Genomic DNA, 55027 nt, shown 5'->3' with positions numbered 1-55027 from the left:
GGACGGGTCGGAGACCTTGAGCCCACTGCCGTTGTCGGTGCCGCTGACCGGTCCCTGGCGCTGCTGGATGACATGGGTGAGCTCATGGGCGAGGGTGTGCGCGTCGCCGCCGCCCTCGCCGATGACGATGTGGCTGCCCGAGGTGTAGGCACGGGCCCCGACCTCGGCGGCGGAGGCCTTCGCCGCGCCGTCGGTGTGGATGCGTACGTCGGAGAAGTCGGCGCCGAGCCGGGACTCCATGTCCGTACGGGTGGTGTCGTCCAGCGGCCGGCCGGGCTTGCGCAGGACGTCGTGCACGGCGGAACGCTGGACCGCGTGGGCGGCGAGGGCGGCCGAGCGCTGCACGGCGGCGACCGGGGGCGCGTCGTGGCCGCAGCCGTCGCCGTGCCGGTGCTCGGCCTGATCCATGCCGTGGCCCGCCCGGCGGAGCATCTGGACCACCGCCGCGTTGCCCACGGCGCCCTGCAGCGCGAGGAGTTCGGACCGTGGCTGCCCGGTCTCGGCGGGAGCGTTCCTCGCGCCCCGGCCGTCCTTGGCGCCGGTGGCCTCCTCGTTCTCGCGCTCGCGCATCGGGCTCCGCCCCTCCTGGGATTCGTCGGCAACCTCCCACTCAACCCGACGGCCACGGCGCGGCGGAAGGTACTTCAGGGCAGAGGTCGAGGGGCCCGGCGACGGTCTCCCGCAGCACTTCCGTGCAGAGCGCACGCAGCAGCAGGGTGTGGACGAACCGCCCCGGCTCCGACGGCGGACACCACCACGACAGCGGCCAGGTCCGCCCGTCCAGGGCCGGCACGGGTACGTAAGCGACCTGCCCGGGCCCTGAGTTGAAGCGGGTCGCGCCCCGCGGCCAGGCCCGATGGGCCGTCGTCCCCGGGGGCACCAGGAAGTAGACCCCGCGCCTGCCGTTCGCCTCGACGACGACCGGCCCCGGATCCCCACCGGTGAGCCGTTCGAGCCGGCCCGCGAGACGGCGTCCGTCGTCGCCGTCCACGCGCACCGCGTCGAATTGCACGCCCGCCTTGCGCAACTGGAATCCGGAAAGAGGAATCCAGCCCATGTTCACCGCACGATTCTCTGAATTCACGAGGACAGTTTCGCGCGTCACCGCTAGCGTTTCCACGACTGAGAGGACGCGTCGGCAACCCCTCGACCTGCGCCAACGCCACTCGTAGTCAGTCGAATTGGGCGGGGAGCATTTGAGACCGGTTGAGACCGGTTGAGTTCGATTGGGGAGCGCAATGACGCGTTCGGAGAACAGGGAACCAGTGGGCACGGCCGCACGCATGGTGGCGGTCATGGCAAAGAAATTGAGGGTACGGAAAGGGCTGACACAGGAGCAGCTCGGCTCCCGCATGGGTTATTCGGGCGCCGCGATCAGCGCGATGGAGCGGATGCTCCATCCGATCAGTGACGAGATGCTCGAAAACGTGGAGGAGGCACTCGGAGACGGCAGCGGCTTCTTCGAGGGCATGCGGGAACTGGTACGGATGGAGAAACTCCCCGAGCAGTTCCGCGACTACGCGCCCATCGAACAGACCGCCGTCTCGCTGTGGCTGTACGCCAACCACGTGGTGCACGGGCTGTTCCAGACGGAGGCGTACATGCGCGCCCTGATCGGGGGCGGTTACCCCGAGCCGAGCGCGGAGCGGATCGAGGAGCTCGTCGCGGGCCGGATGGCGCGCAAGGCGCTGTTCGACCGGAAGCCGACGTGCGAGATCGAGCTCGTCCTCGACGAGTCGGTGCTGCTGCGGCCGTTCGGGAGCCAGGAGGTCATGCGGGCGCAGTTGCTGTACCTGGCGGAGTGCGCGAGGAGGAAGAACGTGAACCTTCAGGTGCTGCCGCTGGATGCGGGGTTGAGGGGGGAGTACGCGGCCGACCGGGGCAACCTCACGGTGGTCGAAACCCCCCAACACGACCGTGTCACCTTCCTGGAGATCCAGGGCGAAAGCCTGCTGATCACCGACCGGACGAAGGTCAGCACCCACATGCAGCGGTATGCGAAGATCCGGGCACAGGCCCTGGACCCGCGCGAGTCACTGGGCCTCATCGAACGGTTGGCGGGAGCGACGAGATGAGCGACACCCTGCACTGGTTCAAGTCCAGCTACAGCGACGACGGTGGCGGCAGCTGCGTCGAGGTCGCCTTCGAATGGCGCAAGTCCTCGTACAGCGACAGCGGCGGCGGCGAGTGCGTCGAAGTAGCCACCTGCCCCCACTCCGTCCACGTCCGTGACTCGAAGGTCCAGGACGGCCCGGCCTTCGCCGTCGCGCCGGCCTCCTGGAGCGCGTTCCTCGGCTGGCAGGGCTGACCTGGAGGACCTCCGTCCGGGACACGTCCCGGACGCGTCCCGGACGGGGGCGGGCCTTTCGCCCGGTCCCGTCCGGCGACAAAAGTGGCGCTCCGTCAGGCCCCTTACCCCGGGGCCCAAGCGACGGAGGAATGTCCATGCGTATGCGTGTACTCGCCGCGGCGGGCGTCCTGGCCGGCACCGTGTTGACCAGCACGATGGTGGCTCCCGCTCAGGCGACCGGCACCGGTACGACCGGCACTGCGGGCGCGAGCGCCGGGTGGGTGATGTCGATCGGCGGTCCCATCAGGACCTGTGACGCGGCGCGGTGTGACGTCGTCTACCAGACCTCGTACGGCGAGGACGTCTACTGGACCACCAGCAGGGTCAACTCGGCGGGCAACCGCTGGTACAAGGTGACGTCCCCCGCGTCCGGCTGGATCTACTGCATGAACATCAGCGCACCCTGCTGACATGACAACGATTCCCGGGGCCCTCCGCCGAGGGTCCCGGGAATCGTCACGCACGCTCTACAGGGGTGTCAGCAGGACAGGTTCGATCCGGTCGGCACGCCCAGGATCTGGGCGAACTGCTGGTACTTGGTGACGCGGCTCTGGACCTGCGCCGGGTTCTTGCCGTCGCACTCCAGGGCTCCGTTGATGGAGCGGATCGTCTGGCCGAAGCCGGCGCCGTTGACCATGGCGTTGTGGGCGGTCATCGTGCCGGGCCCGTTCTGGGTGTTCCAGTACCAGAGGCCGGTCTTCCAGGCGACGGCCGCTTCGCGCTCGACGCGGTACGGGTCGCCCAGGAGGTTGATGCCGAGGGCGTCGCCCGCGGCCTTGTAGTTGAAGTTCCAGGAGAGCTGGATCGGGCCGCGGCCGTAGTACGCGGCCTGGCCCGCGGGGCAGCCGTAGGGCTGGCTGCTGTCGCAGTAGTGCGGGTAGTTGGCGGTGTTCTGCTCCACGATGTGGACCAGGCCGCCGGTCTCGTGGTGGACGTTGGCGAGGAAGGCGGCGGCCTCCTGCCTCTTCACCGTCTCGCCGCCGGTGGTGGCGAACGCGGGGTAGGCGCTGAGGGCGGCGGTCAGGCCGCTGTACGTGTAGAAGGAGTTCCGGCTCGGGAACATCTGGTTGAACTGGGCCTCGCTGACGACGAATCCGGACGTCGGCGGCGGGGTGGTGGGCGGAGTGGTCGGCCCACCATCGCACGCACCCTGGTCGGCCCAGACGCCCCACTCGCCGGTCGTGCCGGGAGTCTCGTTCTGGGTCCACCACTTGGCCTGCCAGTTGCGGCCGTTGTGCGAGGCGGTCATGCCGCCCGTGTAGACGCTGGACGAGTTCCACGCGGCCGCACAGGCGGCGGCCGCGCCCGCCGTGGAGACGGGGAGGAAGACGGCCAGACCCAGGGCCGTACAGAATGCGGACAGGAGTATGAGCAGACGACGCGTCATGTCGCTGGTCCTTCCGTGGGGGAAGGCCCAGCGAAGCGCCTTTGGTCTGGACCTGTCAAGGTCTAGACCAACACTCATGACGGTGACAGTCGGGAGTGACAGTTCGGCGCGTCAGTTCCCGGGCACGTCCCGGGCCTCGGCACGGCGAAGGCGCCGAGCACCTTCCGGTGCCCGGCGCCTCACACGTACCGAGGTGGCTGGATCACGAGCTAGATCATGAGGATGATCCTGCCCGGCCGGTGACCCGCCTCCGCCCTGCGGTGCGCCTCCGCGACCTCCTCCAGGGGCATCACGTCCGCCACCCGGGTGATGATCTCCCTGGCCGCCACCTTCTCCAGGGTCTCCTTCAGCCGTGGCGCGTCCGGCCTGCCGAGGACGGTCTCCACCCGGATGTCGCGTTCGGCGGCGGGCGTGCGGTCGGGGACGAGGGCGACGAAGGCGCCGCCGCCCTTCACGCACTCGAGCAGCGGGGCGCCGAGGAAGGCGCCGTCGAAGACCCCGTCCACCCGTTCGGGGACCGCGGCGAGGACCCGCTCGACGATCTCGTCCGGGGTGCCGCGCTCCACGGGGTGCTCGGCGCCGAGGACCTTCAGTTCGTGCTGGTCGCCCTCGTGCGCGATGGCGACCACGCGCAGCCCGGCGGCCGCCGCGTACTGGACCGCGAGCCTGCCCACCACTCCGCTCGCCCCTGAGACGAGCAGCGTGGCGCCCTGCGGGAGGTCGAGCACGTCCAGGCCGCGCTGGGCGGTGGCCGCGGCGAGCGGGACGGAGGCGGCCACGGTGTAGTCCACGTCGTCCGGGATCGGGGCCACCCAGTCCGGTTCGGCCCAGATGACCTCGGCGTACGTGCCCTCGCCGGTCAGCGCCTCGAACCAGGGGACGAACCCGGCCACGCGGGTGCCCGCCGGCATGTCGGGCAAGGGGTCGATCAGCCTGCCCGCGAAGTCCGTCCCCAGGACGAACGGGGGCCGCAGCTCCCCGACGACGTCGGCGTACCGGCCGGCGCGGATCCGCAGGTCGGCCTGGTTGACCCCGGCCGCCTTCAGCCGCACCCGGACCATTCCGGGCCGCTCACCGGCCTCGGGCTCCGGGCGGCGGGCCATTCTCAGGACCTCAGGGCCGCCGTAGGCGGTCACTTCGACGACACGCATGGGGTTCCTCTCCGCCAGGCCCCCTCGTGGCCATTACACCCACGGTCACCACCCCCGGCAACCGTTGTTCGGCCAACCCGTGCCCGGCGGATGCGGTGGCCGGACGCGGTGGGCGGACGCCGTGGCCGAAAGAACTGAACGAACGGAGAACTCCTGGTGGCGGAAAGCGACCTCCCCCACGGATCCGCACACGCGTCCGTACCGTCACGTCCGTGGACTGGGTTACCGCCGAGAACGTCATCGCCGTGGTCACCGCGCTCCTCGGTGTCCTCGTCTCCGCCGGTGTGGTCGCGTACGAGCGCTTCCAGCAGCGGGGCAAGCGGCTCGGGTACCGCGTACAGCTCAACACGCCCCTGCGCGAGGGAGCCGAGACGGCCGGCACCCTGACCCTGCGCGTCGGCGACATCGCGGAGAACGGCTCCCACCTGGTCCTGCTCCGGATCGAGAACGACGGCCAGCGGGACATCGACCACGGGGACTACGTGCGGTCGGCCTCCGCCACCGAGACCGAGGGGCTGAAGATCACCTTCAGCGACAAGGACGTCAAGGCGGTGGTCGCCACCATCCCGCAGGAGTACGAGTCGGTACGGGACGAGGTGCGGGCCGGGCCGGGGCTGCGCAAGGAGGGCACGTCCGTCCTGCTGCCCAAGGTGTCGCTGGAGCGCAAGCAGTACTTCAAGCTGCTCGTGATGCTCTCCGGCAGCGTGACCGAGCGCGCGATCCAGATCACCGGCATCCGGGACGCCGTGGACGTGCACCGCAACGAGTCCCGGAGCGTCGACGACAAGACGCCGACCTTCAGCCCGGCCGCCCGCAACATCACGCTCGTCCTCGCCGCCTGCGTGGTGACCCTGGCAGGCCTCATCGTGGCCCGCGACGCCCCGCCGCCCATCGGCTGCGCCAAGGGCACCCTCAAGGTCACCGGCTCGACCGCGTTCGCCCCGGCGGTGCGGGAGCTGGCGGGCAGGTACCAGAAGGACTGCGAGGGCTCCACGATCACCGTGGACGCGCACGGCTCGACCGCGGGGATACGGGAGCTGGCGACGGCCGGCGAGGCGAGCGGCGGCAAGGGCGCCCCCGCGGTCGTGGCGCTCTCCGACGGCCGCAAGCCCGGCGGCTTCCCGCAGCTGCGCGAGAACATGGTCGCCGTCTCCCTCTTCACCCTCGTCCTCAACGACAAGATCCCGGTCGAGAACCTCACGGTCGCCCAGATCCAGGCCATCTACCGGGGCGAGATCGACAACTGGAAGCAGATCCCCGGCGGCCCCGACCGCCGCATCCTCCTGGTCAGCCGGGACGCCAACTCCGGCACCCGCGAGGTCTTCCAGCGCCGGGTCCTCGGCCGCAACGAGCCCGCGAACTCCTCCCGGGACTGCGAGAACCGGGACGACCACGAGGCTCCCGCGACCCGCTGCGAACTGGACAGCACCGCCCAGGTCCTGTCCACGGTCGCCAAGCTGCCGGGGGCCATCGGCTACACCGAACTGCGCGCGGTGAGCGGGCAGAAGGGGCTGCACAAGGTGGCCATCGACGGGCGCGTCCCGAACGTGGACGAGATCGGCGCGTCGACGTACCCGTACCGGGAGATCGAGTACGCCTACACCTGGGGCGAGCCGCCGGCCGACTCGCTGACCTCCAGTTTCCTCACCTATCTGCGGCAGGGGCGCGGCCAGGACGTCATCCGCACCCACGGCCACCTGCCGTGCGCGACGCCCAAGGGTCTGCGGATCTGCGGCGAAGGATGAGATCCTCTTCCGTCGTGGAGCCTTTGAACGCGGAAGACCCGGTCAGCATCGGTCCGTTCCGTCTGCTCGGACGCCTGGGCGCCGGCGGGATGGGCCGGGTGTTCCTGGCGCGCTCGTCGGGCGGCCGGACGGTCGCGGTGAAGGTGGTGCACGCGGAACTGGCGGCCCAGGACGAGTTCCGGCGCCGGTTCGCCCGCGAGGTCGCGGCCCTGGAGCGGGTCGGCGGCACGGGCACCACCCCGGTCCTCGGCTCGGACACGACGGCCCAGGCACCCTGGGTGGCCGTCGGCTACGTCCCCGGGCCCTCGCTGCGGACCGTGGTGGGCGAGGAGTTCGGGCCGCTGCCGCCCGCGACGGTGCGCACGCTGGCCGCCGGGGTCGCCCGCGCGCTCACCCATGTGCACTCCGCCGGTCTGGTCCACCGCGACCTCAAGCCGGGGAACGTGCTGCTGACCGTCGACGGGCCGCGCCTCATCGACTTCGGCATCGCGCGCGCCGTGGAGACCGTCACCGACGGCGGGCTGACCAGCACCGGCGCGCTCGTCGGCTCGCCCGGTTTCATGTCGCCCGAGCAGGTGCGCGGCGAGAAGCTCACCCCCGCCTCCGACATCTTCTGCCTGGGCTCGCTCCTCGTGTACGCGGCGACCGGCCGCTCCCCGTTCGGTACGGCGGACAGCGGCGTCCACGCCACGATGTTCCGCATCGCCCACGACGAGCCGGACCTGACCGACCTCCCGGCCGAGCTGACCGGCCTGGTCCGGGCCTGCCTCGCCAAGGACCCGGCGCGCCGCCCGTCGGCCGAGGAGCTCGTCGAGACGATCGCGGTCGCCGACCCCTGGCTGCCGGCGGACGTGCTGGCCCGGCTCGGCCGGCACGCGGCCCGGATCCTGGAGGCGGAGACCACGCCGACGGCGACCGCGGCGGCTCCGGGCGACGACACTCCCGTACCGGCACCGTCGTCACCGAAGACGTCACGGCGCCGTACCGCCCTGCTCGCGGCCACCACCGCCCTCGTCGTGGCGGCCGCGGCCGGCCTCACGTACGCCTTCTGGCCCGACGGGGGCCCCGGGGCGGACGGAGGGAAGAACGGGGCCGGGGGCGAGACCGTGAGCGTGACCCCGAGCCCGGCCGGGATCGTGCCGGCCGCGTTCCTGGGCGCCTGGGAGGGCGTGCTGCGCGGCTCGGCGGACAGCCCGAGGGACGCGGCGCGGATCGAGATCAGCCAGGGCGCGGCGGGCGCGAAGGCCGCCGTGTACACGCGGGCTTCGGAGGAGCAGATGTGCATGGGCCGCTCGCGGCTCGTCTCCGCCGACGAGGACAAGGTGGTCCTCGGCGAGTCCGACGTCACCACCAGCGTCCCCTCCCAGCGGTGCACCCCGCTCGCCCACCAGACCCTGACGCTGCGCTCCCCCGACGTCCTGGAGTGGTCGTCGGGCGCGGCGAAGGCCACCTTCCGCAAGGCGCGCACCGGCACGGCGATGGTCCCGGCGGCCTTCGTCGGCTCCTGGAAGATGGAGAACGACCCGCTGATCTACGGCGAGAACGCCGACCGCTACAGCGACGAGGTCACCATCACCCAGGGCCCGATCGGCGCGCCCGTGCTGCGCACCCAGCGCAGCTTCCCCCGCCTCGACGACCAGGGCGCGCCGATGTCGGACAGCGTCACCTGCACCTTCACGTCCCTGCTCGCGTCCGCGGGCCCACCGCTCGTCATCTCCCCGGGCACGGCCGACCTGGACGCCTCGGACCGCGACTGCGAACGCGTGGGCACGGGCGGCTATGTGACGGTCGACCGGTTCAAGGGGCGGGAGCGACTGCTGGTGTACCCGATGCTGGACGGGGAGCCGGGCGAGTACTACCGGCGCTGACAGGCGCGCTGACCAGCAGGCCGGCCGGCGCGCTGACCGCCAGGCCGGCCGCCCTCAGACGCCGAGGAGCTGGAGGGCGGCCCGGGTGGCGTCGAGCAGGGGCTGCCCGATGCTGCCGGCCGCCTCCGCCACGGACCGGATCGCCCGCAGGGCGCTGCGCCGCGCTCCGTCCGGCACGCCGTCCCCGGCCTCAAGGGCCGGGCGGGCGTCGTCGAGGGCCTGCCACTCCTCGGGGCCCAGGTCGCCCCGCAGCGCGTCCACCCGCGCCAGGACGGCCAGGAGCGCCTGTTCCACGGCGGGCGAGGCGTGGTGGTGGACGATGCCCTGGTTGCCGGTGCCGCCGTTCATGTGCACGACGTCGCCGTAGAAGTTGTTGCTGTCCCCGGCCGTCACTTCGAGACCCCCGTGTTCTTCGTTCCGCCGTTCATGTTGACCGTGTCTCCGAAGTTGTAGTTCTTCGGGTTGATCGCCAGGTGCTGCACCCGCATCCGGAACTCTGCGCCGGGGTTCTCGATCGCGTGGCTGATCTGGTGGCGCACCTCGCGGAGCACCCCCGACTCCCTGGCGGTGAGCAGGGCGTACGCCGTTCCTGCGGTCGATATGGTCAGCACGTGGTAGGTCCGTGAGAAGAGGACCGTGCAGAGCCTCACCAGCGCGTACGTCAGGAAACCGGCGGCGACGTAGAGCACGACCCGCATGAACTCGTCGTCGGAGGACGAGTCGTCGGCCGCCGAGCCGAGCAGGCCCACCGCGAGCACGGTGAGCACCAGCTGCAGCAGGAACTTGTTGAACGCCTCGTTCCGCCTGGGCCGGACCGTGTGGCCGTGGAGGCGGGTGATGTTGGCCAGCGGGTAGCAGGCCTCGCCCACCCACAGCAGCCGCTTGGTGACGCGGACGTCGACGACGCTCACGTCGTCGGACTGGCCGGGCGGAGTGCTGGACCGCCACGGGCCGGCCGGTGGTCCCGACGCCGGAGGCTCGGACGGTGGTGTCGGTGGGACGTGCGGGCCGGTCGTTTCCATGCTTCCCCCTGAGATGGAACGGCGCCTGAGTGGAAGCCCATTAAGGGGGTGGTAGGTCCTCTCCACAAGACCGATTCCGGCCTTGCCGCGCACACGGCCGAGGGGCACACGGCCGAGGGGCACACGGCCGAGGGCCCGCGCACCGGGTGACGGTGTGCGGGCCCTCGGGCGGGTCTTCCTAGAGGAAGGAGTTGATCTCGATCGTCTCGGTCCGGCCAGGGCCGACGCCGATCGCGGAGATCGGGGCACCCGACATCTCCTCCAGGGCCTTCACGTACGCCTGCGCGTTCTTCGGCAGGTCGGCGAAGGTCTTGGCCTTGGTGATGTCCTCGGACCAGCCCGGCAGCATCTCGTAGATCGGCTTCGCGTGGTGGAAGTCCGTCTGCGAGTAGGGCAGCTCCTCGACGCGCTTGCCGTCGATCTCGTACGCGACACAGACCGGGATCTGCTCCCAGCCCGTCAGCACGTCGAGCTTGGTGAGGAAGAAGTCGGTCAGGCCGTTGACCCGGGTCGCGTAGCGCGCGATGACCGCGTCGAACCAGCCGCAGCGACGGTCACGGCCGGTGGTGACACCGCGCTCGCCACCGATGCGGCGCAGCGCCTCGCCGTCCGCGTCGAACAGCTCCGTCGGGAACGGTCCGGCGCCGACGCGGGTCGTGTACGCCTTGAGGATGCCGATGACGCGGCTGATCTTCGTCGGGCCCACGCCGGCACCGGTGCAGGCGCCGCCCGCGGTCGGGTTCGAGGAGGTGACGAAGGGGTACGTGCCGTGGTCGACGTCGAGCAGGGTGCCCTGGCCGCCCTCGAAGAGGACGACCTTGTCCTCGTCCAGCGCGTTGTTGAGGATGAGCGTGGTGTCCGCGACGTACGGCTTGATCTGCTCCGCGTACTGGAGCATCTCCTCGACGATCTGGGCGGCGTCGATCGCGCGGCGGTTGTAGAGCTTGGCGAGGAGCTGGTTCTTGCCCTCGAGCGCCGCCTCCACCTTCTGGGTGAGGATCGACTCGTCGTACAGGTCCTGGACCCGGATGCCGACGCGGTTGATCTTGTCGGCGTAGGTCGGGCCGATACCGCGTCCCGTCGTGCCGATCTTGCGCTTGCCGAGGAACCGTTCCGTCACCTTGTCGAGGGTGACGTTGTACGGGGTGATCAGGTGCGCGTTGCCGCTGATCAGGAGCTTCGACGTGTCGACGCCTCGCTCGTTCAGTCCGCTCAGCTCGGAGAGCAGGACAGCCGGGTCGACGACGACACCGTTCCCGATCACCGGGGTGCACCCCGGGGAGAGGATTCCGGAAGGGAGAAGATGCAGCGCGTACTTCTGGTCACCGACGACGACGGTGTGGCCGGCGTTGTTGCCGCCCTGGTAGCGCACTACATAGTCAACGGATCCACCGAGGAGATCGGTGGCCTTTCCCTTGCCCTCGTCACCCCACTGAGCACCGAGCAGCACAAGTGCGGGCACAGGCGTACACCCCTTCCGGGTGGGGCATGTCCAAGGTCAGGGGCCGAGGCCGCCTCACCGGTGTGCCCCGGAATAGACGAAGCCCCTGGCGCAATAGCGCAAGGGGCTCTTGCACAAAGATGCTACCCGAGGAAGGACCGAGGTGTCGGCTCACGACCAGCTGCTGGTGGTCATCGACCCGGTCGCCCGCCGAAGTGACGGCGAGTCCGTACGGATCGCGAAAGATGTGTTGTGTGCGGGGGCAGAGGCGAAAATCTGCCTGCCGGACAGCCCGGAGGAATTCTCCCGGGCCCTTGCCCGGCGCGGCTCCCGGCGCCCGGTGGTGCTCGGCGACGACCACGCGCTGCTACGCACCGTGACGTTCCTGCACCGCGAGCGTGAGCTCGCGGACGCGGCCCTGTCGCTGGTGCCGATCGGGGCGCCGGGCTCGCTGGAAGTGGCGTACGCCCTCGGCGTGCCGCGCGGCACGGTCGCGGCGGCGCGGGCGGTGCTCGACGGGGTGCCGCGCCGGCTCGACCTGCTCGTCGACGACAGCGACGGCGTCGTGCTCGGCGACCTGAGCATCCCGGCCGGCCGCCCACCGACGCGGGCCGTCCCCAGCCCCGCCCCGCCGACCGTCTGGAACACCTGCCGCTCCCTGGTCCGCACCTTGGTCCGCCCGGCCCCGGCGACCCTCACGGTCCGCACCCACCGACTGCGGGTGGAGGCGGACGGGGTGCTGCTCGCAGACGTCGACACCCCGCTGGAGAGTCTGACGGTCCGCTCGGTGCGCGGCACGACGGACGGCTCGGGGCACGGCGCGATGCACGGCGCGGCCGAGGTGACCGTCCATCCCACGACCGCCCCGCCCGTCCGCACGACCGCCCACACCCTCACGGTCTCGGGCCCGGACTTCCGCTACAGCGCCGACGGCCGCTTCCTCGGCCCGGTCCGCCGCCGCACCTGGACGGCCCGGGCCGAAGGCTGGGGCCTGACCCTGCCCAAGGAAGCCCTGCCACCTCCGGGGCCTTAAGCTCGCGGCGGAAACGAGCTGGGGGGCATATGCGCGCGCGGGATCGGGCGGAGACGGCCGAGGCACTGGAGCGGTACCGCAGGACGGCGGTCTGGTGGGTGCGCGTCGGGGCCGTGGGCCTCGCCGTGGCCGTGGCGCTGGGTGTTGTCTCCGCGGGCGAGCCCGACATCCACTGGGCCTCCGTGTCCGTGCCGTACCCGCTCGGCGGCGGACTCTTCGTGCTCGCGCTCGGCCTGGGCTCCCTGCGCCTCGCCCGCAGGATGCGGCGGGTCCTGGACGCCGGGGACTGGTCGGCGCACGCCGCCGTCGCGCTGCCCAGGGGGGTACTCGTCCTGGCGGGTCCTGAGCCCGGCGCCCTGCTGCCCCGCCGGGTCGTCGCGGTCAAGGAGCGGTACAGGCACGTGGAGCCGGGCCCCGACGGGGTCCTGTGGTGGTGCGGCGACCCGCTCGGCGACGGGGTGATCGCGCCGCCGGGCGGCGGCGAGCTGGTCTGGACCCGGCCCCTGCGGGGCGCGTGGGCGCGCCGCCGGGCGATCGGGCGGGCCGAGCTGCGGGGGCTGGTGGACCGGCCCCCGCCGGAGGGGCCGAAGGCGGCCGCCGCCCGTTCCCTCCGCTACGCACCGCTCGCCGAGGCGGCCCGGCGCCGGGCACTCACGGGCAGGAGGACCTACCCGTGGCAGCACCGCCGTCCCGAGCCCGACGCCCGGGCCGTGCCCTGGTGGCGTGTGCGGGGCCTGCGCGAGATCTCCGGCCTCTCCTGGACGGCCGGGTGCCTCCTTCTCTCGGTCGCGCTGCTTGGTGTCGCGCAGTTCGAGCCCGAGGACGCCCCGATGCTCCGCGTCGCGGGCCTGTTCGTGGCGACGGGCAGTCTCGTCAACGTGGCCCGGCTGCTCTTCTCCGGCCGGCACGCCGCCCGCGCCCTCGCCCGTGCGGCCACCGCCCCCGTGGGCGTACCGAAGCGGTACACCGCTCTGGCCGACCCGTACGGCGGAGGCCCGGTCCTCGTCGTCTTCCCGCCGCACGCCGGTCCGGCCGACGCCGCGGAGGGCATGCTGTCGCTGCTGCGGTCCTGCGCGCCGCAGGTGCCCGTCGGGGACGCGGAGCTGCACGGCTGGCAGGAGTTCACCGACGGCGGGCAGCCGGTCGTGGTGGCCCGGGTCGGCGGCCGGATGCTGTGGCCGGCCGGGCCCTATGTGGAGGCGGGGACGGCGGAGTTCGCCGTCCTGGCCGAGCGCCTCGGCGCGGCGGTCCCTCAGGACCCGGCGCCGGCGTCCTTGTAGGCCCGCCAGCGGTCCAGCATGCTCAGCATCTCCTTCTGGAGGAACTCGAAGAACTCCGCCGTCTCCGCCGTCCTGCGGCCTGCCGCCGTGTCCGGGCCGAGGATCTCCGAGCCGTCGCGGAGCACCTTCTCCCAGCGGGTCAGGATCGCGTCGCGGCGGGTGAGCGACTCGTACCAGACCTCGTTGTGCAGGACGTAGCGGTCGCGGCGCGAGCCGGGCTCGCGTTCGCGGCTGACCATGCCGACCTGGCTGAGGTAGCGGATCGCGCCGGAGACGGCCGCGGGGCTGATCTGCAGCTGGTCGGCGAGTTCGGCCGAGGTCATGGAGGCGCTCTCGGACGCCAGCAGGGCCGCGAAGACCCGGGACGCCATGCGCTGCATGCCCGCCTCGGTGAGTTCGGCGGCGAAGCGCTCCACGAATCGGGACACGGCCGCGTCGTCGTCCGCGCCGGTGGTGGTCATCTCGCTCATCCCCCAACTTTATACGGTTCCTTAACTTCACAAATTTGTGAAACTAGCGTACGTTCTAAAGCATGACGAAGGCAATCACGGTGGCCGGACTGCACAAGTCGTTCGGCCGTACCCACGCGCTGGACGGCCTCGACCTCACCGTCGAGACCGGTGAGGTCCACGGCTTCCTCGGCCCGAACGGCGCCGGCAAGTCGACGACCATCCGCGTCCTGCTCGGGCTGCTGCGCGCCGACTCCGGCGCCGCCCAGCTCCTCGGCAAGGACCCGTGGCGCGACGCCGTCGAGCTGCACCGCAGGATCGCCTACGTGCCCGGTGACGTGACGCTCTGGCGCAACCTCTCCGGCGGCGAGGTCATCGACCTCTACGGACGGCTGCGCGGAGGCCTCGACAAGGCCCGGCGGGCCGAGCTGATCGAACGGTTCGAGCTCGACCCGACGAAGAAGGGCCGGACCTACTCCAAGGGCAACCGGCAGAAGGTCGCCCTCGTCGCCGCCTTCGCCTCCGACGTCGACCTGCTCATCCTCGACGAACCCACCAGCGGCCTCGACCCCCTGATGGAGGAGGTCTTCCAGCGCTGCGTCGCCGAGGAGCGCGAGCGCGGACGCACGATCCTGCTCTCCTCGCACATCCTCAGCGAGGTCGAGACCCTCTGCGACCGGGTCAGCATCATCCGCAAGGGGCAGACGGTGGAGAGCGGTTCGCTGGCCGAGCTGCGCCACCTCACCCGGACGAGCGTCTCCGCCGAACTCGCCGGCGCGCCCAACGGGCTCGCCCGCCTCCCCGGCGTCCACGACCTGGACGTCCAGGGGCTGAAGGTGCGGCTCCAGGTCGACACCGACAAGCTCGACGCGGTGCTGCGCTCGCTCACCGAGTCCGGCGTGCGCTCGCTGACGAGCACCCCGCCCACCCTGGAGGAGCTCTTCCTCCGCCACTACGCCACCGATGAGGCGAACGCGCGATGAGCACCCTGAGTCTCGCGGGCACCCGCCCGCTCACCCGGCTCGCGCTCCGCCGCGACCGGCTGATGCTGCCGATCTGGGTCCTCGTGACCGGCGGCATGGTCGCCAGCGGCGTCGGGTCCCTGGAGGGGCTGTACGGAACGCAGGCGCAGCGCACCGAGCTGGCCGCGTCGATGACCGCCAACAGCTCGATGCGCTCGCTCTACGGGCCGGTCTTCGACGACTCCCTCGGCGGGCTCGTGGCCTGGCGCTTCGGTACCTTCGCCGCCGTCCTCGCCGCTGTCATGAGCCTGATCATCGTGATCCGGCACACCAGGGAAGAGGAGGAGACGGGGCGTCAGGAGATGCTCTCCTCCGCCGTGGTGGGCCGCCGCGCCCCGCTGACCGCCGCGCTGCTCGCGGCGCTCGTCGCCAACGCGGGCGTCGCGCTCGTGATCACGGCGGGGCTCGCGGGCCAGGGCGCGGGCGGAGCTCTCGCGCTCGGTCTCGCGGTGGGCGGCACGGGCATGCTCTTCGCCACGATGGCGGCGATCGTCGCCCAGCTGACGGAGAGCGCGCGGCTCGCGAAGGGCCTGACCTCGGCCGTCCTCGGTCTCGCCTTCGTGCTGCGGGCGGCCGGTGACGCAGGCGACGCCTCCGGCGGCTCCGCGCCGACCTGGCTCTCCCCGATCGGCTGGGCGGAGAACGTGCGCGCCTTCGCCGGCGAACGCTGGTGGGTGCTGCTGCTGATCGCCGCGGCCGTGCTCGTCCAGACGGCGGTGGCGTACGGCCTCGCCGAACGGCGCGACGTGGGCATGAGCTTCCTGCCGACCCGCCCGGGACCGGCGGAGGGCCGGCTCGCCACGGCCGGGGCGCTGGCCTGGCGGCTGCAGCGCGGGACCGTGCTCGGCTGGTCGCTCGGCTTCCTGCTCGGCGGCCTGGTCTTCGGCGGGATGGTCGAGGGGGCGGCCGACATCGTCGGCGACAACGAGCAGGCGCGCGAGATCTTCGAGCGGATGGGCGGTCAGAGCGGTCTGACCAACGCGTTCCTCGCCACGATGATCGGCATGTTCGGGATGATCGCCGCGCTGTACGCGGTCGGTTCGGTGCTGCGGCCGCACGGCGAGGAGACCTCGGGCCGGGCGGAGCCGATCCTGGCGAACGCGGTCGGACGGGTCGCCTGGGCGGCCGGTCACCTGGTGATCGCCTTCGCGGGCGCGGCCCTGATCATGCTTCTGAGCGGCCTCGGCCTGTACCTCTCGTACGGCAGGGACCTCGGCCCGATCCTGGGCGCCTCACTGGCCCAGCTCCCCGCGATCTGGACCCTGGCGGGACTCGCGGTCCTGCTGTGGGGCGCGTTCCCGAAGGCGGCCGTGGCGGGGTGGGGCGTGGCGGGCCTGTGCCTGGCGCTCGGCTGGATCGGCCCGGCGCTCGACCTGCCCCAGTCGGTGCTGAACCTCTCGCCCTTCGGGCACCTGGCGAAGCTGCCGGGCCAGGAGATGGCGTGGGGGCCCGTCCTGACCCTGACGGTCGTGGCGGGCGCCCTGACGGCGGCGGGGCTGTGGCGGCTGCGGCAGCGGGACCTGCTGACCGCCTGACGGTACGACACCGCTGAAGAGAGGGCCCCGGAGACGGGGCCCTCTTCGCTTCCGGCCCCCTACAGCTCCACCAGCAACTCCGGTACGCCCCTGATGACGTACCCCGGGTTCCACCGGGGTTCCGCCGCCAGGCGGAGCGTCGGGGCCTGCCGGAGGACCTCCGCGAAGAGGGTCGTCAGCTCCAGGCGGGCCAGCGGGGCGCCCAGGCAGTAGTGGATGCCCGCGCCGAAGGTGATGTGCGGGTTGTCCTTACGGGACAGGTCCAGGACGTCCGGGTCGGCGAAGCGGGCCGGGTCGCGGTTGGCGGAGCCGAAGAGGAGCGCGACCTCAGAGCCGCGCGGGATCGTGACGTCACCGACCTCGATGTCGTCGAGGACCCAGCGCTCGAACATCTGCAGGGGGGTGTCGTAGCGGAGGATCTCCTCCACAGCTGTGGACAACAGTCCGGCCGGGTCCGCGCGGAGCGCCGCCAGCTGCTCCGGATGGCGCAGCAGCGTCCACCAGCCGTTCACGGTCGTGTTCACGGTCGCCTCGTGGCCCGCGTTCAGGAGCAGCACGCAGGTGGAGACCATCTCCTGCTCGGTGAGCTCCTCCACCCCCACCAGGGCCGAGATCAGGTCCTCCCCCGGCGCCTTCCGGCGGCGCGCGATCAGCTCCCGCAGGTACGCCGAGAAGTCCAGCGAGGCCCGGACCGCCCGGCGCGCCGTCTCCTCCGAGGGGTTCAGCTCGAACATCCCGCAGATGTCGGCCGACCACGGCCGGAGCATCCGCCGCTCCTCGTCCTCCTCCGGGACCCCCAGCATCTCGGCGATCACGGCGACGGGGAGGGGTTCGGCGACGTCCGCGAGCAGGTCGCCGCCGCCCCGCGCCACCAGGCCGCCGACCAGCTCCGCCGCCAGCCTCCGTACCGTCGGCGCGAGGTTCTCCACCGTGCGCGGGGTGAACGCCTTCGACACCAGGCGCCGGATGCGCGTGTGGTCGGCCGCCTCCAGGTCGAGCAGCCCGTGGTCGTTGAGCGTGTGGAACGGCTCGTGCGCGGCGGGCGGGGCCGTTCGCCCGAACTCCTCGTGCGAGAAGCGGTGGGTGTACGTGCGGCCCAGGCGCCGGTCGCGCAGCAGCGCCGACACGTCCTCGTAGTGCGGGATCAGCCACTGCCGGGTCGGCCCGTACCAGTGCGCCCGGCCGGTCGCACGCAGCTCGGCGTAGGCGGGGTACGGGTCCGCGATGAAGTCCGGCGACCAGGGGTCGAAGGAAGCGTCCATGCACGGAACCTACCCGTCGCACCCCGGCGCCGGACCCCCGCGCCCCCGCCGGACCACGCCGCCTGGCCCCCTTGCCCCCGCGCCCCGCGCCCCCGCCGGACTCTCGCGGGCGCTACCCGCCCACCTGCACGAGCCTCGCCTCGTACGCGAAGACCGCCGCCTGTGTCCGGTCGCGCAGTCCCAGCTTCACCAGGATCCGGCTCACATGGGTCTTGATCGTCGACTCGGCTACGACGAGATGGTCGGCGATCTCCGCGTTCGACAGACCCTGCGCGATCAGCACCAGGACCTCCGTCTCCCGCTCGGTCAACTCCCCGACCTGCGAGAGCGCCGCCACCTTCGGCGTCTCGGCCGCCTTCGCGAACTCGGTGATGAGCCGCTTGGTCACGGTCGGCGCGAGCAGCGCCTCGCCGGCCGCCACCACCCGTACCCCGTCGGCGAGCTGCCGGGCGGAGGCGTCCTTGAGGAGGAAGCCGGAGGCGCCGGCGCGCAGCGCCTGGTACACGTACTCGTCGAGGTCGAAGGTGGTCAGGACCAGCACCTTCGCGTCGGCGTCGGCCGCGACGATCTCGCGGGTCGCCTCGATGCCGTTCAGCTCCGGCATACGGATGTCCATCAGGACGACGTCCGGGCGCAGCGCCGCGACCTGGGCGATCGCCTCGCGTCCGTTGACGGCCTCGCCGACCACCTCGATGTCCGGCATCGCGCCGAGCAGCACCGAGAAGCCCTCGCGGACCATCATCTGGTCGTCGACGATCAGTACCCGGATCACTGGTCCGACTCCTCACGGCTCACGGGGATGAACACGGCGACCTCGAAGCCGCCGTCCTCGGCCGGTTCGGCCGTCATCTCACCGTTCAGCATCGTCACCCGCTCGCGCATCCCGGTGAGCCCGTGACCGGCCCCGGGGGAAGGCTTCACGAGTCCCCTCGCCGGCCCGTTGGCGATCCGCAGACCGAGGCCGCCGAGGACGTAACTCACCTCGACCTTGGCCGCCGCGCCCGGCGCGTGGCGCAGCACGTTGGACAGCGCCTCCTGGATGATCCGGTACGCCGACAGCTCGACGCCCTGCGGCAGCTCGCGGACCGAGCCGGTCACCGTCTTCTCGACGTCGAGCCCGGCCTCGCGGACGTTGCCGACGAGCCCGTCGAGGTCGGCGAGGGTGGGCTGCGGGGCGTCGGGGGCCTCGTAGTCCTCCGCCCGTACGACCCCGAGGACGCGGCGCAGCTCGGTCAGGGCGGCCACCGCGTTCTCGCGGATGGTGACGAAGGCCTGCTCCAGCTCCGGCGGCGGGTTCTCGACCCGGTACGGCGCGGCCTCGGCCTGGATGGCGACCACCGACATGTGGTGGGCGACCACGTCGTGGAGCTCGCGGGCGATGGTGGTGCGCTCTTCGAGGAGGGTCCGCCTGGAGCGCTCCACGGCCGTCACGGTCTGCTGGGCGGTGACGGTCTTCTCGGCCTCGCGGCGCACCTGGAGGACGGTCACGAGGAGCAGCGCGAGCGCGGAGGGGAACAGGACCGACAGGGCGTTGTCGCTGCCGCCCCTGAGCGTGGTGGCGAAGAAGGCGTACGCGAGGGTCACCACCCACATCCAGGCGCCGGTACGGGGCCGGGTGCGGGCGGCCGCCACCGTCATCACCACGACCTGGGCGATGCCCGAGGTCGGGCCCCACGGCCAGCCGTAGCCGTACTCGGCGAGGAAGGAGACGAAGGGGGTGAAGGCCAGCGCCGCCCAGAACGCGAGCACCGGACGCACCAGCGTCAGCAGCACGGCCGCGGCCGGCATCCCGGCGAACACGAGGGCGAACACGCCGCTGCCGGGTCCGAGGTCCATCCCCATCGCGAAGACGAAGAGCGCGCACGCCCCGACGATCGCGTGCGGGGTCCAGCGGACCTTGCTGCGTATCCGCTCGGGCAGACGCCGGGTCAGCGGCCCGTCGACCGCCATCGGGGGCAGCGGCCGGTAGTCGAAGGCGTTGTGGAAGAGGTCCTCGCGCAGCCCGCCGAGCGCGCCCTGGGCCAGGCGGAACTCGGGGCTGCGGCTCGTTTCACGGGTGTCTGTCACGCCCTTCACGGTACGGGGGGCCACGGACGCGGTCGTCACCATGACGGCGGATCCTCCCGCGTCCGTCCCAAGTACTACGCGTGCGTGCTCCCTGCCCCGCCTGCTCAGAACGCCAGCTGGGCGATCTCCTCCGCCACGATCGCGCAGGCGTCGGCGGCCGGGTCGATCAGGGGGAAGTGGCCGACGTCCGGGAGGAGGGTCAGGCCGACGGTCTCGCCCGCCTTCGCGGCCGCCTCGACGTAGGCGTCGGCGACGGCCTGGGGGACGACGATGTCGTCGCGGCCCTGGACGACCGCCGTCGCGATCCCGGTCGGCAGCAGCAGAGCCGGGTCCGTGTGCCGGGCGCGTACGTCGAACTCGCCGTCGCCGCCCAGGAGTTCGGTCACCGCCCCGCCGCAGACGCCGAGTTCCACGGCCCGGTCGAAGTGGGCGATGGGGGCGAGGGCGACCACACCGCGCAGCGCGGGCGGCGCGGGCAGCCGCCACGGGGCGTCGGGGGCGAGGACGTGACGGGCGGCCGCCCAGAGGGCGAGGTGGCCGCCTGCGGAGTGGCCGGTGAGCACGATCCGGCGCGGGTCGGCCTGCGGCAGGTGCTCGGCCGCCAGCCTCGGTACGGCGTCCAGGGCGGCGGCCACGTCGTCGAAGGTCTCCGGCCAGCGTCCCGCAACCGGTCCCGTACCGCCCTGCCGGGGGATGGTGCCGCCGCGCCGGTACTCGACGTTGGCGACGGCGAAGCCCCGCCGGGCCAGGAAGTCCACGAACGGGGTGAGGTGCTGCCGGTCGTACGGCGCCCGCCAGGCACCGCCGTGCAGCGCGACGACGAGCGGCGCCCGCTGCCGGCCGTCACGCGGCGCGTAGAAGTCGACGACCTGGTCGGGGTGATCGCCGTACGCTGCGGACGCGTCCGGGGCGACGGCCGGGTGCGAGAACGCCGACGCTTCTTCGGCGGCGTCGCGCGCGGCGGGGTCCGGCATGCTGTTCCAACCTCTCGGGGACGGGGCCGAATTGGCCTGACCTGCGGGGACCGTATCAGGACTGACGCCCCCACAGATCAAGCGATCATCGGACCGTCCGACCTCAGACGGCGGGCACCTCCGCCGGCGATTCCGCCGGTACGTCCACCAGGACCTCCGCCAGGATCCGCGCCGCCCGCTCCGCGTCCGCGAAGCCGACGTACAGCGGCGTGAAGCCGAACCGGAGCACGTCCGGGCGACGCAGATCGCCCACCACCCCGCGCCTGATCAGCTCCGCCATGACGGCCGGCGCCTCGGCGCACCGCAGCGCGACCTGGCTGCCGCGCTCGGCGTGCGCGCCGGGCGTGAGGGACGTGACGCGACCGGCCGGGACGTACGCCGCCACGCACTCCTCGAAGAAGTCCGTCAGGGCGAGGGACTTGGCCCGAACGTCCTCGACGGCGACCCCGTCCCAGACGTCGAGCGCCGACTCCAGGGCCAGCATCGACAGGATGTCGGGCGTCCCGACCCGGCCGCGCACCGCACCCTCGGCCGCCGCGTAGCCCGGGGTCATCCCGAACGGGTCGGCGTGCGAGTTCCAGCCGGGCAGCGGGGAGTCGAAGGCCGCCTGGTGCCGCTCGGCGACGTACAGGTACGCGGGCGAACCGGGGCCGCCGTTGAGGTACTTGTACGTGCAGCCGACCGCCAGGTCGACCCCGTGCTCCTCCAGGCCGACGGGCAGCGCGCCCGCGCTGTGGCACAGGTCCCAGACGGCGAGGGCGCCCGCCGCGTGCAGCGCGGCCGTGATCCCGGGCAGGTCGTGGAGGCGACCCGTCCGGTAGTCGACGTGGTTGACGAGCGCGGCGGCCGTGCGCGGACCCGCCGCGGCCGCGATCTCCTCGGGGGCGACCGGCACGATCCGGCGGCCGGTCATCCGGGCCGCGGACTGCGCGATGTACCCGTCCGTGGGAAACGTCGTCGCGTCGACCAGGATCTCGTCCCGGTCGTCGGTGCTCAGCCGGGTGGCCGCGACGACCGCCTTGAAGACGTTCACGCTGGTCGAGTCGCCGACCACGATCCGGCCGGGGGAGGCGCCGACGAGCGGGGCGATGCGGTCGCCGATCCGCTCGGGCGCGGTCCACCAGCCGCTCTCGTCCCAGGAGCGGATGCGCATACGGCCCCACTCGCGGGTGATGACGTCGGCCATCCGGTCGGGCACGTGCGCGGGCAGGGCGCCCAGCGAGTTGCCGTCGAGGTAGACGGTCTCCTCGTCCAGGACGAACTTCTCGCGGAGCTTGGCCAGCGGGTCGTGGGCGTCCCGGAGCAGCGCGTTCTCGCGCAAGGTCTCAGACATGGCTGCGCGCCGTCCACAGCTCGGGGAAGACGTTCTTCTGCGCCCGCTTCTCCAGCCAGGCCACGCCCGCGGAGCCGCCGGTGCCGGTCTTGGAGCCCATGGCCCGGCGGGTGGCGACGAGGTGGTCGTTGCGCCAGCGCCAGACCAGTTCGGCGACGTCGCTGAGTGCCTCGCCCAGCCGGACGAGTTCGGTGTTCTGGTCGGTGTCGGCGTATATGCCGGCCCAGATCTCCTCGATCTGCGGGGACGGCTCGTACTTCTTCGCCAGGTCGCGGTCGAGCACGTCCTGCGGCACGGGCAGCCCGCGCCGGGCGAGCAGCCTGAGGACCTCGTCGTACAGGCTGGGCTCCTGGAGCGCCTTCTCCAGCTCGGCGTGGACCCGGGGCGCACCGCGGTGCGGCACCAGCATCGACGCGGACTTCTCGCCGAGCAGGAACTCCATGCGCCGGTACATCGCCGACTGGAACCCGGAGCCCTCGCCGAGGGCCGCGCGGTAGGAGTTGAACTGGGCGGGGGTGAGCTGGGCCAGCGGCCGCCAGGAGTGGTTCAGGGCCTCCAGCTCGCGCACGGAGCGCTTGAGCGCGTCCATCGCGACGGGGATCCGGTCCTCGCGCAGCGCGCGGCTCGCGGTCTCCCACTCGTGCACGATGACGGTGAACCACAGCTCCATGACCTGGGTGGTGACCAGGAAGACCATCTCGCCCGGGTCGTCGGAGCGGAGGTGCTGGAGGTGGGTGAGTACGTCCGCCTGTACGTAGTCCTCGTACGGCGTCGTGCCCGCGAAGTCGAGGTTCGGCGCGTCGACCGATCCGGCTCCGGAGGCATCGGGGAAGGTGGACATTTCTGTCTCCTCGATACGCAACTACCGGGTAGCGGTCCGCTCCTTCCGTGAGAGAAAGTGGAGCCCCGGTCCCCTCGGGCCCGCCCGCCTCGTCGCGCGCGGTCCCATGCGCATCATGGCACGATCGGGCCCTCTATGTAGCTCCCGTCTTCGTCATACGGATGCGCGTTCGAACGGCAGCCCTTGAGCCCCTTGATCTGCTGCATCATCACCGGCGCGAGCTTCCCCGGGCCCGGGCAGGTCATGTGCGTCCGGATGCCTATCTCGTGCCCGACCTCGTGGTTGATGATCAGATGCCGGTACTCGGCGGGGGTGCCGGTGAACGTCGGCGAGCCCAGTACCCAGCGCTTCAGGTTCACCACGACGCCCTGGGTCGTCTCGCAGTTCAGCTCCCCGTGGGTGTTGAGGCCCACGGCGAGACAGAGCCGGTCGGCGGTGGTCGGGGTGGCGATCCGGATGACGAAGTCGGCGTCCTCGGTGACCAGCTGGAACCTGCCCCGGCCGTGCGCGGCCCAGCCGCGCGGGTGGGCCAGGATCCGCTCGATCTCGGCGGCCGCCTCGGCGGCGGAGATGTCCAGGCCTTCCTCGACCTGCACGCGGTAGCGGCGCAGGGTGCCGCCCGTGCCGACGGCCTTGCCGGACGTCCCGGCGCTGGCGAAGGTACCGGGGCCGCTCGCGGGCACCGTCGTCTTCTTGGGCTTGGGTTTCGGCGTCGGCTTGGCCGTGGTCCGCGCCGGCGTCGGGGTGGTGGCCTTGGGGGTGGTGGGGGCCGCCGTGGTCGGCTCACGCGTCGGCGGGGCGGCGGCCCTGGGCGCGTCCGGGCCCGGGTCCCCGGTGCTGTTGTAGTGCGCGAGGGCGGCGCCCCCGCCGAGCGCGAGCGTGACGAGCGCGAGGGTCGGCAGGACGAGGCGGCCCAGGGGGCTGCGGCGTCGTCGGCGACTCTGGCGTCGTCCCCGGCTCGCGGGTGCGGCGGCGCGCTTGCCCAAGACAGACTTCTCCCCTGCGTCGGCCGGTTGGGGGGAAGAGGGTGGGGCCTCTGTGCCGGCTGCTCTCGGTACAACGGTCCGAAGGATCGTACCGGCCCCTTCGAACAGCCTCGAACGCACCGCGCCGCGCGACCCGGGGGCCGCGCGGCGCGTCGTGCGTACGGAACGGGTCAGCCGAGGGTCTCGGCCGCCGTCTCCGAGGAGTCCCGCAGGAACGTCGAGCAGCGCTCGTACTCGTCCTTCTCGCCGATCTCCCCGGCCGCCCGCGCCAGCCGCGGTTCGGCTCGTGCTCCCAGGAGAATGGTGGAAGATGTACCCGGAAGGGAGAGGGGATCACGACATGACCGAGCAGGAGTGGCTGGACGACCTCGCGGCCCAGCTGCCGGAGCGGAGCCTGGAATGGGTGTCGGAGCTTGCCAGTATCTGCTCCACGGAGTGGACGGGCGACAAGCCACCGACGGGGGAGAACTGCCCGCCCTGCGCGGCGACTGTCCCCCTTCATGACGGCGACGCTTCGACGGCGACCGGCGAGCCGACGGGGTTCCAGGCCCCCTCGCAAACCGACGGGAGCTGACTCGATGACCCCTTCGCCCGAGGTTCGCTCAAGATCACACCCACCTGCCTGATGTTCGTACAGGCCGTAGACCGCCCTTACTGACACGTAGTGGCACACGTTGTTCAGCGCGCTGTGTCTGGGACAGCGCCCGCCTCACAGAGGGAAGCCGCGGTGTTTCGTCGCCGACAGCTTCAGTGCGAGGGCGAAGAGGGCCGCTGCCACTAGCCATGCACCCATGCTTCGGGCCGGGTAAAGAGCGAGGGCCCACCACGTGTGGGAAGCGTGCCCACCGGCATCGTAGGCGCGGCCGAGCATGAGATTGAGAATGAGGAACAGAAGTCCAGCGGCCGCCGCGGCCGCCTCGTTGGCCAGTCGCCATACGACGAGGGCGAGGGCAAGGAGGAGGGTGATGTTGCGGGCGACGTCCATTCCGACCACCAGACCGGCGCCGTGCGCGAGCACCGCGGTGAGGACCACGGCGCCCTGGTCGAAACGGCGGATGGGGGCGACTGCTGTGCTCTCTGCTTCGTGCAGTCGGCGTTCCAGGCAGTACATGACGGCGACGACGATCACGACCGGGGTGAAGTAGGCGACGCGTGCGCCGGACATGCCGCCGGTCAGACTCGGAACGGGAACCTCGCTGGACCCCACTGTCCCGCTCACCAGAACGAGCAGGAGGAGCGCCGAGGGCACGATCCACCAGCGGCGTACGACGATCACATAGCGGTTCATGAGACGACCTGGGTGCAGTGCTTGCCGCTCGCTGCCGTCTTGTCGAACCAGTCGAGCTGTTCCTTGGAGGGAAGGCGGCGGACCTCTTCGAGGTTGGCCCAGTCGGTGTCGAGCATCGCCTGCCGCATGTTCTGTTCGTCCACTCCGACCACCAGGGCGGCCCAGGCGGTTGCGACTGCGCTGGGCTGTCGACAGTCCGGCGCACCCGCGAGCGCGGCTGTGCCGACTACTGCCGACTGGGCCAGACTTATCGCGTACTGGTTGGGGTCGGGCTGGGAGTGGGCAGGCGGGAGGGACCAGTACAGCGGCCATGTACCCGGCTTGAGCGGGACCGCATCGGAGGTCAGGCGGAGTTCTTCAGGCGAGGTGAGGCCGGCGGCTTTGAGCCGAGTGAGGGGAACCAGCGCATCCCGGCGCAGCTGCTCGGCGTACTTCTGGAATTCCGGCGGCACACAGACCCGTGGTGCGTCTCCCACGCAGTTCATGGCGACGTTTCGGGGGCTCGTCGGGCGTTGGTAGCCCCAGTCGGCGACCACGATGCGACCGGTGACGAACGTGATCGCCAGCACGAGGACGCCGGCGGCTATGCCCCATGCGCGTCGCCGCATATGGACGAATAGCCAGAGGGCCAGGGCCACCCCGGCGACGACGGCCCACGGCACGGTGTACGCGGCAGGCAAGCGAACATCGGTGACGGTCGACGTCCCGTCGATGAAGCCACCGAGGTGGCGCACCCAGGGGGTGGCCAAGGTGTGCGGTAGGGAAAGCCAGGCCCAGCAGCCGATCCCGGCGATGGGCGCCGCGATACTCCTGGGCAGGACCTCCCCCAGGCACCAACCGATGATCAGCCAGCCGAAGGGGAGCACGATCAGATGCGCCACGGCGAGCCACCCGGCATCGCCCGGCCACACACCCGCAGCCCTGCGGGCCATCACGAGCGCCCCCGCGATGAGGAGGAGGTGCAGGACCAATACGGGGGTGACGGCCCAGAGAAGCTGTTGGGGAAGGCGACGTGCGCTGGTGGTTCGCATGGCGCCCAGTAGGCGGTGGCGGCCCCCTTCCCATGCGGCGGCCCCAGCCACCGCCGGAGCGATGATCGCCATGCCATATGCGGCGAGCTCACCAGACTCCACCCCGTAATGCGACGGCGTGGTGTAGGTGACATCGTCGATGTACAGACCGGCATAGAACAAGGCAGGCAGAGCCAGCCACGGTGCGGCCGAGGAACGGAGGTTCGCCCAGCTGATCATTCGGTCGCCCCCAGCAGCGACGCGTACGCGCTCTCCAGGCGTCGCCCCGGCGCGCAGTCCGGTTGGGCATGAGCGGCGAAGTCCTCGACCGCCCCGCTGAACCTCGACCGGCCCGACTCAAGGACGACAACCTCGTCGAAGGCTTGGTCGATATCGCCGATGTCATGGGTGGAGACGATCACGTGGACCGTGCCGCGCAACGAGGTCAGCAAGTCGAGAAACCGGCGTCGCTGGTGCGGGTCCAGTCCCACGGTAGGCTCGTCGAGCAGCAGCAACTCGGCGTCGTGGACAAGCGCTTGAGCAATTGCGATCCGCTGCTGCTGACCGCCGGACAACGTCTTGATCTTGTTGTTGATCTTGTCCGTGAGTCCGACCCTCTCGATCGCCTCCGGCGCCGCACGCCAAGCTTCACGCTCCCGCATGCCCTTGAGCCAGCCCACGTATGCAACATGCTCTCTGCATGTCAGTCCTGGCAGAAAGCCAGGACGCTGCGGCAACCAGGACACCTTGCGGCGGTATGCCCGCAGGTGCCTGCGGCTGGCCGGGTCCAGCCGTCCGTAGCGGACGAGTCCCGACTGCGGCTTCGAGGCGCTGGCGCCGAGGGAGAGCAGAGTGCTCTTGCCTGCGCCGTTGGGTCCGAGAAGGACTGTGTGACCTGGTGAGAACTCCAGATCGAGCCGGTCGAGGACGGGGCGTGATGTGCGAGGGTAACGGAAGGTACAAGACTCATAGTGCAAGGGCATGGGTGGTACCTCGGCGCCGGAGAGAGGTACCTCGGGCCCCACTCGCACAGGGTGCGTGGGGCCGGAGGAACAGGATCGTCAGTAGGAGACGGTAAGCGACTTGACCCAGAGCTTCAGGTTGACCGCAGCCTCGTTGACGGCGAAGTAGTAGTCCCCGGAGCCGTGATCGGACCAGTTGCCAGTCGAGGTCGAGGTGCTGCTGGCGAAGCAATTTGTGAACAGTGCCGTCGCGTAGGCCGGGTCGGGCCCGAACGTGTCCTTGCGGAGGCGGACTTCGGCGCCGCTGCCGCCACTGCAGCCTGTGAACTTGATCGTGGTGGCGCCGCCGGTGTCGTACCAGCGGCGGGATTCGTAGCCGGGACCGACTCCCGACAGGTAGCTGGACCAGCTCGATGCCTGAGCGGGCGCGGTGAGGAGGCCGAGCACAGCGGCAGCACCGAGGGTGACGGTGCCTATTCGCCGACCAGACTCACGCAGAGCGGTGAGACGTGTAGATCTCACGTGGTTCCCCCCCTTGGGATAGCTGACATGGACGACTGGGACCGTATGTGGGCCATGGCAAACGATCAATGCACTTTGGTGTTTTCGGCCATGAGTTCGTCACATTCGCCGCTGCTGGGGCGACTGGAAGACCGCTGGCCCGGTCGCAACCTCGGTACAGATGGGTGACTCTAGCTACTATCCGGATACTTCTCCTCCAGTTAGGTGATTGTCGTGGGCGCCACCAGCCTTTTCCTTGACGGTTGTTCGGCAGGGCGGGATCCCCATTGGTGAATGCATAGATACGTTCCGGATGTCAGGCTGGAATGAACCGGCTCCGTGCATCCAAAACCAGCCGTATCTGAACCAGCTGAAATTGGCGCTTTCGCACACTCTCCGAGCCTGCGGCTCCGCTTCATTGCTGTCCCGCGCAACCGCCGGCCGTAGCGATACAGGCACGGCCGACGGTTGCGCGGCGGGCTCAGGACGAGGCCGCAGCCGCAGCTTCGCGGCCTCGGCGGGTGCGGCGGGTGCGGCGGGTGCGGCGGGTGCGGCGGGTGCGGCGGTGGAGGATCTCGTCGAAGGTAGCGCGGGCGTTGGTGGGGTCGATGTAGTGCATGGCCAGGTTACGTGGGTCGCCCTTGCCGGCACGGGCCGCAGCGTCGTGCCGTCGGCAGGCGCCGACCAGGCGGCACCGCCGCCCGGCGGGCGCAGGTGGTACGTCGTGGCGGAGCCCTGGCCAGGGAGAGCGACCACGACGCCGACACGGCAGGTGCGGGCGGTGTCGGCGGCGAGGTCGCCGAGCTGCGGCTCGAAGGGGGCCGCCGTTCTTAACTCACGTCCCTGGGAAGGGAGATGGGGAGCAGGTCGTCCGGTCATGGCTCTGAAGGTAGGGACGGCTCAGCCCCCGAATATGAGCCGGAGGAATACGACCCCTATCCGTCCAGGTGAAAACGGTCGGACATGCGCCGCAACTTCTCCGAAACCCAGCCCTGCGACTTTCCCAGAGCCGTGGCCAGATCGGCCTGCGGCATCCCCAGCCGCAGCCTCGCCCTGCGGACGCGCCGGCCGATCTCCTCGGCTTCCTCCAGCATCAGGACACCTCCCCAACCGCCGGACGTCCGTGCGGGCTGCGCCGGTCTGTCCGTACAGAGTTCGTCACCAGCACGGTACCCAGGACGCCGCGTGCGCGGGAGGCAGTTGCCGGGCAAGTGGTCCGGGGCTGCGCTCCGTACTCCCAAGGGCCGCCTCTGAACGGGCTGCGCCCTGTTCCCTTACGGAGCGAACATGTCGGCCGATCAACGTCGGCGCACGCGTGGTGGCTGCTGCATGGCGGCCGGTGTGGCTGCCGGCGCGTGGGCTGTGGTGGTGGGGAGTCGTGTGGTGCTGCGGGCCATGGCTGCCTGGGCGAGGGGGCCGGGTGTGTGGCGTTGGCCGAGGCGGTGGATGCGCCAGGTCAGGGCTCGGGCGGGGTTGCGGGCGTCGTCGAGGGTGCGTTGGCCGAGGGCCTGGTCGAGGACGGTGGCCGCGTTGTGGCCGCCCGCTTCCGCCCCGGCGAGGGCGGTAGCGAGGGCGTCCATCCCACCCCTGAACGACACGGCCCGGCCGGGGTTGCCGCCCCACCAGCCGAGGCCAGAAGAGGACTCACCCCTTGCGTCGACCTGCAACACCCACGGCCTCCGCACCGACTCCGCATTCGGACGCCGTTCTCCCACGCCGCCCTCGCCGTGTCGCACCACCATGTTCCCGCCCAACCGGCGGCCACAGTGGCGTGACGCGGGAGGCCGGGCTCTTTGACTGAGGACGAATGGCTGCGCCGAGTGGAAGCCCAGCTCCCCGACCGGGATGAGGAGTGGGTCGACGACCTTCTCCGCATCTTCGGCATAGACCGGTCGTGAACGAACGAAGCCGGGCCCCAGTTGCCATGGGGCCCGGCTTCATTCGTCACCTCGTCACCTGAGCACCGGCTCGATGTCCGCCGGGTCGAAGATCGGCCCGTTGGACGAGGGCTTGACGATGACCGCGCGGAAGACCTTGAGGACGGCGGCGCGCTGCTGCTCGATCGTCAGCTTCTCCCACCGCTCCCGGATGTCGACGGGGCCGGCCGCGAACGTCGCAGCCTCGGCGCGATGCAGGGCCCGCTCCCGCTGCAGTTCCGCGATCTGCTTCTCCAGGTCTTCGGTGAGCGCGATATAGCGGGCGGCCGACATACGCTTCTCCTGCCACGCCTGCTTGAACTCGGCCATGTCCCGTTCCAGCGAAGCCAGCTGCTCCTCCTTGGTCCACTCCGGCGCGCGTTCACGGACGTTCGCGAGCGCCTTGTCCGAGCTGAGGAACACGGCCTTCCTGATGAGGCGGTCGACCGGTTCACCCGCCCTGGCCACTCCCCCGCATCCGCCGTCGTTCTTGCCAGGACACGCGTACCTGAACTGCGACGACGTCTTCGACTTCCGGTACGACGGGAAGGCCCGCATCTTGGCCCCGCACCTTCCGCACCGCGCGATGCCGGAGAGGAGGTACTTGGTGGCGTAGTCCCGTACCTCCCGCCCCTCCGACTCCCGCCTGACCTTCTCCGTGAGCAGGTACCAGTCGTCGGGAGGGATGATCGGCTCCCAGTCGCCGACGACGGGCTCACCGTGTTCGTCCAGGAACAACTCCCCCTGGTGCATCCGGTAGCCGCAGATCCGCGGGTTCATCAGCATCCGCTTGATCTTCGAGTCGTCGAAGAAGCCGCCACTGTGGGACCTGACCCCCTTGTCCCGCCAGTCACGCGCGATCGACGCCCACCGGATACCGCCCAGGAAGTCCTTCACCGCCTTGCGGAGGTGCTCGGCCTCTTCCTGGACCAACGTCCTGCGGTCCTCGCGGTTCCATCCGTACGGTGCCCGACCGCCGGGGAGCCTGCCCTGCGTCGCCAGCTCCAGGTGCTTGCGCTTCGTGCGCCGCGAGGTGTCCGCCGAGGACTTGTTGGCGATGGTGACCTTGATCCGCGCGATGAACCGGCCGTTCTCCGTGGAGAGGTCGATGTCCGACGCGGAGACGGAGTCGAAGACGAGGTGGCGCTTCCCGCGCTCGGCGTCCTCGTACTCGTCGATCCACGCCTCCAGTTCGCGCGGCTGGCGCGTGAAGCGGTCGATGTCCCAGGCGACGACCCCGTCGATCCGCCCGGCCTTCAGGTCTTCCAGCATCTGCCGGAACTCGGGGCGTACCGTCTTCCGCTTGTACGCGGACAGGTCGTTGTCCTCGTAGACCTTGGCGACCTCCCACCCCCGGGCTGCACAGTGCAGTCGGCAGTCCTCCTCCTGCCGCGCGACGCCGAGGCCCTCGGCTTCGTCGTCCTTGCTGATCCGGGTGTAGATGCCCACCTGTATGGCCCCGGAGGACCCCCGTCGTGCCGCCATGCGCCGGATCGTCGCATATCGCAATTGGTTACATCAAGCGCCGTTCTTGTCCCCCCTTGGGCCACGGCCGATTTTCCTCGTGGGCATCCCGGACGCCCGTCCCCGAGTGGCAGACTGCTCCCATGACGACGCACAAGAACCTGCTCGGCGGCCCGGAGCCGACGTATCTGCCGGAGAACGAAGAGGCGTACCGCCTCCTGGGCGAGGAGTCCCGGCCGCCGGCCGAAGTGGTGGCGAAGGATCCCACGTTCTCGCTCGCCTGGGCGATGCTCGCCGACGACGCCTTCGAGGCGGGGCGAGTGGTCGAGTCGTACGCGTACGCGCGCACCGGCTACCACCGAGGTCTGGACGCGCTGCGCCGGGCCGGGTGGAAGGGACATGGCCCCATCCCTTGGGACCACCGGGCCAATCGCGGGTTCCTGCGCTGCCTCGCCGCCCTCGCTCGCGCCGCCGGCGAGATCGACGAGAAGGACGAGACGGAGCGGTGCTGGCAGTTCCTGAAGGACAGCAGCGCCGAGGCGTACACCGAGCTGAAGCGGTAACGATCACCGCAGGTGCGACTTCTGTGTCGCCGTCACTCAGGCAGCGACGGCGGCACGGAAAGCGGAAATTGCACGATCACATGTAGCGCCGTTCTCCCACGGCACCGGGCCGTGGCCCTTCCAGCCGCTGCGCCGCAGCGCGTCCAGGCCCCCGTGGTAGCCGGTGCGGGCGTAGGCGTACGACTCGACGACACGACCGGCCTCGAACGCCTCGTCGGCGAGCTGGGCCCAGGCCAGCGAGGACGTCGGGTACTTCGCGGCGACGTCCGTAGGCGCCGTGCCGGCCGCGAGCAGCTCGCGCGGCTCCGGGTCGTCGGGCAGGTGGGTGGGGGGCGGTCCCCCCAGCAGGTTCTCGTGGATGGCCATGGGCCAAGTCTGCCTCAGCGGAGAGTCGTCGTTCGCGGGAGAGTCGTCGTTCGCAGGAGAGCCATCGCTCGCGGGAGAGTCATCGCTCGCGCTCGGTCTTCTGCTCCCCCGGGTCCAGCGGCGGCGAGGTGACCCCGCAGTGGACCTTGCACTCGGGATGGCAGTCCGCCTCGACGGCCGGCTTCCGCACGGTCGCCCAGGCCAGGACCGCGCCGGCCACCATCAGCCCGGCGCACATCGGCATCGCCCGCCGGAACGTCTCCCCGAACTCCTCCGCCGAGCGGTACGCCTCCGGCCCCATCCCCGCGAGCGCCGGCAGCGCCGCGACCGCCAGGAGGCCGGCGGCCCGGGCCGCCGCGTTGTTGATCCCGCTGGCCAGGCCCGCCCGCGCCACGTCCACCGAGGCGAGGACGGTCGCGGTCAGCGGGGCCACCAGGACGGTCAGGCCGAGGCCCAGCACTGCCATGGCCGGCAGCACGTCCTCGACGTACGAGGCGTCCTCACCGACCCGCAGCATCAGGATCATGCCGACCGCGCACAGCAGCGGCCCCACGGTCAGCGGGATCCTGGGCCCGATCTTCTCGCCCAGCTCGCCCGACTTCGCCGACAGGAGCAGCATCAGGATCGTCGTCGGCAGCATGGCCGTGCCCGCCGCGAGCGCCGAGTAGCCGGAGACGACCTGGAGCTGGAGTGCGGCCAGGAAGAAGAAGCCGCCGAGCGCCGCGTACACGCACAGCGTCACCAGGTTGACCACGGTGAACTGGCGCGACGCGAAGATCGACGGCGGCACCATCGGCTCCTCCCGGCGCCGCTCCAGGACGACGAACGCCGCCCCGACCACGACCCCGAGCCCGCCGGCCCACCACGCCTCGGCGATCAGCGCGTACGTCACCAGGGCGAGCGCGGCCGCCCCGAGGAAGGCGCCGAGCACGTCGAAGCGGCCGTGGGCGGACTCGTCGCGGGACTCGGGCACATGACGCAGCGCGACCGGCACGCACAGGATGGCCAGCGGCACGTTCAGCAGGAACACCCACCGCCAGCCGGGACCGTCGACCAGCCAGCCGCCGACGAAGGGCCCGATCGCCGCGCCGACCCCGCCGAAACCGGACCAGAGCCCGACGGCCTTGGCCCGGTCGTCCGGGTGGAAGCTCGCCTGGATCAGCGCGAGCGAGCCGGGGGTGAGCAGTGCGCCGCCGACGCCCTGGAGGGCACGGGCGGCGATCAGGACCCCCGCGTTGGGCGCGAGCCCGCACAGCAGCGAGGCGGCGGCGAACCACACGATCCCGATGACGAAGACCCGGCGCCGCCCGTACCGGTCCCCCAGCGCCCCGCCGAGCAGGATCAGCCCGGCGAGGGTGAGCATGTAGGCGTTGACGGTCCACTGGAGCACGGCCATGTCGGCGTCGAGGTCCTCGCCGATGTGGGGCAGGGCGACGTTGACGACGGTGGAGTCGAGCAGCGCCATCCCCGAACCGAGCACGGTGGTGAAGACGATCCACCGCCCGGTGCGGGAGCTCAGCCGGATGTCCATGCCTGCCATGGTCCTCGCGGGGGCGGAGCCGTGCACGTCAGGTCACGCGGAGCCGGTTCGCCGCCCGTACCAGCGCGTCCACGCCCCGTTCCGCCTTCTTGCGCGGACAGCCGACGTTCAGCCGGACGAAGCCGGGCTCGCCGTAGACGCTGCCCGGCATGATCGCGACCCGCTCGGTCTCCACCAGGTCGAGCTGGAGCGCTGTGTCGTCGATGCCGAGCGGGCGCAGGTCGATCCAGGCCAGGTAGCCGGCCTGCGGGGGTGTCCAGGTCACGCCCGGCAGACCCTGCGTGAGCCGCTCTTCGAGGAGCCGCATCGTGCCGGCCACGTACGCCCGCAGCTGGTCCAGCCAGGGGGCGCCGTGCCGGTAGGCGGCGATGTGGGCGGTCAGCGAGAGGACGGCCGGGGAGGCGAGGCCCTCGCCGGTCTCCATGCGGCGGATGAACGCGGTCCGCTCGCCGGGGTCGCCGACGATCCCGTACGAGCCGCTCAGCGCCGGGAAGTTGAAGGCCTTGGTCCCGGAGGTGATCAGCGCCCAGCGGCGGACCGCCGAGGTCTCGGCGAAGCGGATGAAGGGCAGGTGGCGGTGGCCGTCCGCCACCAGGTCCGCGTGGATCTCGTCGCTGATGACGGCGACCCCGTGGCGCTCGGCGAGCCGCGTGAACTCCGCGAGCTCCTCCTCCCGCCACACCCGTCCCGTCGGGTTGTGCGGCGAGCAGAGCAGCAGCAGCCGGCTGTCCGGCCGCGCCAGCTCCGCGTCCAGCGCCGCGAGGTCCCCGACCGGTACGCCCCGCAGCTCGCGCCCGAGGCCGGTGACGGCCTTGCGGAAGCCGTCGTACGTCGGGGTGTGCACGACCACGCCGTCGCCGGGCTCGGTCCACATCTGGAGCAGCTGCGAGAGCTGGCTGAGGACGGACGGCGCGTAGACGAGGGTCTCGATGTCGATCGCGGTGTCGTGACGGGTCGCGTACCAGTCGCGGATCGCCTCGCGGAACTCGCCGAGCCGCCAGTCGGTGTAGCCGAACACGCCGTGCTCGACCCGTTCCGTCAGGGCGCTCAGCACCTCCGGCGGGGAGGCGAAGTCCATGTCGGAGATGGTGAAGGGGAGCAGGTCGGACACGCCGAAGCGGTCCGCGATGCCGTCCCACTGGACCGACCAGGTGCCCTGCCGGGCTATCTCGCGGTCGAAGTCGTACCTCGTCGTCGTCACTCGGACCTCCCTCGAAACACGGAGGGCCCGACACCACGCGGTGCCGGGCCCTTCGTCAACGGATCGAAACCGCCGTGCTTACTTCAGCTTCGTGCCGGTCGAGCGCAGCGCGGCACACGCCTCGGCCACGCGGGTGGCCATGCCGGCCTCGGCGAGCTTGCCCCAGGTGCGCGGGTCGTAGGTGGACTTCTTGCCGACCTCGCCGTCGACCTTCAGGACGCCGTCGTAGTTGCGGAACATGTGGTCCACGACCGGACGCGTGAAGGCGTACTGGGTGTCGGTGTCGAGGTTCATCTTCACGACGCCGTTCTCCAGCGCGGTGGCGATCTCCTCGGCGGTGGAGCCGGAGCCGCCGTGGAAGACGAAGTCGAACGGGTTGGCCTTGCCGAAGCGCTCGGCGACGCCCGCCTGGAGGTCCTTGAGCAGCTCGGGGCGGAGGACGACGTTGCCCGGCTTGTAGACGCCGTGCACGTTGCCGAAGGAGGCGGCGAGCAGGTAGCGGCCCTTCTCGCCCAGGCCCAGGGCCTCGGCGGTGCGGATCGCGTCGTCGACCGTGGTGTACAGCTCGTCGTTGATCTCGTGGCTGACGCCGTCCTCCTCGCCACCGGTCGGGGTGATCTCGACCTCGAGGATGATCTTGGCGGCGGCGGCCTTGGCGAGCAGCTCCTGGCCGATGGCCAGGTTGTCGGCGAGGGTCTCGGCGGAGCCGTCCCACATGTGCGACTGGAAGAGCGGGTTCTGACCGGCCTTGACGCGCTCGGCGGAGATGTCGAGCAGCGGGCGGACGTAGCCGTCCAGCTTGTCCTTCGGGCAGTGGTCGGTGTGCAGCGCGACCGTGATGTCGTACTTGGCGGCGACGATGTGCGCGAACTCGGCCAGGGCGACGGCGCCCGTGACCATGTCCTTGTTGTGCTGGCCGCCCAGGAACTCGGCGCCACCGGTCGAGATCTGGATGATGCCGTCGCTCTCGGCCTCCGCGAAGCCGCGCAGCGCGGCGTGCAGGGTCTGGGAGGAGGTCACGTTGATGGCCGGGTAGGCGAACTTGCCTGCCTTCGCCCGGTCGAGCATCTCGTTGTAGACCTCGGGGGTTGCGATGGGCATTCGTCCGCTCCTTGTGATGTGCGGGTGGGTGCGTTACTTGACCCTGACCTGGGGCGACGTCATCGTCGGGGCCCATCTTTCCAGACTCTTGTGCGGACACCGAGACGTGCGGGGCGGAGCGTTTCACGTGAAACACTCCGCCCCGACCAAAGCCCCAGGTCAGAGACGCCGACAGGACGTCCCGGGACCTAAGTCACGACTTCGCCTCGGTCACTCCGCGTCGATCAGGCGAGACCCAGCTCGTCCAGCGCGAAGGCGTAGAGGTACGGCACGCCCGCCGTGGTGCTGATCTTCTCGCCCGCGCCCGTCGCCCGGTCCACGATCGTGGCGACCGCGACGACCTCGGCACCGGCCGCGCGGGCGGCCTCGACGGCGGTCAGCGGGGAGCCGCCGGTGGTGGAGGTGTCCTCGACGATCAGGACCCGGCGGCCCTTGATGTCCGGGCCCTCGACCTGGCGCTGCATCCCGTGCGCCTTGGCGGCCTTGCGGACGACGAAGGCGTCCAGGCGCTTCCCCTGGGCGGCGGAGGCGTGCAGCATCGCCGTCGCGACCGGGTCGGCGCCGAGCGTCAGGCCGCCCACCGCGTCGAACTCCAGCTCGGCGGTCAGGTCGAGCATGACCTGGCCGACGAGCGGAGAGGCGGCGCCGTCCAGCGTGATCCGGCGCAGGTCGACGTAGTAGTCGGCCTCCAGACCCGAGGAGAGGGTCACCTTGCCGTGCACCACGGCCTTGTCCTTGATCTGCTGGAGCAGGTCAGCGCGTACGTCAGTCATGCTCACGAGCTTAGGGCCTCCCCTTCGGCCGTCCGTTTCCCCTAGGGCCTCTCGAGCCGCCGCCAGGCGAGGGTGGTCGCGATCTCCAGCGGCTCGATCGGGGTCACGTACCGCGGGAGCGTGTTCAGGCCGTTCGGCGGGCCGGACTGCGGCTCCACACAGACGGCCGCCTCCTGCTCGTCGTAGATCACGACCCACGGGGCGCGGCTGGTCACCTTCAGCTCCAGCTGCTCCGGCCAGGTGAGCGTGACGTCGACGCCGTCCGGCATCCCGAAGCAGTCGTCCCAGGGGCCCGGGGTGGGGCCGATCCGCCGCCCGGTGGGGAGGTGGTCCTCGCCGCGCTCCTCCTGCCAGTCGGGCGTGAAGTCGAGCCGGACGGGCGCGCCGCCGTCGAGGGTCCGGTTGAACCAGGGGTGCCAGCCGGCCTGCGCCGGGAAGGAGGCGTCGTACGTCTCCACCCCGAGCTGCAGCGTGAGCGTGTCCTCGGTGAGCGCGAAGGTCTGGGTGACCCGGCCGGTGTACGGCCACGGGTCCCCGAGCTCGTAGATGAACGCCGCCGTGCGCGCCCCGTCGGCGTCCGCCGTCCTGGCCGCCTTCCACACGCTGTCGCGGCCGGTGCCGTGGATCGCGTGCGGCGGCGAGTTGAGGGGCATCTGGTGCTTCACGCCGCCGTCGCGGAACTGGCCCAGCTCAATCCGTCCGCACCAGGGCACCATCGGGAAGCATCCGTACCGCTCGCCCTGGCGCAGCAGCTCCCTGCCGCCGATGCGCAGGCTCTCGATCCGGCAGCCGTTGTCGGGGTTGATGGTCAACTCGGCGTCGCCCGCCGTCAGTCGCGTCTGCTTGCTCACGCCCCGACAGTAGACGGGGTTCAGCGCTTGCGGCGCAGCGCCCGGCCGACGACGACCGCCGAGGCGATCGCGAGGGCGGCGGCGGGCGCGATCCAGCGCAGGGTGGCGCCGGCCGTGCTGGTCTCCGGGGCGGGGACGGGGGCGTACCGGCCACGGGGCGGCGCGTGGTCGACCTCTTCGGCGCTCCGCCCGATCATCGTCCGGCGGGCATGCGCGGCCTCGGCGGCCGGGGGTTCGGCGGGGTACTCGACGGGCGCGTCGCCGTCCTCGAAGTCGCCGCCCTGGAAGGGGTCCAGGGAGTGCGGGGGGACGGGCGTCTCGAAGACGGACGGCGGCGACGACTCGGGCCGGCGGGGCTCCTCGACCCCGTCGTCGACCCCGTCGCTGTCGCTGTCGGCCTCGTCGTCGAGGTCGGTGTGGGCGTCGGTGAGGTCGGTATCGGTGTCGGAGTCGGAGTCGGCGGCCGAGTCGGAGTCGGCGGCCGAGTCGGTCTCGGAGTCGGCGGCCGAGTCGGGCGCGTGGGTGTCCGAGGAGTCGACGGCCGCGCCAGGGCTCTCCTTCGCCTCCCCGGGGCGCTCCTTCGTCCCGCCGCCACCGTTCTCCGCGGCGGCGGCCAGCGCGGTCGCGAACCTCTCGATCAGCCGCTGGGCCGCCGACTCCCGCGCCTCCTCCGGGAGGTCGGCGAGCCGGCCCTCGGGCTTCACGGTGCCCGTGAAGGTGAGCGTCGTCCCGTCGGCCACCGGGGTGAGCCCGATCGACAGGGAGAGCCGCACCGTGCCCTTGCCGCGGACTTCGGTGCCCCGGCCCTCGACGGCGAAGGCCCCGCGCTGCTCGGCCAGGCGCAGCGCGCCCTGGTAGGTGATCGTGTGGCCGCCGGCCCGGATCCTCAGCCGGCCCGCGAGCGGGCCCGCCTCCGCGTCGGCGTCCTGCTGGAGGCCGGGGACGCAGCGCGCCACCCGTGCGGGGTCCGTCAGGGTCTCGCGGAGAACCTCGGCCGGTACCGGAACGAACACCTCATGCTCCATGGAAGCCGAGCCTACTCAGCCCGGGCGCCGCCGTCGCCTGTTCGCCCCGGTCCCGCGCCCCGGCCCGCGCCCCGGGCCCCCGCCGACAGCCCTGGTCGGCCGCTCAGCCGCCGTAGCGCGGGTGGACCAGTGTCGACGGCGGGGGCGGGGCGGCCCGCTCGTCCCGGGTGCGCTCGACGGCCCGGACACCCGTCACCAGGGACCCTGCCGTCAGGGACCGCAGCGGGGGCGTGCCGGCGGGGAGGGCCAGCTCGGGCGGGTACGTGCCGGCCCCCGCGAGGAGGTACCCCCAGTCGGCCGCGCCGACGTCCCCCGCCGCTCCCGCGTCCGCGCCGCCCGAGCGGTCCGCGCGGTCGGGGCCCGCGGCCAGGTACGCCCCGCTGCCGTGCGCGCTGTAGGGGCGGGTCGCGAAGCCGGCGGCGCGGAGGGTGGAGTCCACGGTCCAGTACGTACGGGGGGAGGCGGCGGCCGAACCGGCGTGCACGACGAGCCGCCCGTCGTCCGCGAGGACCCGGGCGGCCAGGCCGTAGAACTCCTCCGAGTACAGCTTGGCGCCGGCCGAGATGCCCGGGTCGGGGAGGTCCGAGATCACCACGTCGTACCGCTCGCGCGGCCCCTCGCCCCGGCCCCCGCGCCCGCCCGCCCCCGGCGCGGGCCCGGTGGTCGCCGTCTCGCGCAGCCAGCGGAAGGAGTCCGCGAAGGCGATCCGGACGCGCGGGTCGTGCAGGGCGTGGCCGTTGAGCGCGGTGAGTTCGGGGTGGGTACGGGCGAGCCGGGCGATGCCGGGGTCGATCTCCACGACGGTGACCGAGCGGACCCCGGCGTGGCGCAGCACCTCACGGGCGGCGAGGCCGTCGCCGCCGCCGAGGATGAGCACGCGCGCGTGCGGCCCGTTCATCGCAGGGTGGACCAGCGATTCGTGGTAGCGGGAGGCGTCCGCGCCGCCGGCCCGCAGCCGGCCGTCCACGAAGAGGTCCGGCACGCTGCCGCGCTCCCCCGTCACCACCACGTCCTGGAGGTCGGTGCGCACGGCGACCCGCACGTCGTCCCCGTACACCGCGCGGCGGGCGGCGTCCTCGAAGTCGTCGACGAGGAGGGTCCCGGTGGCGAGGACGGCGAGGACGGCCACGTTCGCGCCGATCAGCAGCGCCCGGGAGCGGCAGGTCAGGTCGCGCCGGAACAGCCACAGCACCAGGCCGCCGCCCGCCACCGCGTTCACCGCGCCGGTGACGAGCGCGCCGGTGAGCTGGCCGAGCCAGGGCAGCAGCAGGAACGGGAAGGCGAGGCCGCCGACCAGCGCGCCCACGTAGTCGGCGGCGAAGAGGTCGGCCACTGTCCCGGCCGGATCGGCGGCGCTGTCCTTCTCCCGCGCGCCGGCCAGACGGGCCGAACGCGCCGATTCGGCACGCTGGATCAGCGACATGAGGAGCGGGATCTCCGCACCGATGAGGACTCCGATGGCGAGCGAGAACGCCACCAGGACGTACCGCGCCTCGCCCAGCCAGGCGAAGGCCGCGTACAGCACGAGGGCGGAACAGCCGCCGATCAGCGCGAGACCGCACTCGACCAGGCCGAAGCCGACGGCGGCACGGCAGCGCAGCCGCTTGGCGAGCAGCGAGCCGACGCCCATCGCGAAGACCATCACGGAGAGCACGACGGAGGCCTGCGTGACGGAGTCACCGATCAAGTACGAGGCGAGAGCCACCAGTTCCAGCTCGTAGACGAGACCGCAGGCGGCGCAGACGAAGACGACGACCAGGACCGGATACCGCACCGTGCTCGGCCGAACGGGCAGCCGCGTCACCCTCTTGGGTGGCATCGTCAGGGGCGGATCGATCATGTTCGTAACGCTACGTCACACATCTGTCGCCGCTTGTCACCCACACGAGTGCACCTAAGGCGTACGGGAGGCGCGTTACAGCGCGGCGGACATACGTGCGCCGACCTGCGTCCGCGTGACCACCAACTGTCCTTCCTGCGGGTACGCGTGCCAGGTGCGCCACCGCACCTGACCCTCGTGGCGCTGTGCCAGCATCGCCGTGAAGGCGTGCGGGGAGCCGGGGAACGTCCCCGCGAGGCCGTTGGGATGGTCGGCGACGAGCGCCAGCAACTCCTGGGCACGGCCCGCGAAGGAGCCGTGGTTGAGCTTCTCGACGCGGGCGGCGAATTCGTACTCCCATCCGCCGATCCGCTTGGACACACCCAGCGGCAGCGGCGTACTGCTGCCGGGCATACAGGCGACGGTCTCCGAGCAACGGCGCTCCTCTTCCTCCAGAAGCACCTGGTGAGAGGCGCCGAGCAGGCGCAACTGCAGCTTGGCGCCGGTCAGTTCGAGGTCGAGCACGGCGAGGGCGGGCAGCGGCTCGCGCCCGAGAGCCCAGGCCAGATCGGCCGCACGGGTGTCGGTATAGGAAGTTTTCAGGGTCGTGAGCATGGGTCGGCTCCGCAAACACGGTTTGACGGGTGGGCCGGGGGCGCCCCGGAGAAGGGTTCAACGGGAGTGGGGGATCGCCGACTCGGGTCCACACATGGTCCGAGGGCTGTCTCTATCAACAGTGAGGGAATCACGGACTTCGAGCGACTCGCAGCGTTTTTACCCAACTTGCTGTGGTTTCCATCCCCTTCGGGGACCCCACAGTTCAATTGTTCAAACGAACCCGGCCCCCAGGCTCCAACACGAAGGTGCCCGGCGGATGTTGGAACGCCGGGCACCTGGTGCTCGCGGGGGCGACTGCCCCGTGACAGTCGCTCCCGAGTCGATCACCCCCGGTCAGTCGCCGCCGCCGCCCCCTCCGCCGCAGCCACCGCCGCCACCGCAGGACGAACCGCCGTCCGAACCGCAGCCGCCCCCGCCACCGTCCGACCAGCCACCACGCCGCCTGCCCCGCCGGCTGCCGCTGATCGCGGACACCACGCCCACCGCGATCATGAAGACGATGAACATCGCGAAAAGGATTTCCATCTGTACCACCCCCGTAGGTCTGTGCGAGGGGGATGCCCGATCCGGCACGCGCCCAAAGCGCACTTGAGGAAGTTCAGAGCCTTCTCGCGGGGCAACGGCCCCTGACATGCGCAGAAGGGCAGTTCAGGGGCCGTCCGCGGGTCACTGGGCCGCCTGTGGGCCGTGGTCTTCCTGAGATATGCGCTGGAACACCGAGTCGATGGCTCAGGGCATGTACGGGCGGCATGGTGGCGACGCCGACGGGCGGACGCACCGACTCAGACTTTCGATCACGACAAGAACAGACTCTGACAGATTGGCGCATTTCATGTCGGCAACCTTTCAGGACCTCCAACTGGCTGTCACGCACGTGATGAGCCACCCTCGCCTCCTCGACGTCGTAAGGGAGCTGGACAACGATCCGGAAAGGCTCTCGTCGGCGAACCAAGACCCCCACAAGTACCTCGGCACCATGGGATTCCAGGTGCCGCCCGAGTGGACCGTGCAGTTCTCCAAGAACAGCCCCCTCACCATCAGAGTCTGCGTGAACAGCCACTGCGTGTCGGTGAGCGTCGAGTTGGTCTAGTAACGCAGTGCCCTGCTCAAGGATGGCGCGTTGGGTACCACCGCACGCGCTCGTCCGTGAAGCAAGTGCTGAGCGTCCATCACGGAGAACGACCCCAGGCCTCGCCCTCTTCACGAAGGGGTGCGAGGCTTTCTGGCCCTTCCCCGGGCCGTCTGTGGGCCGACCGACAGCGGCCGACGCCGTCAGACGACGACAGTTGCCGACCGCACACCCCCTGCTCAGAGTCGGTGCACCGGGTCCCCCACAGATACCAACCCCCGGATGTGAGTTGAGGAAGTCCAGAGCTTCGGCCCAGGATGACGCACATGACACGACCGCTGCTCAACCGCAGGCTCGCCGAGTTCGGCACCACGATCTTCGCCGAGATGTCCGCGCTCGCCGCGCGGACCGGGGCGATCAACCTCGGTCAGGGCTTCCCCGACACCGACGGCCCCGAGGAGATCCGCGAGGCGGCGGTCCGCGCGCTGCGCGACGGACGCGGCAACCAGTACCCGCCAGGACCCGGCGTCCCCGAACTGCGCACCGCCGTCGCCGAGCACCAGCTGAGGCGGTACGGCCTGAGCTACGACCCCGACACCGAGGTCCTGGTCACGGCGGGCGCCACCGAGGCCATCGCCGCGTCCCTGCTCGCCCTGGTCGAGCCGGGCGACGAGGTGATCGCCCTGGAGCCGTACTACGACTCGTACGCCGCCTGCGTCGCGATGGCGGGCGGCACGCGCGTCCCGGTCACGCTCCGGCCGCACGAGGGGCGCTTCGTCCTGGACCTGGACGAGCTGCGGGCCGCCGTCACCGACCGGACCCGGCTGATCCTGCTCAACACCCCGCACAACCCCACCGGCACCGTCCTCACCCGCGCCGAACTGACCGCGATCGCCGAGCTGGCCGTCGCCCGCGACCTGCTCGTCGTCACCGACGAGGTGTACGAGCACCTGGTCTTCGACGGCGCCGAGCACCTGCCGATCGCGAGCCTGCCGGGGATGCGCGAGCGCACGGTCACCATCGGCTCGGCCGGCAAGACGCTCTCGTTCACCGGCTGGAAGGTCGGCTGGGTCACCGCGACCCCCGAGCTGACCACCGCCGTCCGGTCGGCGAAGCAGTACCTCACGTACGTGGCCTCAGGACCGTTCCAGTACGCCGTCGCCGAGGCGCTCCGGCTGCCGGACACGTACTTCGACGACCTGCGCGCCGACCTGCAGGCCAAGCGCGACCTGCTGAGCGACGGGCTCGCCGGGGCGGGCTTCGAGGTCTACCGGCCGGCCGGGACGTACTTCGTCACCACCGACATCCGCCCGCTGGGCGAGTCCGACGGCTTCGCCTTCTGCCGGGCCCTGCCGGAGCGCGCGGGCGTGGTCGCCATCCCCAACGCCGTCTTCTACGACCACCGCGCGGAGGGCGAGCCGTTCGTCCGGTTCGCGTTCTGCAAGCGCGTCGATGTGATCGAGGAGGCGGTCTCCCGGCTCAAGGGCCTCGCGGGGTAGGACTGCCGGAACAAGGGGGGCGGGTCTTCGCGCGGGTGGGTGTTTTTCGCTCCGGTGATCGCCTCGCTCGCGCGCGCCCACTCCGTGCCGCACGGATGGTCGGGTAGACCGATTTGTCGGGCTAATTCCGATTCCCGTGCGCACGGAGGTGCACCCTGTCCGCCGAGACTCTCGACCGCCCGGCGTCGACCGCCGCTGTCCGGAGCGTCCCCCGCCGGTGGGCCTCGCTGCACCGGGCCGCGCCCGCGCTCGGGCTCTTCGCGGCCGCGCGGCTGACCGGGATGCTGGTGCTCGCCGCCTGGGCCTGGCACCTCGGGCGCTCGCCCCGGGCGCTGCTGGCCACGTCCTGGGACTCCGGCTGGTACACCCGGATCGCGGCGCACGGCTACGGCCACACGCTCCACTGGCCCGACGGGGTCGTCCAGTCCGACCTGGCCTTCTTCCCGCTCTACCCGGCCCTCGTCCGCGCCGTCACCACCGTCCTGCCCGTCGAGGGCGGCACGGCCGGGCTGCTGCTGTCCTGGGCGGGCGCGGGCCTGGCGGCCTGGGGGATCTACCTGATCGGCGAGCGGCTGTACGGGCGGCGCACCGCCGTCGTGCTCGTCCTGCTCTGGGGCCTGCTGCCGCACTCGATCGTGCTGAGCATGGCGTACACCGAGCCGCTGATGACGGCCCTGGCCGCCTGGTCGCTGTACGCGCTCCTCACCCACCGCTGGCTGTGGGCCGGCGCCCTGGCCGCCCTGGCCGGGCTCTCCCGCCCCAACGGGATCGCCGTCGCGGCGGCGGTCCTCGCGGCGGCGGCGTACGAGCTGTACCGGCGCCGGGCCACCGCACGGGTGTGGGCGGGAGCCGCGCTCGCGCCGCTCGGCTGGCTCTCGTACCTGCTCTGGGTGGGCGCGCGGCGCGGCGATCTGCTCGGCGGCTACTTCGCCGTCCAGGACGGCTGGACCTCGCGCTTCGACCTCGGCAAGGGCGCGCTGGTCTTCGTCCGGGACATGCTGCGCGGGCCGACGCAGTTCGGCTTCGCGACGGCGCTGCTGTTCACCGGCGCCGGGGTGCTGCTCTTCGCGCTGCTCGCCCTGGTGGAGCGGCCGCCGCTGCCGGTCCTGGTCTACGCGGGCGTCCTGGTGCTCATCACCGTCGGCGGTTCGGGCTTCTTCGAGTCCAAGCCGCGCTTCCTGCTGCCCGCGTTCCCGCTGCTCTTCCCGCTGGCCCAGGCACTGACGAAAGCCCGGCCGAGGGCCGCGATCGTGGTGATCGCCGCCCTGGCCGGGCTCTCGTTCAGCTTCGGGGCCTACGCGCTGACGCTCGCGCGGATGGCCCTGTGAGGGTGCTCCCCGCAAGGGTGCGCCCCGTGAGGATGCCCGTGCGGGCTCAGGCCTCGTCGCCCGCGTCGCCCTCGGCGGACTTGTCCTCGGGGGCCTGCAGGCCGAACTGCTCCACGAGCCACTTGTCGAACTCGATCGAGGCGCGGACCCAGCTGACGGTCGACGACACGAAGTGCTCCAGGGCGACGCCGGTGCCGATCAGCATCTGGGCCTCACCGATGAGGCGGAGGGTGGCGGAGCCGTCCTCCTCCTCGTGCAGGTGCGTGTAGACCTTCGGCCACAGCGTGCGGCGGTTCCAGTCGTCGATCGCGTCGAGGATCCGGGCGCGGTCGTCCGCCGAGTGCGGGCGGTCGTAGAAGGTCCGCACCGAGAAGACGCTCTGGTCCCCCTCGCCGCGGAACATGAAGTACGTGCGGAATTCCTCCCACGGCGCCGCGAGGTCACCCTCGTCGTCGACGACGTACTTCAGCTCCATCTGGTCGAGGAGCTGCTTGACCAGGTCCTGGTCGGGGACGACGGGGCCCGCCGGTCCTGCGGCCTGAGGCTGGGGCTGGCCCCCGAAATTCGGAATCGAGGACGGGTCGATGCTCACCGTGAATATCCCTTCGTACGGTTGCCGCCATCCTCCCCCATGCCGGGCGGTATGGCGCAAGCCCCACCTCCCGCGATCCGCTGCGGGCTGACAAACTCGGGGCCCATGGGGGACGACATACGGGGGAAAGTGCCGCCGGTACGGCCGAAGGCATGGACGTGGGTGTGGGTCTCGGCGCTGGTGACGGTCTTCTGCGGAGGGCCGCTCGCCCTGCTGGCCTGGGCCGCGGTGGGCTTCGACGAGGCCACCGGGCCACAGCCGGTCGACTGCGCGGACGCCCTGGAATGGGCCCAGGCGACCCTGCCGGAGAACGCGGTGGAGCCCCGGTGCACCACGGCGAGCTGGCTCGACACGCAGGTCACGGCCGACTTCCGGATGCCGCGCGGCGAGGCCGCGCAGTGGCTCGCCGGGACCTACCCGGGCACGGAACCGCGGAAGCCGCAGTTCTGCGACCACGACCTGTGCGTGAACGTGCAGTACGACGGTGAGGCCGAGCCGGGCGGCCCGGTCGCGGTCGACGTGACCGTGACGTACGAGGGCGAGTCCGCCCTCGTCCATCTGCTGGCCTTCGACACCTGACCGGGCCCGTCCCCGCCCTTCCTGCGGCACCGCGCCCGTACGCCCACTGGGCCCGTACTACCGCGCCCGTACTACTGCGCCGCGCCCACGATCAGGCCGTCCTCGAACCGGTCCACCCGGACCGTGTCGCCGTCGCGGACCTCGCCCGCGAGGATCTCCTTCGCGAGCCGGTCGCCGATCGCGGTCTGGATGAGCCGGCGCAGCGGCCGGGCGCCGTAGGCCGGGTCGTTGCCCTCGTCGGCCAGCCACGCCAGGGCGGCGGGGGTGACGTCGAGGGTGAGCCGGCGCTCGGCGAGCCGGCGCGCGAGCCGGTCGATCTGGAGCTGCGCGATCCGGCCCAGCTCGCTCTTGTCGAGGGCGGAGAAGACCACGAGGTCGTCGAGGCGGTTGAGGAACTCCGGCTTGAAGCTCGCCCGGACCACCTCCAGGACCTGCCGCTTCTTCTCCTCCTCGCCGATCACCGGGTCGACCAGGTACTGGCTGCCCAGGTTGGAGGTGAGGATCAGGATGGTGTTGCGGAAGTCCACCGTCCGGCCCTGGCCGTCGGTGAGCCGGCCGTCGTCCAGGACCTGGAGCAGGATGTCGAAGACCTCCGGGTGCGCCTTCTCCACCTCGTCGAGCAGCACCACGCTGTACGGGCGGCGGCGCACTGCCTCGGTGAGCTGGCCGCCCTCCTCGTAGCCGACGTAGCCGGGGGGCGCGCCGACGAGCCGGGCGACGGAGTGCTTCTCGCTGTACTCCGACATGTCGATGCGGACCATGGCCCGCTCGTCGTCGAAGAGGAAGTCCGCGAGCGCCTTCGCCAGCTCGGTCTTGCCGACACCCGTCGGGCCGAGGAAGAGGAAGGAGCCGGTGGGGCGGTCGGGGTCGGCGATCCCCGCGCGGGTGCGGCGGACGGCGTCGGAGACGGCCCGGACAGCCTCGGACTGGCCGATCAGGCGCTTGCCGAGCTCGTCCTCCATCCGCAGCAGCTTCTGCGTCTCGCCCTCCAGGAGGCGTCCCGCGGGGATGCCGGTCCAGGCGCCGACCACGTCCGCGATGTCGTCGGGGCCGACCTCCTCCTTGACCATCGTGTCCTTCGAGACCTCCTGCTCGGCCTCGGACGCCTCCTCCAGCTCGCGTTCGAGCGCCGGGATCTCGCCGTACAGCAGCTGGGAGGCGGTGTCGAAGTCGCCGTCGCGCTGGGCGCGCTCGGCGCGCCCGCGCAGCTCGTCGAGCTGTTCCTTGAGCTCGCCGACCCGGTTGAGGGACTGCTTCTCCTTCTCCCAGCGGGCGGTCAGCCCGCGCAGCTCCTCCTCGCGGTCGGCGAGGTCGCGGCGGAGCTTCTCCAGGCGCTGGCGGCTCGCCTCGTCGGTCTCGTTCTTGAGGGCCAGCTCCTCCATGCGCAGCCGGTCCACGGAGCGCTGCAGCTCGTCGATCTCGACGGGCGAGGAGTCGATCTCCATACGGAGCCGGGAGGCGGCCTCGTCGACGAGGTCGATGGCCTTGTCGGGGAGGAAGCGGGAGGTGATGTACCGGTCGGAGAGGGTCGCGGCGGCCACGAGCGCGGAGTCGGCGATCTGGACCTTGTGGTGGGCCTCGTAGCGGCCCTTGAGCCCGCGCAGGATCGCGATGGTGTCCTCGACGCTCGGCTCGGCGACCAGGACCTGCTGGAAGCGGCGCTCCAGGGCGGGGTCCTTCTCGATCCGCTCGCGGTACTCGTCCAGGGTCGTCGCGCCCACCATGCGCAGTTCGCCGCGGGCCAGCATCGGCTTCAGCATGTTGCCGGCGTCCATGGCGGAGTCGCCGCCCGCGCCCGCGCCGACGACGGTGTGCAGCTCGTCGATGAAGGTGATGATCTGGCCGTCGCTGGCCTTGATCTCGGAGAGGACGGTCTTGAGCCGCTCCTCGAACTCGCCGCGGTACTTGGCGCCCGCGACCATCGCGCCGAGGTCGAGCGAGACCAGGCGCTTGTTCCGGAGGGACTCGGGGACGTCGCCCTTCACGATCCGCTGGGCGAGGCCCTCGACGACGGCGGTCTTGCCGACGCCGGGCTCGCCGATGAGGACCGGGTTGTTCTTGGTGCGGCGGGAGAGGACCTGGACGACGCGACGGATCTCCTGGTCGCGCCCGATGACCGGGTCGAGCTTCCCCTCGCGCGCGGCGGCCGTGAAGTCCGTGCCGAACTTCTCCAGCGCCTTGTACTGACCCTCCGGGTCGGGTGTGGTCACCCGGCGTCCTCCCCTGCTCTTCTCGAACGCGTCGAGCAGCCGCTTCGCGCCGGCCCCCTGCTGGGCCAGCACGTCGCCCGCCGGTCCGCCCTTCGCCGCGATCCCGATGAGCAGGTGCTCGGTGGAGATGTAGTCGTCCCCGAGCTCCTTGGCCTGCTTCGCCGCGTCGGCGATGACGGCGAGCAGCTCACGGTTGGGCTGCGGCGGCGCGACCGTGGACCCGGTCACGCTGGGCAGGGCGGCGAGCAGCCGCTCCGCTCCGGACCGTACAGCGGCCTGGTCGGCCTCGACGGCGGCGAGCAGGTCGGTGATGTTCTCGTTCTCCTGACCCGCGAGGAGCGCGAGCAGAAGATGGGCGGGGGTCAGGTCGGCGTGCCCGTCGGACACGGCGCGGCTGGTCGCCGCGTTGAGCGCGTCCCGGCTCCTGTTGGTCAGTTCGGCGTCCACGTGCGCTGTCTCCTCCTCGGCGTGCGCTGTACACATTCCTATGACTCATCCAGCGTACACAAAGTTGAGTCTATTCCGCTCAAGGTGTCGCACAGGGCTCTGCCGCGGGTAGGTTCCGGGCATGGCGACTGACCCGAGGAACCCGGACGACTCGTATCTCAGCTTCTGGCGCGAGTACCACATGTGCACCCTGACCACCCCGCGCGCGGACGGCACCCCGCACGTGGTGGCGGTGGGCGTGACGTACGACCCCGAGGGCGGCGAGAACGGCATCGCCCGGGTCATCACCAACAAGCACAGCCACAAGGTCGCCAACGTGCTCGCGGCGGGCGCGGAGGGCGCGCGGGTGGCGGTCTGCCAGGTGGACAAGGGCCGCTGGGCGACCCTGGAGGGCGTGGCGCGGATCCGGACGGAGCCGGAGGTCGTCGCCGACGCGGTGGACCGCTACGCGGCGCGCTACAACCGGGTCCCGGCGCCGAACCCGGACCGGGTGGTCATCGAGATCGCGCTCACGCGGGCCATGGGGCGGGCGTGACGCGCGGCGACGGTGCCTTACGCGCACAGCACAGCGGCGCCATCGCGTTTCAGGTCCGCGATGGCGCCGCTGTGTGGGGGAAGTACCTGAGCGATCTTGAACGACGGGGGAACCGCTCAGGCACTGCGGGGGGTGGCGGTGATGGTCTCGGTCTCCACCAGCTGATGGTCACGCTGGTCGAGATTGACGAAAATCATGCCGTAACGGATGGCACACCGGACGGGCTGTGGGGCGCCACGGGGCTTCCGGAGGCATCGGTAGGCTCGGATGTCCTCGTCGTCCCCGCGCCTGATGATGATCGGCTCCCCGAAGAGGGTGACCATCAACGAATCGCCACCGTGCGGCACGGCTGTGACGAGGTCGATGAAATGCCACCCGGAACGGTAGGCAGCCGCCATCTCACGGCGGAAACGAGAGTCGTCGGGAACGTTCATGCGCCGACGAGGGACCAGCCGGGATCGTTCACGGCGGCCGGCGCGGCCGACCAGCCCGGGTCGGCGACCGTGGAGACCTGCGCGGCCACCGGCTCCGAGTGCCAACCGGGATCCTGTACCGCACCCAGCGCTCCCACTGTGGCGGCCGCGATGAAGGCGACTCCGGCCACCGCGCGTATGAGCTTCTTCATCATCACCGAGCAACCTCACTTGAAGATATGTCTTCTCCAACCCCCCGCGAGTAAGACGATGGCTTACTCTCTGCGCTTCCACCACCAAACCCATGCATCATGTTCCTGAGATGCAGGAGCCTGGGGGTGTACATATGCAGAAACAACCGGACGAATCCGGCCACCCCCATTCGCATGCAGAGTTGTGCAAGGCAGGCGCCGAGCTGTACGCCAGCGCTCTGCGGACGGGACGAATACCCCGGTCAGAGGCTGTCGAGACGCCTTGCCTGCTCGATCTGTCGCTGCTCCACCCGGACCCGGACGACGCCCAGTGGATGCGCCCGATCCCGCCCTCGTCCGCGCTCGCGCAACTCCTGCAGCCCATCGAGCGCGAGATCCTGGAGCGCAGACGGCTGACCGTCGCGCTGTCCGACGCTTTCGAGCCGTTCATGTCCATCACGGCCCAGGACCAGCCGTCCACGCACGCCATCACCGTCCTGGAGGGCATCAGCCGGATCAACGCCACCCTCGACCGGGTGGTCGCCAACTGCCGGCAGGAACTCCTGACCGTCCAGCCCGGCGGAGGCCGGCCCGCGCACGCGCTCGCGGAGGCGCTGCGCAGGGTCTCCCCGCTCCTGGGCCGCGGCATCAACATGCGGACGCTCTACCAGCACACCGCCCGCCACACCGAACTCACCCTCACCTACCTCGAACACGTCGGTCCCGAGGTGCAGGTCCGCACGCTGGAAGAGATCATCGACCGGCTGATCATCGTCGACCGCGAGGTGGCCTTCATCCCCGCGCGCAGCGACCGCCAGGTCGCCCTGGAGCTGCGCCACCCCGGCATCGTGGCCTACCTCGTCGGCGTCTTCGACCAGTTCTGGCAGCTCGCGGTCCCGATCCGCGAGGAGATCCCGTACGACATCAAGACCGACGGCATCAGCGGGATCCAGCGCTCCATCGCCCAGCTCCTCGTCGAGGGCCACGTCGACGAGGCCATCGCGCGCCGCCTCGGCATGAACGTCCGCACCTGCCGGGCCCACATCGCCAAGCTCGCCTCCGCCCTCGGCAGCGGCAGCCGCGCCCAACTCGGCTACCTCATCGCACAGTCCGGTCTTCTGGAGCAGGAACACTGACCTTGTACGTACAGATCGACCTCGACGGCCCCGCCGGCACCCTGCGCGTCTCCGGGCACGAACTGCCCACCGTGGAACTGGTCCGCGCCCCCGGCGAGGAGCCCGACCCGCTGATCCCGATCGGCACCCGCGCCGCCGCCCGGCTCACCCTCACCGTCGACGGGGCGCCCGCCCGCCTCAAGCCCGGCCGCGGGAGGCTGCTGCGCCGCTCCTACCGCGTCGACGCCGTGGTCGCGGGCACCCGCTACCGGCTCGTCCCCTGCTCGTACGTGGAGAGCCGACTGCTGCGCGACGGACGGCCGCTGGGGATCTTCGAGTCCAGCGGTGACGGCGCCGTGGACGAGGACTGGGCCGAGGGCGCCGAACCCACCGCGCTGGACCGGTCCGTCGGCGCCGCGCTCGCCGCCGCGTTCGGCACGGGAGGGGCGCCCTGGTGGGACACGACGGGGAACATCGTCGCCGAGCTCATCCCGTAGAACCCGTCCCCGTGGCCGGCGCTCTCCCGGGTACGCCGAAGCCCCCTCCGCGGTCCGCGGAGGGGGCTTCGTGCGCGATCGGGAGCGCTACTCGCCGGTGCGCTTCGGGCGCCAGACGACGAGCGCGCTCGCCTGCTGCACGTCCTGGTACGGGACCAGGTCGCGCCGGTACGAGGCGTGGACCTGCGCCTCGCGCTGGCGCATCGCCGAGGCGGCGCCCTCTACGGCCGCCGACAGTTCGGCGACGCGCTGCTGGAGCGCCGCCACCTGGTTCTCCAGCTCGATGATGCGCTTGATGCCCGCCAGGTTGATGCCCTCGTCCTGCGACAGGGCCTGCACCGTGCGGAGCAGCTCGATGTCGCGCGCCGAGTAGCGCCGGCCACGGCCCGCCGTGCGGTCGGGCGAGACCAGGCCGAGGCGGTCGTACTGACGCAGGGTCTGCGGGTGCAGGCCCGAGAGCTGGGCCGCCACCGAGATGACGTACACCGGCGTCTCGTCGGTCAGTTCGTACGGATTGCGGCTGCGTCCCGGTCGGCTGTCCATCGGGTCAAGCTCCCTTCGCGGCCTGGAACAACTCTGCCCTGGGGTCCTCGCCCGCCGTCGCCTGACGGTAGGTCTCAAGGGCCTCGCGGGCCTTGTCGTCGAGCTCCTTGGGCACCGCGACCTCCACCGTCACCAGCAGATCGCCGCGCGTCCCGTCCTTGCGGACCGCGCCCTTGCCGCGGGCGCGCATGGTCCGGCCGTTGGGCGTGCCGGCCGGCAGCTTCAGCGTCACCGCAGGGCCGCCCAGCGTCGGCACCTTGATCTCGCCGCCGAGCGCCGCCTCGTCGAAGGTGACGGGCACGGTGACGGTCAGGTTGTCGTCCTTGCGGCCGAAGACCGGGTGGGCGTCGACATGGACGACGACGTACAGGTCGCCGTTCGGCCCGCCGCGCTCGCCCGGGGCGCCCTTGCCGCGCAGCCGGATCCGCTGCCCGTCGGAGACCCCGGCGGGGATGCGGACCTGCATGGTGCGCGAGGACTTGGCCCGGCCGCTGCCCTTGCAGATCTCGCAGGGGGTCTCGGCGATCAGGCCGCGGCCCTTGCAGTCCGCGCAGGGGTCGGTGAGCGAGAAGCCGCCGCCGCTGCCGCGCGAGACCTGGCCGGTGCCGACACAGGTCGGGCACACCCGGGGCGTGCCGTTCTTGTCACCGGTGCCCGAACAGGCCTTGCAGGGCGCCTGGGAGGACATCCGCAGCGGCACCGTCGCGCCGTCCACGGCCTCGGTGAAGCTGAGCGTCACCTCGGACTCGATGTCCTGGCCGCGGCGCGGCTGCGTGCGCGTGCCCGCGCCGCCGCCCGCGCCCCGGCCGAACATGCCGCCGAGGACGTCGCCGAGGCCGCCGCCGAAGCCACCGGCCCCGCCCGCGCGGCCGGGGCCCTGGGCGCCCCCGAAGAGGTCGCCCAGGTCGAAGTTGAACGATCCGCCCTGCCCGCCGGGGCCGGCCCGGAAGCCGCCGTTGCCGAACAGGGCGCGGGCGTCGTCGTACTCCTTGCGCTTCTTGGGGTCGCCGAGGACGTCGTTCGCCTCGGAGATCTCCTTGAAGCGCGCCTCGGCGCTCGTGTCGCCCTTGTTGGCGTCCGGGTGGTTCTCGCGGGCGAGCTTCCGGTACGCCTTCTTGATCTCGGCGTCGGTGGCGTCCTTGGGGACGCCGAGAACCTTGTAGTAGTCCTTCTCGACGAAGTCCTTCGTGCTCATCGACGTCCCTCCTCCCGGACGATCTTCGCGCTAGCCCGCAGGGTGCGCGACCCAACTCCGCGTGGGCTCGCGACGCCCGGCACGCACATCTGCCGCGTTGTCGTCAGTCGCCGACGCTCCGCGTCGACTCCCTCCTCCGCCTTGCAGCTGCACGCACCAGACGCCGCTCCCTCATCCACGCGGAGTCGTGTCACACACCCTCCTCGGAGCCACCGCTCTCCTCGTCTGCCGACTTCTCTTCCTTCGCGGCCGGCGTCGCCCCGGGCTGGGGCTCGGCCACCGCGACACGAGCGGGCCGGATGGTCCGCTCGCCGATCCGGTACCCCGGCTGCAGGATCGCCACGCAGGTCGTCTCGGTGACGTCCGGCGCGTAGCTGTGCATCAGGGCTTCGTGGATCGTCGGGTCGAAGGGCTCGCCCTCCTTGCCGAACTGCTGCAGCCCCATCTTGGCGGCCACCGTCTCCAGCGACTCGGCGACCGACTTGAAGCCGCCCACGAGTTCGCCGTGGTCCCGGGCCCGACCGATGTCGTCGAGCACGGGCAGCAGCTCCGTCAGGAGGCCCGCGACCGCGATCTCCTTGACGGTGACCCGGTCACGCTCCACCCGCCGACGGTAGTTCTGGTACTCGGCCTGGAGCCGCTGGAGGTCTGCGGTGCGCTCGCCGAGCGCGCTGCGGACCTGGTCCAGCTGGGCCGTCAGGCCGGCCGTCTGTGCGGCGTCCCCGGCCGGGGCCGCCGAGCCCTCCTCCGCGGAGGGGGTCTCGGCGGTCTCGGCGGCGTCGTCGGCGCCGGAGGGGACGTCGGGCTTCTCCTCGAAGCCCGGGGTCTCCTCCGTCATCAGACAGCGCCGCCCTTCGCGTCACCGGGCTTCTCGTCGTCGACGATCTCGGCGTCCACGACGTCGTCGTCGGCCTTGGCGTCGCCCTGCGGGGCATCGCCGGGCGCGCCCTGCGCGGCCTGGGCGTCGGCGTACATGGCCTGGCCGAGCTTCTGGGAGACGGCCGCGACCTTCTCGGTGGCGGTACGGATCTCCGCGGTGTCCTCGCCCTTGAGCTTCTCCTTCAGCTCGGCGACGGCGGTCTCGACCTCGGTCTTGACCTCACCGGGGACCTTGTCCTCGTTGTCCTTGAGGAACTTCTCCGTCTGGTAGACGAGCTGCTCGCCCTGGTTGCGGGTCTCGGCGGCCTCGCGGCGACGGTGGTCCTCGTCCGCGTACTGCTCGGCCTCCTGGCGCATCCGGTCGACCTCGTCCTTCGGCAGCGAGGAGCCGCCGGTGACGGTCATCTTCTGCTCCTTGCCCGTCCCCAGGTCCTTCGCGGTGACGTGCATGATGCCGTTGGCGTCGATGTCGAAGGCGACCTCGATCTGCGGGACGCCACGCGGCGCCGGCGGCAGACCAGTCAGCTCGAACATGCCGAGCTTCTTGTTGTACGCCGCGATCTCGCGCTCGCCCTGGTAGACCTGGATCTGCACGGACGGCTGGTTGTCCTCGGCCGTCGTGAAGATCTCGGACCGCTTGGTCGGGATCGTGGTGTTGCGCTCGATGAGCTTGGTCATGATGCCGCCCTTGGTCTCGATACCGAGGGACAGCGGGGTCACGTCGAGGAGCAGGACGTCCTTGACCTCACCCTTGAGGACACCGGCCTGCAGGGCGGCGCCGATGGCGACGACCTCGTCCGGGTTCACACCCTTGTTGGCCTCCTGGCCACCGGTCAGCTCCTTGACGAGCTCGGCGACGGCCGGCATACGGGTGGAGCCACCGACGAGAACGACGTGGTCGATCTCGGACAGGTTGATGCCCGCGTCCTTGATGACGTTGTGGAACGGCGTCTTGCAGCGCTCCAGGAGGTCGGCCGTGAGCTGCTGGAACTGCGCCCGGGTGAGCTTCTCCTCCAGGTGCAGCGGGCCCTCGGCGGAGGCCGTGATGTACGGCAGGTTGATCGAGGTCTCGGTGGAGGACGACAGCTCGATCTTCGCCTTCTCCGCGGCCTCGCGGAGACGCTGGAGAGCCATCTTGTCCTTGGCCAGGTCGACGCCGTGACCGTTGGCGAACTGCTTCACCAGGTAGTC

General features: G+C 71.3%; 56 protein-coding genes and 4 pseudogenes (2 of these 60 only partly in view). 18 read left to right on the top strand and 42 right to left on the bottom strand.

The genetic code is table 11. The features are described 5' to 3' along the window. Positions 1-570, bottom strand: partial view of a DUF4157 domain-containing protein gene (locus ACF09C_RS11245; RefSeq protein ID WP_392091087.1) — the start only. Its footprint begins 1101 nt before the window's first position; 570 of the gene's 1671 nt are visible here — the first part of the coding sequence; the start codon lies at positions 568-570; its stop codon lies off the left edge, out of view. Positions 571-610: 40 nt separating this feature from the next. Further along, complete coding sequence (locus ACF09C_RS11240; RefSeq protein WP_392091414.1) at positions 611-1057, bottom strand: hypothetical protein; 447 nt, start codon at positions 1055-1057, stop codon at positions 611-613. A gap of 181 nt (positions 1058-1238) precedes the next feature. On the opposite strand from ACF09C_RS11240, the gene ACF09C_RS11235 reads away from it, so the two are divergent. The 3 genes from ACF09C_RS11235 to ACF09C_RS11225 all read left to right on the top strand — a co-directional run bounded on the left by ACF09C_RS11235 (position 1239) and on the right by ACF09C_RS11225 (position 2760). Then, on the top strand, positions 1239-2075 hold the full coding sequence (locus tag ACF09C_RS11235) for a helix-turn-helix transcriptional regulator (protein WP_392091085.1): 837 nt from the start codon (positions 1239-1241) through the stop codon (positions 2073-2075). Beyond that, complete coding sequence (locus tag ACF09C_RS11230; RefSeq protein ID WP_392091084.1) at positions 2072-2308, top strand: DUF397 domain-containing protein; 237 nt, start codon at positions 2072-2074, stop codon at positions 2306-2308. Before ACF09C_RS11235 ends, ACF09C_RS11230 begins: the two co-directional genes overlap by 4 nt. 137 nt (positions 2309-2445) lie before the next feature. Continuing rightward, the gene (locus ACF09C_RS11225; protein WP_392091083.1) at positions 2446-2760 is read left to right on the top strand and encodes a hypothetical protein; all 315 of its coding nucleotides are present in this window, start codon (positions 2446-2448) and stop codon (positions 2758-2760) included. Between the two features lie 68 nt (positions 2761-2828). Here ACF09C_RS11225 and ACF09C_RS11220 read toward each other — a convergent pair whose 3' ends face one another. Both ACF09C_RS11220 and ACF09C_RS11215 read right to left on the bottom strand, forming a co-directional pair. After that, positions 2829-3737 (bottom strand): glycoside hydrolase family 19 protein, encoded by a 909-nt coding sequence (locus ACF09C_RS11220; RefSeq protein ID WP_392091082.1) that lies wholly within the window; start codon positions 3735-3737, stop codon positions 2829-2831. A 209-nt stretch (positions 3738-3946) separates the two neighbouring features. After that, positions 3947-4888, bottom strand: a complete 942-nt coding sequence (locus ACF09C_RS11215) for an NADP-dependent oxidoreductase (RefSeq protein WP_392091081.1) — start codon at positions 4886-4888, stop codon at positions 3947-3949. A gap of 212 nt (positions 4889-5100) precedes the next feature. Between ACF09C_RS11215 and ACF09C_RS11210 the strand changes: the two genes are divergently transcribed. Then, the gene (locus tag ACF09C_RS11210) at positions 5101-6633 is read left to right on the top strand and encodes a substrate-binding domain-containing protein (protein ID WP_392091080.1); all 1533 of its coding nucleotides are present in this window, start codon (positions 5101-5103) and stop codon (positions 6631-6633) included. A gap of 14 nt (positions 6634-6647) precedes the next feature. Beyond that, complete coding sequence (locus ACF09C_RS11205) at positions 6648-8501, top strand: serine/threonine-protein kinase (RefSeq protein ID WP_392091078.1); 1854 nt, start codon at positions 6648-6650, stop codon at positions 8499-8501. A 54-nt stretch (positions 8502-8555) separates the two neighbouring features. Here ACF09C_RS11205 and ACF09C_RS11200 read toward each other — a convergent pair whose 3' ends face one another. From ACF09C_RS11200 to ACF09C_RS11190, 3 genes are all read right to left on the bottom strand, one after another. Then, entirely contained in the window at positions 8556-8894 is a 339-nt protein-coding gene (locus tag ACF09C_RS11200; protein ID WP_392091077.1) for a hypothetical protein, read from the bottom strand. After that, the gene (locus tag ACF09C_RS11195; RefSeq protein ID WP_392091075.1) at positions 8891-9412 is read right to left on the bottom strand and encodes a DUF6232 family protein; all 522 of its coding nucleotides are present in this window, start codon (positions 9410-9412) and stop codon (positions 8891-8893) included. Before ACF09C_RS11195 ends, ACF09C_RS11200 begins: the two co-directional genes overlap by 4 nt. Before the next feature lie 289 nt (positions 9413-9701). Next, complete coding sequence (locus ACF09C_RS11190) at positions 9702-10985, bottom strand: adenylosuccinate synthase (RefSeq protein WP_041129953.1); 1284 nt, start codon at positions 10983-10985, stop codon at positions 9702-9704. A 142-nt stretch (positions 10986-11127) separates the two neighbouring features. Here ACF09C_RS11190 and ACF09C_RS11185 point away from each other — a divergent pair, with 142 nt between their 5' ends. Both ACF09C_RS11185 and ACF09C_RS11180 read left to right on the top strand, forming a co-directional pair. Beyond that, a complete protein-coding gene (locus tag ACF09C_RS11185; protein ID WP_392091073.1) occupies positions 11128-11997 on the top strand; it encodes a diacylglycerol kinase in 870 nt (289 codons plus the stop codon). A gap of 29 nt (positions 11998-12026) precedes the next feature. Continuing rightward, the gene (locus tag ACF09C_RS11180) at positions 12027-13277 is read left to right on the top strand and encodes a hypothetical protein (protein WP_392091072.1); all 1251 of its coding nucleotides are present in this window, start codon (positions 12027-12029) and stop codon (positions 13275-13277) included. Here the strand turns inward: ACF09C_RS11180 and ACF09C_RS11175 are convergent. Further along, positions 13250-13747, bottom strand: a complete 498-nt coding sequence (locus ACF09C_RS11175; protein WP_392091071.1) for a GbsR/MarR family transcriptional regulator — start codon at positions 13745-13747, stop codon at positions 13250-13252. The two genes, ACF09C_RS11180 and ACF09C_RS11175, sit on opposite strands and share 28 nt — an antisense overlap. Positions 13748-13809: 62 nt before the next feature. On the opposite strand from ACF09C_RS11175, the gene ACF09C_RS11170 reads away from it, so the two are divergent. After that, positions 13810-14709, top strand: coding sequence for an ATP-binding cassette domain-containing protein (locus ACF09C_RS11170; protein WP_392091069.1), 900 nt, complete (start codon positions 13810-13812; stop codon positions 14707-14709). Continuing rightward, on the top strand, positions 14706-16283 hold the full coding sequence (locus ACF09C_RS11165; RefSeq protein ID WP_392091068.1) for an ABC transporter permease: 1578 nt from the start codon (positions 14706-14708) through the stop codon (positions 16281-16283). Before ACF09C_RS11170 ends, ACF09C_RS11165 begins: the two co-directional genes overlap by 4 nt. Positions 16284-16342: 59 nt before the next feature. Here ACF09C_RS11165 and ACF09C_RS11160 read toward each other — a convergent pair whose 3' ends face one another. The 8 genes and pseudogenes from ACF09C_RS11160 to ACF09C_RS11125 form a co-directional block, all read right to left on the bottom strand. Continuing rightward, complete coding sequence (locus ACF09C_RS11160; protein ID WP_392091067.1) at positions 16343-17545, bottom strand: cytochrome P450; 1203 nt, start codon at positions 17543-17545, stop codon at positions 16343-16345. Positions 17546-17657: 112 nt separating this feature from the next. Beyond that, positions 17658-18317, bottom strand: coding sequence for a response regulator transcription factor (locus ACF09C_RS11155; RefSeq protein WP_362414990.1), 660 nt, complete (start codon positions 18315-18317; stop codon positions 17658-17660). Beyond that, on the bottom strand, positions 18314-19654 hold the full coding sequence (locus ACF09C_RS11150) for a sensor histidine kinase (protein WP_392091065.1): 1341 nt from the start codon (positions 19652-19654) through the stop codon (positions 18314-18316). The genes ACF09C_RS11155 and ACF09C_RS11150 overlap by 4 nt, the downstream gene beginning before the upstream one ends. Before the next feature lie 62 nt (positions 19655-19716). Further along, on the bottom strand, positions 19717-20586 hold the full coding sequence (locus ACF09C_RS11145; RefSeq protein ID WP_392091064.1) for an alpha/beta hydrolase: 870 nt from the start codon (positions 20584-20586) through the stop codon (positions 19717-19719). A gap of 103 nt (positions 20587-20689) precedes the next feature. Beyond that, positions 20690-21919: a kynureninase gene (gene kynU / locus ACF09C_RS11140; RefSeq protein ID WP_392091062.1), complete on the bottom strand. Its 1230-nt coding sequence runs from the start codon at positions 21917-21919 to the stop codon at positions 20690-20692. Next, on the bottom strand, positions 21912-22760 hold the full coding sequence (locus tag ACF09C_RS11135; protein ID WP_392091061.1) for a tryptophan 2,3-dioxygenase family protein: 849 nt from the start codon (positions 22758-22760) through the stop codon (positions 21912-21914). Before ACF09C_RS11135 ends, kynU begins: the two co-directional genes overlap by 8 nt. A 113-nt stretch (positions 22761-22873) precedes the next feature. Beyond that, the gene (locus ACF09C_RS11130; RefSeq protein ID WP_392091059.1) at positions 22874-23746 is read right to left on the bottom strand and encodes a DUF3152 domain-containing protein; all 873 of its coding nucleotides are present in this window, start codon (positions 23744-23746) and stop codon (positions 22874-22876) included. Between the two features lie 170 nt (positions 23747-23916). After that, positions 23917-24050: pseudogene (locus ACF09C_RS11125) on the bottom strand (DUF3151 family protein); the annotation flags it as partial. A 36-nt stretch (positions 24051-24086) separates the two neighbouring features. On the opposite strand from ACF09C_RS11125, the gene ACF09C_RS11120 reads away from it, so the two are divergent. After that, on the top strand, positions 24087-24320 hold the full coding sequence (locus ACF09C_RS11120; RefSeq protein ID WP_392091058.1) for a hypothetical protein: 234 nt from the start codon (positions 24087-24089) through the stop codon (positions 24318-24320). Positions 24321-24455: 135 nt separating this feature from the next. On the opposite strand, the gene ACF09C_RS11115 is transcribed toward ACF09C_RS11120, so the two are convergent. The 8 genes and pseudogenes from ACF09C_RS11115 to ACF09C_RS11080 form a co-directional block, all read right to left on the bottom strand. Next, positions 24456-25022, bottom strand: coding sequence for a hypothetical protein (locus ACF09C_RS11115; protein ID WP_392091057.1), 567 nt, complete (start codon positions 25020-25022; stop codon positions 24456-24458). A gap of 8 nt (positions 25023-25030) precedes the next feature. After that, positions 25031-26284 carry a hypothetical protein gene (locus ACF09C_RS11110; RefSeq protein ID WP_392091056.1) on the bottom strand — a complete coding sequence of 418 codons (1254 nt, stop codon included), beginning with the start codon at positions 26282-26284 and terminating at the stop codon, positions 25031-25033. Further along, positions 26281-27027 carry an ABC transporter ATP-binding protein gene (locus ACF09C_RS11105; protein ID WP_392091055.1) on the bottom strand — a complete coding sequence of 249 codons (747 nt, stop codon included), beginning with the start codon at positions 27025-27027 and terminating at the stop codon, positions 26281-26283. Before ACF09C_RS11105 ends, ACF09C_RS11110 begins: the two co-directional genes overlap by 4 nt. Before the next feature lie 78 nt (positions 27028-27105). Next, positions 27106-27528 carry a hypothetical protein gene (locus tag ACF09C_RS11100; protein WP_392091054.1) on the bottom strand — a complete coding sequence of 141 codons (423 nt, stop codon included), beginning with the start codon at positions 27526-27528 and terminating at the stop codon, positions 27106-27108. A 460-nt stretch (positions 27529-27988) separates the two neighbouring features. Then, a complete protein-coding gene (locus tag ACF09C_RS11095) occupies positions 27989-28126 on the bottom strand; it encodes a hypothetical protein (RefSeq protein WP_392091053.1) in 138 nt (45 codons plus the stop codon). 349 nt (positions 28127-28475) lie between these two features. Further along, positions 28476-28601 (bottom strand): annotated as a pseudogene (locus ACF09C_RS11090) (transcriptional regulator); the annotation flags it as partial. Between the two features lie 204 nt (positions 28602-28805). After that, a pseudogene (locus ACF09C_RS11085) lies at positions 28806-29084 on the bottom strand (mobilization protein); the annotation flags it as partial. 375 nt (positions 29085-29459) lie between these two features. After that, complete coding sequence (locus ACF09C_RS11080; protein ID WP_392091052.1) at positions 29460-30908, bottom strand: recombinase family protein; 1449 nt, start codon at positions 30906-30908, stop codon at positions 29460-29462. A gap of 122 nt (positions 30909-31030) precedes the next feature. On the opposite strand from ACF09C_RS11080, the gene ACF09C_RS11075 reads away from it, so the two are divergent. Then, positions 31031-31450, top strand: a complete 420-nt coding sequence (locus ACF09C_RS11075; RefSeq protein ID WP_392091051.1) for a DUF3151 domain-containing protein — start codon at positions 31031-31033, stop codon at positions 31448-31450. A gap of 90 nt (positions 31451-31540) precedes the next feature. Here ACF09C_RS11075 and ACF09C_RS11070 read toward each other — a convergent pair. The 10 genes and pseudogenes from ACF09C_RS11070 to ACF09C_RS11025 all read right to left on the bottom strand — a co-directional run. Continuing rightward, positions 31541-31816 (bottom strand): annotated as a pseudogene (locus ACF09C_RS11070) (DUF3151 domain-containing protein); the annotation flags it as partial. A gap of 79 nt (positions 31817-31895) precedes the next feature. Next, on the bottom strand, positions 31896-33347 hold the full coding sequence (locus ACF09C_RS11065) for an MFS transporter (RefSeq protein WP_392091049.1): 1452 nt from the start codon (positions 33345-33347) through the stop codon (positions 31896-31898). A gap of 37 nt (positions 33348-33384) precedes the next feature. Beyond that, positions 33385-34557, bottom strand: a complete 1173-nt coding sequence (locus ACF09C_RS11060; protein WP_392091048.1) for a MalY/PatB family protein — start codon at positions 34555-34557, stop codon at positions 33385-33387. A gap of 78 nt (positions 34558-34635) precedes the next feature. Beyond that, positions 34636-35658, bottom strand: a complete 1023-nt coding sequence (fbaA, locus tag ACF09C_RS11055; RefSeq protein ID WP_362005831.1) for a class II fructose-bisphosphate aldolase — start codon at positions 35656-35658, stop codon at positions 34636-34638. Between the two features lie 224 nt (positions 35659-35882). Next, entirely contained in the window at positions 35883-36431 is a 549-nt protein-coding gene (pyrE, locus tag ACF09C_RS11050) for an orotate phosphoribosyltransferase (RefSeq protein WP_362415009.1), read from the bottom strand. A gap of 41 nt (positions 36432-36472) precedes the next feature. Then, positions 36473-37282 carry an aldose 1-epimerase gene (locus ACF09C_RS11045; protein WP_392091047.1) on the bottom strand — a complete coding sequence of 270 codons (810 nt, stop codon included), beginning with the start codon at positions 37280-37282 and terminating at the stop codon, positions 36473-36475. 20 nt (positions 37283-37302) lie between these two features. After that, positions 37303-38307 (bottom strand): SRPBCC family protein, encoded by a 1005-nt coding sequence (locus tag ACF09C_RS11040; RefSeq protein ID WP_392091046.1) that lies wholly within the window; start codon positions 38305-38307, stop codon positions 37303-37305. Positions 38308-38410: 103 nt separating this feature from the next. Then, positions 38411-40147 carry a polyamine aminopropyltransferase gene (locus tag ACF09C_RS11035; protein ID WP_392091045.1) on the bottom strand — a complete coding sequence of 579 codons (1737 nt, stop codon included), beginning with the start codon at positions 40145-40147 and terminating at the stop codon, positions 38411-38413. 75 nt (positions 40148-40222) lie between these two features. Next, a complete protein-coding gene (locus ACF09C_RS11030) occupies positions 40223-40741 on the bottom strand; it encodes a DUF2617 family protein (protein WP_392091044.1) in 519 nt (172 codons plus the stop codon). Between the two features lie 336 nt (positions 40742-41077). Beyond that, complete coding sequence (locus tag ACF09C_RS11025) at positions 41078-41269, bottom strand: hypothetical protein (RefSeq protein ID WP_392091043.1); 192 nt, start codon at positions 41267-41269, stop codon at positions 41078-41080. 307 nt (positions 41270-41576) lie between these two features. Here ACF09C_RS11025 and ACF09C_RS11020 point away from each other — a divergent pair, with 307 nt between their 5' ends. The 3 genes from ACF09C_RS11020 (at position 41577) to ACF09C_RS11010 (ending at position 44640) form a co-directional block, all read left to right on the top strand. Further along, positions 41577-41834 (top strand): hypothetical protein, encoded by a 258-nt coding sequence (locus tag ACF09C_RS11020; RefSeq protein WP_392091042.1) that lies wholly within the window; start codon positions 41577-41579, stop codon positions 41832-41834. Between the two features lie 296 nt (positions 41835-42130). Further along, on the top strand, positions 42131-43312 hold the full coding sequence (locus ACF09C_RS11015) for a pyridoxal phosphate-dependent aminotransferase (RefSeq protein ID WP_392091041.1): 1182 nt from the start codon (positions 42131-42133) through the stop codon (positions 43310-43312). 227 nt (positions 43313-43539) lie between these two features. Next, positions 43540-44640, top strand: a complete 1101-nt coding sequence (locus ACF09C_RS11010; RefSeq protein ID WP_392091413.1) for a glycosyltransferase family 39 protein — start codon at positions 43540-43542, stop codon at positions 44638-44640. A gap of 46 nt (positions 44641-44686) precedes the next feature. Here the strand turns inward: ACF09C_RS11010 and ACF09C_RS11005 are convergent, their stop codons facing one another. Beyond that, entirely contained in the window at positions 44687-45232 is a 546-nt protein-coding gene (locus ACF09C_RS11005) for a YbjN domain-containing protein (RefSeq protein ID WP_392091040.1), read from the bottom strand. Between the two features lie 105 nt (positions 45233-45337). Between ACF09C_RS11005 and ACF09C_RS11000 the strand changes: the two genes are divergently transcribed. Beyond that, positions 45338-45811, top strand: a complete 474-nt coding sequence (locus tag ACF09C_RS11000; RefSeq protein WP_392091039.1) for a hypothetical protein — start codon at positions 45338-45340, stop codon at positions 45809-45811. Positions 45812-45882: 71 nt separating this feature from the next. Here the strand turns inward: ACF09C_RS11000 and clpB are convergent, their stop codons facing one another. Further along, positions 45883-48468 carry an ATP-dependent chaperone ClpB gene (clpB, locus tag ACF09C_RS10995; protein ID WP_392091412.1) on the bottom strand — a complete coding sequence of 862 codons (2586 nt, stop codon included), beginning with the start codon at positions 48466-48468 and terminating at the stop codon, positions 45883-45885. A gap of 121 nt (positions 48469-48589) precedes the next feature. On the opposite strand from clpB, the gene ACF09C_RS10990 reads away from it, so the two are divergent. Continuing rightward, the gene (locus ACF09C_RS10990; RefSeq protein WP_362415039.1) at positions 48590-49003 is read left to right on the top strand and encodes a pyridoxamine 5'-phosphate oxidase family protein; all 414 of its coding nucleotides are present in this window, start codon (positions 48590-48592) and stop codon (positions 49001-49003) included. Positions 49004-49119: 116 nt separating this feature from the next. On the opposite strand, the gene ACF09C_RS10985 is transcribed toward ACF09C_RS10990, so the two are convergent. Together ACF09C_RS10985 and ACF09C_RS10980 are read right to left on the bottom strand one after the other, a co-directional pair. Next, a complete protein-coding gene (locus tag ACF09C_RS10985) occupies positions 49120-49437 on the bottom strand; it encodes a (2Fe-2S)-binding protein (protein ID WP_362415041.1) in 318 nt (105 codons plus the stop codon). Beyond that, on the bottom strand, positions 49434-49628 hold the full coding sequence (locus tag ACF09C_RS10980; protein ID WP_392091038.1) for a hypothetical protein: 195 nt from the start codon (positions 49626-49628) through the stop codon (positions 49434-49436). The genes ACF09C_RS10985 and ACF09C_RS10980 overlap by 4 nt, the downstream gene beginning before the upstream one ends. A gap of 134 nt (positions 49629-49762) precedes the next feature. Here ACF09C_RS10980 and ACF09C_RS10975 point away from each other — a divergent pair, with 134 nt between their 5' ends. After that, positions 49763-50743, top strand: coding sequence for a helix-turn-helix transcriptional regulator (locus ACF09C_RS10975; RefSeq protein WP_362415045.1), 981 nt, complete (start codon positions 49763-49765; stop codon positions 50741-50743). Positions 50744-50745: 2 nt separating this feature from the next. After that, a complete protein-coding gene (locus ACF09C_RS10970; RefSeq protein ID WP_392091037.1) occupies positions 50746-51219 on the top strand; it encodes a hypothetical protein in 474 nt (157 codons plus the stop codon). A gap of 87 nt (positions 51220-51306) precedes the next feature. Here ACF09C_RS10970 and ACF09C_RS10965 read toward each other — a convergent pair whose 3' ends face one another. The 4 genes from ACF09C_RS10965 to dnaK all read right to left on the bottom strand — a co-directional run. Continuing rightward, positions 51307-51762 carry a heat shock protein transcriptional repressor HspR gene (locus ACF09C_RS10965; RefSeq protein WP_361956939.1) on the bottom strand — a complete coding sequence of 152 codons (456 nt, stop codon included), beginning with the start codon at positions 51760-51762 and terminating at the stop codon, positions 51307-51309. Between the two features lie 4 nt (positions 51763-51766). After that, entirely contained in the window at positions 51767-52957 is a 1191-nt protein-coding gene (gene dnaJ / locus ACF09C_RS10960) for a molecular chaperone DnaJ (RefSeq protein WP_392091036.1), read from the bottom strand. Positions 52958-53147: 190 nt separating this feature from the next. Next, the gene (gene grpE / locus ACF09C_RS10955; RefSeq protein ID WP_392091035.1) at positions 53148-53795 is read right to left on the bottom strand and encodes a nucleotide exchange factor GrpE; all 648 of its coding nucleotides are present in this window, start codon (positions 53793-53795) and stop codon (positions 53148-53150) included. Next, positions 53795-55027, bottom strand: partial view of a molecular chaperone DnaK gene (dnaK, locus tag ACF09C_RS10950; RefSeq protein WP_362415054.1) — the 3' portion only. 621 nt of this gene lie beyond the right edge of the window; 1233 of the gene's 1854 nt are visible here — the last part of the coding sequence; its start codon lies beyond the right edge, outside the window; the stop codon is at positions 53795-53797. The genes grpE and dnaK overlap by 1 nt, the downstream gene beginning before the upstream one ends.

The organism is Streptomyces sp. NPDC014870 (assembly GCF_043081505.1).
GTDB lineage: Bacteria > Actinomycetota > Actinomycetes > Streptomycetales > Streptomycetaceae > Streptomyces.
Note: the sequence above shows the minus strand (reverse complement) of the source record. Positions and strands in the feature narration are given on the sequence as shown.

Coding starts and splice junctions, on each gene's coding strand:
- ACF09C_RS11240 (WP_392091414.1), bottom strand. CDS start 1,057: ATGGGCTGGATTCCTCTTTCCGGATTCCAGTTGCGCAAGGCGGGCGTG.
- ACF09C_RS11235 (WP_392091085.1), top strand. CDS start 1,239: ATGACGCGTTCGGAGAACAGGGAACCAGTGGGCACGGCCGCACGCATG.
- ACF09C_RS11230 (WP_392091084.1), top strand. CDS start 2,072: ATGAGCGACACCCTGCACTGGTTCAAGTCCAGCTACAGCGACGACGGT.
- ACF09C_RS11225 (WP_392091083.1), top strand. CDS start 2,446: ATGCGTATGCGTGTACTCGCCGCGGCGGGCGTCCTGGCCGGCACCGTG.
- ACF09C_RS11220 (WP_392091082.1), bottom strand. CDS start 3,737: ATGACGCGTCGTCTGCTCATACTCCTGTCCGCATTCTGTACGGCCCTG.
- ACF09C_RS11215 (WP_392091081.1), bottom strand. CDS start 4,888: ATGCGTGTCGTCGAAGTGACCGCCTACGGCGGCCCTGAGGTCCTGAGA.
- ACF09C_RS11180 (WP_392091072.1), top strand. CDS start 12,027: ATGCGCGCGCGGGATCGGGCGGAGACGGCCGAGGCACTGGAGCGGTAC.
- ACF09C_RS11175 (WP_392091071.1), bottom strand. CDS start 13,747: ATGAGCGAGATGACCACCACCGGCGCGGACGACGACGCGGCCGTGTCC.
- ACF09C_RS11170 (WP_392091069.1), top strand. CDS start 13,810: ATGACGAAGGCAATCACGGTGGCCGGACTGCACAAGTCGTTCGGCCGT.
- ACF09C_RS11165 (WP_392091068.1), top strand. CDS start 14,706: ATGAGCACCCTGAGTCTCGCGGGCACCCGCCCGCTCACCCGGCTCGCG.
- ACF09C_RS11160 (WP_392091067.1), bottom strand. CDS start 17,545: ATGGACGCTTCCTTCGACCCCTGGTCGCCGGACTTCATCGCGGACCCG.
- ACF09C_RS11150 (WP_392091065.1), bottom strand. CDS start 19,654: ATGGTGACGACCGCGTCCGTGGCCCCCCGTACCGTGAAGGGCGTGACA.
- ACF09C_RS11145 (WP_392091064.1), bottom strand. CDS start 20,586: ATGCCGGACCCCGCCGCGCGCGACGCCGCCGAAGAAGCGTCGGCGTTC.
- kynU (WP_392091062.1), bottom strand. CDS start 21,919: ATGTCTGAGACCTTGCGCGAGAACGCGCTGCTCCGGGACGCCCACGAC.
- ACF09C_RS11135 (WP_392091061.1), bottom strand. CDS start 22,760: ATGTCCACCTTCCCCGATGCCTCCGGAGCCGGATCGGTCGACGCGCCG.
- ACF09C_RS11120 (WP_392091058.1), top strand. CDS start 24,087: ATGACCGAGCAGGAGTGGCTGGACGACCTCGCGGCCCAGCTGCCGGAG.
- ACF09C_RS11110 (WP_392091056.1), bottom strand. CDS start 26,284: ATGATCAGCTGGGCGAACCTCCGTTCCTCGGCCGCACCGTGGCTGGCT.
- ACF09C_RS11105 (WP_392091055.1), bottom strand. CDS start 27,027: ATGCCCTTGCACTATGAGTCTTGTACCTTCCGTTACCCTCGCACATCA.
- ACF09C_RS11095 (WP_392091053.1), bottom strand. CDS start 28,126: ATGCACTACATCGACCCCACCAACGCCCGCGCTACCTTCGACGAGATC.
- ACF09C_RS11080 (WP_392091052.1), bottom strand. CDS start 30,908: ATGGCGGCACGACGGGGGTCCTCCGGGGCCATACAGGTGGGCATCTAC.
- ACF09C_RS11075 (WP_392091051.1), top strand. CDS start 31,031: ATGACGACGCACAAGAACCTGCTCGGCGGCCCGGAGCCGACGTATCTG.
- ACF09C_RS11065 (WP_392091049.1), bottom strand. CDS start 33,347: ATGGACATCCGGCTGAGCTCCCGCACCGGGCGGTGGATCGTCTTCACC.
- fbaA (WP_362005831.1), bottom strand. CDS start 35,658: ATGCCCATCGCAACCCCCGAGGTCTACAACGAGATGCTCGACCGGGCG.
- pyrE (WP_362415009.1), bottom strand. CDS start 36,431: ATGACTGACGTACGCGCTGACCTGCTCCAGCAGATCAAGGACAAGGCC.
- ACF09C_RS11040 (WP_392091046.1), bottom strand. CDS start 38,307: ATGGAGCATGAGGTGTTCGTTCCGGTACCGGCCGAGGTTCTCCGCGAG.
- ACF09C_RS11035 (WP_392091045.1), bottom strand. CDS start 40,147: ATGATCGATCCGCCCCTGACGATGCCACCCAAGAGGGTGACGCGGCTG.
- ACF09C_RS11030 (WP_392091044.1), bottom strand. CDS start 40,741: ATGCTCACGACCCTGAAAACTTCCTATACCGACACCCGTGCGGCCGAT.
- ACF09C_RS11025 (WP_392091043.1), bottom strand. CDS start 41,269: ATGGAAATCCTTTTCGCGATGTTCATCGTCTTCATGATCGCGGTGGGC.
- ACF09C_RS11020 (WP_392091042.1), top strand. CDS start 41,577: ATGTCGGCAACCTTTCAGGACCTCCAACTGGCTGTCACGCACGTGATG.
- ACF09C_RS11015 (WP_392091041.1), top strand. CDS start 42,131: ATGACGCACATGACACGACCGCTGCTCAACCGCAGGCTCGCCGAGTTC.
- ACF09C_RS11000 (WP_392091039.1), top strand. CDS start 45,338: ATGGGGGACGACATACGGGGGAAAGTGCCGCCGGTACGGCCGAAGGCA.
- ACF09C_RS10990 (WP_362415039.1), top strand. CDS start 48,590: ATGGCGACTGACCCGAGGAACCCGGACGACTCGTATCTCAGCTTCTGG.
- ACF09C_RS10985 (WP_362415041.1), bottom strand. CDS start 49,437: ATGAACGTTCCCGACGACTCTCGTTTCCGCCGTGAGATGGCGGCTGCC.
- ACF09C_RS10980 (WP_392091038.1), bottom strand. CDS start 49,628: ATGAAGAAGCTCATACGCGCGGTGGCCGGAGTCGCCTTCATCGCGGCC.
- ACF09C_RS10975 (WP_362415045.1), top strand. CDS start 49,763: ATGCAGAAACAACCGGACGAATCCGGCCACCCCCATTCGCATGCAGAG.
- ACF09C_RS10965 (WP_361956939.1), bottom strand. CDS start 51,762: ATGGACAGCCGACCGGGACGCAGCCGCAATCCGTACGAACTGACCGAC.
- dnaJ (WP_392091036.1), bottom strand. CDS start 52,957: ATGAGCACGAAGGACTTCGTCGAGAAGGACTACTACAAGGTTCTCGGC.
- grpE (WP_392091035.1), bottom strand. CDS start 53,795: ATGACGGAGGAGACCCCGGGCTTCGAGGAGAAGCCCGACGTCCCCTCC.